At 61.6% G+C, this 57,671-nt stretch carries 49 protein-coding genes and 1 pseudogene; 20 read left to right on the forward strand and 30 right to left on the reverse strand.

What is annotated here, in order from left to right; all coding sequences use genetic code 11:
- Positions 1-85: 85 nt before the first annotated feature.
- The 6 genes from HYI44_RS16220 to HYI44_RS16245 all read right to left on the reverse strand — a co-directional run bounded on the left by HYI44_RS16220 (position 86) and on the right by HYI44_RS16245 (position 7,230).
- Complete coding sequence (locus HYI44_RS16220) at positions 86-1,624, reverse strand: APC family permease (RefSeq protein WP_225569893.1); 1,539 nt, start codon at positions 1,622-1,624, stop codon at positions 86-88.
- 212 nt (positions 1,625-1,836) lie between these two features.
- Positions 1,837-2,859 (reverse strand): heme-dependent oxidative N-demethylase family protein, encoded by a 1,023-nt coding sequence (locus HYI44_RS16225; RefSeq protein WP_122840679.1) that lies wholly within the window; start codon positions 2,857-2,859, stop codon positions 1,837-1,839.
- 18 nt (positions 2,860-2,877) lie between these two features.
- Positions 2,878-3,846 (reverse strand): PDR/VanB family oxidoreductase, encoded by a 969-nt coding sequence (locus HYI44_RS16230; protein WP_225569894.1) that lies wholly within the window; start codon positions 3,844-3,846, stop codon positions 2,878-2,880.
- A complete protein-coding gene (locus HYI44_RS16235) occupies positions 3,843-4,445 on the reverse strand; it encodes a dimethylamine monooxygenase subunit DmmA family protein (protein WP_225569895.1) in 603 nt (200 codons plus the stop codon). The genes HYI44_RS16230 and HYI44_RS16235 overlap by 4 nt, the downstream gene beginning before the upstream one ends.
- A 233-nt stretch (positions 4,446-4,678) precedes the next feature.
- Entirely contained in the window at positions 4,679-6,106 is a 1,428-nt protein-coding gene (locus HYI44_RS16240) for a sigma-54 interaction domain-containing protein (protein WP_122840676.1), read from the reverse strand.
- On the reverse strand, positions 6,103-7,230 hold the full coding sequence (locus tag HYI44_RS16245; protein ID WP_122840675.1) for a PAS domain-containing protein: 1,128 nt from the start codon (positions 7,228-7,230) through the stop codon (positions 6,103-6,105). The genes HYI44_RS16240 and HYI44_RS16245 overlap by 4 nt, the downstream gene beginning before the upstream one ends.
- Positions 7,231-7,528: 298 nt before the next feature.
- On the opposite strand from HYI44_RS16245, the gene HYI44_RS16250 reads away from it, so the two are divergent.
- From HYI44_RS16250 to HYI44_RS16310, 13 genes and pseudogenes are all read left to right on the forward strand, one after another.
- The gene (locus HYI44_RS16250; protein ID WP_225569896.1) at positions 7,529-8,416 is read left to right on the forward strand and encodes a Dyp-type peroxidase; all 888 of its coding nucleotides are present in this window, start codon (positions 7,529-7,531) and stop codon (positions 8,414-8,416) included.
- 134 nt (positions 8,417-8,550) lie between these two features.
- Positions 8,551-9,303: a GntR family transcriptional regulator gene (locus tag HYI44_RS16255; RefSeq protein ID WP_122840673.1), complete on the forward strand. Its 753-nt coding sequence runs from the start codon at positions 8,551-8,553 to the stop codon at positions 9,301-9,303.
- Positions 9,300-11,045 (forward strand): fumarate reductase/succinate dehydrogenase flavoprotein subunit, encoded by a 1,746-nt coding sequence (locus HYI44_RS16260; protein WP_225569897.1) that lies wholly within the window; start codon positions 9,300-9,302, stop codon positions 11,043-11,045. The genes HYI44_RS16255 and HYI44_RS16260 overlap by 4 nt, the downstream gene beginning before the upstream one ends.
- Positions 11,046-11,071: 26 nt before the next feature.
- Entirely contained in the window at positions 11,072-11,317 is a 246-nt protein-coding gene (locus HYI44_RS16265) for a ferredoxin family protein (protein WP_007946457.1), read from the forward strand.
- A gap of 147 nt (positions 11,318-11,464) precedes the next feature.
- Positions 11,465-12,870 (forward strand): annotated as a pseudogene (locus HYI44_RS16270) (ABC transporter substrate-binding protein).
- Between the two features lie 83 nt (positions 12,871-12,953).
- Positions 12,954-13,736 carry an ABC transporter permease gene (locus HYI44_RS16275; protein WP_225569898.1) on the forward strand — a complete coding sequence of 261 codons (783 nt, stop codon included), beginning with the start codon at positions 12,954-12,956 and terminating at the stop codon, positions 13,734-13,736.
- Positions 13,736-14,584, forward strand: coding sequence for an ABC transporter ATP-binding protein (locus HYI44_RS16280; protein ID WP_225569899.1), 849 nt, complete (start codon positions 13,736-13,738; stop codon positions 14,582-14,584). Before HYI44_RS16275 ends, HYI44_RS16280 begins: the two co-directional genes overlap by 1 nt.
- Complete coding sequence (locus HYI44_RS16285) at positions 14,581-15,543, forward strand: HEAT repeat domain-containing protein (protein WP_122840668.1); 963 nt, start codon at positions 14,581-14,583, stop codon at positions 15,541-15,543. Before HYI44_RS16280 ends, HYI44_RS16285 begins: the two co-directional genes overlap by 4 nt.
- Positions 15,540-15,827: a DUF971 domain-containing protein gene (locus tag HYI44_RS16290; protein ID WP_225569900.1), complete on the forward strand. Its 288-nt coding sequence runs from the start codon at positions 15,540-15,542 to the stop codon at positions 15,825-15,827. The genes HYI44_RS16285 and HYI44_RS16290 overlap by 4 nt, the downstream gene beginning before the upstream one ends.
- A gap of 67 nt (positions 15,828-15,894) precedes the next feature.
- On the forward strand, positions 15,895-16,512 hold the full coding sequence (gene lexA / locus HYI44_RS16295) for a transcriptional repressor LexA (RefSeq protein ID WP_122840666.1): 618 nt from the start codon (positions 15,895-15,897) through the stop codon (positions 16,510-16,512).
- Positions 16,512-17,129 (forward strand): translesion DNA synthesis-associated protein ImuA, encoded by a 618-nt coding sequence (gene imuA, locus HYI44_RS16300; RefSeq protein ID WP_045057611.1) that lies wholly within the window; start codon positions 16,512-16,514, stop codon positions 17,127-17,129. Before lexA ends, imuA begins: the two co-directional genes overlap by 1 nt.
- A 7-nt stretch (positions 17,130-17,136) precedes the next feature.
- Entirely contained in the window at positions 17,137-18,552 is a 1,416-nt protein-coding gene (locus tag HYI44_RS16305) for a Y-family DNA polymerase (protein WP_122840665.1), read from the forward strand.
- The gene (locus tag HYI44_RS16310) at positions 18,528-21,626 is read left to right on the forward strand and encodes an error-prone DNA polymerase (RefSeq protein WP_225569901.1); all 3,099 of its coding nucleotides are present in this window, start codon (positions 18,528-18,530) and stop codon (positions 21,624-21,626) included. Before HYI44_RS16305 ends, HYI44_RS16310 begins: the two co-directional genes overlap by 25 nt.
- 135 nt (positions 21,627-21,761) lie before the next feature.
- Here HYI44_RS16310 and HYI44_RS16315 read toward each other — a convergent pair whose 3' ends face one another.
- The 7 genes from HYI44_RS16315 to HYI44_RS16345 all read right to left on the reverse strand — a co-directional run bounded on the left by HYI44_RS16315 (position 21,762) and on the right by HYI44_RS16345 (position 29,119).
- Positions 21,762-22,421, reverse strand: a complete 660-nt coding sequence (locus tag HYI44_RS16315; RefSeq protein ID WP_225569902.1) for a flavin reductase family protein — start codon at positions 22,419-22,421, stop codon at positions 21,762-21,764.
- Positions 22,422-22,431: 10 nt separating this feature from the next.
- Positions 22,432-23,931 carry an amidohydrolase family protein gene (locus HYI44_RS16320; RefSeq protein WP_225569903.1) on the reverse strand — a complete coding sequence of 500 codons (1,500 nt, stop codon included), beginning with the start codon at positions 23,929-23,931 and terminating at the stop codon, positions 22,432-22,434.
- Entirely contained in the window at positions 23,928-25,118 is a 1,191-nt protein-coding gene (locus tag HYI44_RS16325; RefSeq protein WP_201146533.1) for an amidohydrolase family protein, read from the reverse strand. The genes HYI44_RS16320 and HYI44_RS16325 overlap by 4 nt, the downstream gene beginning before the upstream one ends.
- A 141-nt stretch (positions 25,119-25,259) precedes the next feature.
- Positions 25,260-26,312, reverse strand: a complete 1,053-nt coding sequence (locus HYI44_RS16330; protein WP_122840661.1) for an extracellular solute-binding protein — start codon at positions 26,310-26,312, stop codon at positions 25,260-25,262.
- A gap of 17 nt (positions 26,313-26,329) precedes the next feature.
- Positions 26,330-27,118, reverse strand: coding sequence for an ABC transporter permease (locus tag HYI44_RS16335; RefSeq protein WP_201119683.1), 789 nt, complete (start codon positions 27,116-27,118; stop codon positions 26,330-26,332).
- Positions 27,115-28,032: an ABC transporter permease gene (locus HYI44_RS16340; RefSeq protein WP_225569904.1), complete on the reverse strand. Its 918-nt coding sequence runs from the start codon at positions 28,030-28,032 to the stop codon at positions 27,115-27,117. Before HYI44_RS16340 ends, HYI44_RS16335 begins: the two co-directional genes overlap by 4 nt.
- Before the next feature lies 1 nt (position 28,033).
- The gene (locus tag HYI44_RS16345) at positions 28,034-29,119 is read right to left on the reverse strand and encodes an ABC transporter ATP-binding protein (RefSeq protein WP_225569905.1); all 1,086 of its coding nucleotides are present in this window, start codon (positions 29,117-29,119) and stop codon (positions 28,034-28,036) included.
- A 141-nt stretch (positions 29,120-29,260) separates the two neighbouring features.
- Here HYI44_RS16345 and HYI44_RS16350 point away from each other — a divergent pair, with 141 nt between their 5' ends.
- The 3 genes from HYI44_RS16350 (at position 29,261) to HYI44_RS16360 (ending at position 34,979) form a co-directional block, all read left to right on the forward strand.
- Positions 29,261-29,950 carry a GntR family transcriptional regulator gene (locus HYI44_RS16350; RefSeq protein ID WP_225569906.1) on the forward strand — a complete coding sequence of 230 codons (690 nt, stop codon included), beginning with the start codon at positions 29,261-29,263 and terminating at the stop codon, positions 29,948-29,950.
- Positions 29,951-30,161: 211 nt separating this feature from the next.
- Positions 30,162-32,273 carry a PAS domain-containing sensor histidine kinase gene (locus tag HYI44_RS16355; protein WP_225569907.1) on the forward strand — a complete coding sequence of 704 codons (2,112 nt, stop codon included), beginning with the start codon at positions 30,162-30,164 and terminating at the stop codon, positions 32,271-32,273.
- A gap of 84 nt (positions 32,274-32,357) precedes the next feature.
- Entirely contained in the window at positions 32,358-34,979 is a 2,622-nt protein-coding gene (locus HYI44_RS16360) for an excinuclease ABC subunit UvrA (RefSeq protein ID WP_225569908.1), read from the forward strand.
- A 55-nt stretch (positions 34,980-35,034) separates the two neighbouring features.
- On the opposite strand, the gene HYI44_RS16365 is transcribed toward HYI44_RS16360, so the two are convergent.
- From HYI44_RS16365 to HYI44_RS16390, 6 genes are read right to left on the reverse strand one after another with little or no spacing between them, the layout of a single operon-like run.
- Entirely contained in the window at positions 35,035-36,978 is a 1,944-nt protein-coding gene (locus tag HYI44_RS16365; RefSeq protein ID WP_225569909.1) for a response regulator, read from the reverse strand.
- A complete protein-coding gene (locus tag HYI44_RS16370; protein ID WP_225569910.1) occupies positions 36,968-37,840 on the reverse strand; it encodes a sensor histidine kinase in 873 nt (290 codons plus the stop codon). Before HYI44_RS16370 ends, HYI44_RS16365 begins: the two co-directional genes overlap by 11 nt.
- A complete protein-coding gene (locus HYI44_RS16375; protein WP_225570079.1) occupies positions 37,833-38,843 on the reverse strand; it encodes an ATP-binding protein in 1,011 nt (336 codons plus the stop codon). Before HYI44_RS16375 ends, HYI44_RS16370 begins: the two co-directional genes overlap by 8 nt.
- The gene (locus tag HYI44_RS16380; RefSeq protein WP_045057597.1) at positions 38,840-39,244 is read right to left on the reverse strand and encodes an anti-sigma regulatory factor; all 405 of its coding nucleotides are present in this window, start codon (positions 39,242-39,244) and stop codon (positions 38,840-38,842) included. Before HYI44_RS16380 ends, HYI44_RS16375 begins: the two co-directional genes overlap by 4 nt.
- Positions 39,241-39,603: an STAS domain-containing protein gene (locus tag HYI44_RS16385; protein ID WP_122840652.1), complete on the reverse strand. Its 363-nt coding sequence runs from the start codon at positions 39,601-39,603 to the stop codon at positions 39,241-39,243. Before HYI44_RS16385 ends, HYI44_RS16380 begins: the two co-directional genes overlap by 4 nt.
- 4 nt (positions 39,604-39,607) lie before the next feature.
- Positions 39,608-40,459, reverse strand: a complete 852-nt coding sequence (locus HYI44_RS16390; protein ID WP_225569911.1) for an STAS domain-containing protein — start codon at positions 40,457-40,459, stop codon at positions 39,608-39,610.
- A gap of 213 nt (positions 40,460-40,672) precedes the next feature.
- Here HYI44_RS16390 and HYI44_RS16395 point away from each other — a divergent pair, with 213 nt between their 5' ends.
- Positions 40,673-40,930: a hypothetical protein gene (locus tag HYI44_RS16395; protein ID WP_122840651.1), complete on the forward strand. Its 258-nt coding sequence runs from the start codon at positions 40,673-40,675 to the stop codon at positions 40,928-40,930.
- 61 nt (positions 40,931-40,991) lie between these two features.
- Here the strand turns inward: HYI44_RS16395 and HYI44_RS16400 are convergent, their stop codons facing one another.
- On the reverse strand, positions 40,992-41,513 hold the full coding sequence (locus tag HYI44_RS16400; RefSeq protein ID WP_122840650.1) for a DUF4142 domain-containing protein: 522 nt from the start codon (positions 41,511-41,513) through the stop codon (positions 40,992-40,994).
- Positions 41,514-41,719: 206 nt separating this feature from the next.
- Here HYI44_RS16400 and HYI44_RS16405 point away from each other — a divergent pair, with 206 nt between their 5' ends.
- Positions 41,720-41,959, forward strand: a complete 240-nt coding sequence (locus HYI44_RS16405) for a DUF465 domain-containing protein (RefSeq protein ID WP_045057592.1) — start codon at positions 41,720-41,722, stop codon at positions 41,957-41,959.
- A 50-nt stretch (positions 41,960-42,009) separates the two neighbouring features.
- On the opposite strand, the gene HYI44_RS16410 is transcribed toward HYI44_RS16405, so the two are convergent.
- The 6 genes from HYI44_RS16410 to HYI44_RS16435 all read right to left on the reverse strand — a co-directional run bounded on the left by HYI44_RS16410 (position 42,010) and on the right by HYI44_RS16435 (position 48,548).
- On the reverse strand, positions 42,010-43,098 hold the full coding sequence (locus tag HYI44_RS16410; protein ID WP_225569912.1) for an SMP-30/gluconolactonase/LRE family protein: 1,089 nt from the start codon (positions 43,096-43,098) through the stop codon (positions 42,010-42,012).
- Complete coding sequence (locus HYI44_RS16415) at positions 43,095-44,240, reverse strand: sterol desaturase/SRPBCC family protein (RefSeq protein ID WP_225569913.1); 1,146 nt, start codon at positions 44,238-44,240, stop codon at positions 43,095-43,097. The genes HYI44_RS16410 and HYI44_RS16415 overlap by 4 nt, the downstream gene beginning before the upstream one ends.
- Positions 44,241-44,345: 105 nt before the next feature.
- Positions 44,346-45,209 carry a LysR family transcriptional regulator gene (locus HYI44_RS16420; RefSeq protein ID WP_225569914.1) on the reverse strand — a complete coding sequence of 288 codons (864 nt, stop codon included), beginning with the start codon at positions 45,207-45,209 and terminating at the stop codon, positions 44,346-44,348.
- Between the two features lie 99 nt (positions 45,210-45,308).
- On the reverse strand, positions 45,309-47,156 hold the full coding sequence (locus tag HYI44_RS16425) for an amidohydrolase (protein WP_225570080.1): 1,848 nt from the start codon (positions 47,154-47,156) through the stop codon (positions 45,309-45,311).
- A gap of 302 nt (positions 47,157-47,458) precedes the next feature.
- Positions 47,459-47,773 carry an SCP2 sterol-binding domain-containing protein gene (locus HYI44_RS16430; RefSeq protein WP_008154977.1) on the reverse strand — a complete coding sequence of 105 codons (315 nt, stop codon included), beginning with the start codon at positions 47,771-47,773 and terminating at the stop codon, positions 47,459-47,461.
- Positions 47,774-47,837: 64 nt separating this feature from the next.
- On the reverse strand, positions 47,838-48,548 hold the full coding sequence (locus HYI44_RS16435) for a histidine phosphatase family protein (protein ID WP_225569915.1): 711 nt from the start codon (positions 48,546-48,548) through the stop codon (positions 47,838-47,840).
- Between the two features lie 207 nt (positions 48,549-48,755).
- Between HYI44_RS16435 and sohB the strand changes: the two genes are divergently transcribed.
- A complete protein-coding gene (gene sohB / locus HYI44_RS16440; RefSeq protein WP_122840646.1) occupies positions 48,756-49,778 on the forward strand; it encodes a protease SohB in 1,023 nt (340 codons plus the stop codon).
- A gap of 91 nt (positions 49,779-49,869) precedes the next feature.
- On the opposite strand, the gene HYI44_RS16445 is transcribed toward sohB, so the two are convergent.
- Positions 49,870-50,364: a DUF934 domain-containing protein gene (locus HYI44_RS16445; RefSeq protein WP_045057586.1), complete on the reverse strand. Its 495-nt coding sequence runs from the start codon at positions 50,362-50,364 to the stop codon at positions 49,870-49,872.
- Positions 50,348-52,006, reverse strand: coding sequence for a nitrite/sulfite reductase (locus HYI44_RS16450; RefSeq protein ID WP_122840645.1), 1,659 nt, complete (start codon positions 52,004-52,006; stop codon positions 50,348-50,350). Before HYI44_RS16450 ends, HYI44_RS16445 begins: the two co-directional genes overlap by 17 nt.
- A gap of 520 nt (positions 52,007-52,526) precedes the next feature.
- Between HYI44_RS16450 and HYI44_RS16455 the strand changes: the two genes are divergently transcribed.
- Complete coding sequence (locus tag HYI44_RS16455; RefSeq protein ID WP_225569916.1) at positions 52,527-53,600, forward strand: ABC transporter substrate-binding protein; 1,074 nt, start codon at positions 52,527-52,529, stop codon at positions 53,598-53,600.
- Between the two features lie 8 nt (positions 53,601-53,608).
- On the opposite strand, the gene HYI44_RS16460 is transcribed toward HYI44_RS16455, so the two are convergent.
- Entirely contained in the window at positions 53,609-53,827 is a 219-nt protein-coding gene (locus HYI44_RS16460) for a DUF2970 domain-containing protein (protein ID WP_045057583.1), read from the reverse strand.
- Between the two features lie 102 nt (positions 53,828-53,929).
- A complete protein-coding gene (gene metH, locus HYI44_RS16465) occupies positions 53,930-57,640 on the reverse strand; it encodes a methionine synthase (RefSeq protein WP_225569917.1) in 3,711 nt (1,236 codons plus the stop codon).
- Between the last annotated feature and the right edge of the window lie 31 nt (positions 57,641-57,671).

Below are 57,671 nucleotides of genomic sequence, written 5' to 3' on the forward strand. Positions count from 1 at the left end.
GACGTCAACGATGACGAGGGCTGCCTGAATGCACGCGGCGCTCTCAGGTCCATCGCGAGCAAGCTCGCTCCTACAGGGGTTGTTGTTAAATTGAAGGTCTGTTGATCGCCGCAGCGGACACATCAGCAGCCTTGGCCGGCGGCCTGGAGAACTTCCATGCATCGCCTGCAGGCGCTGTGCCCTTGTCGTACGGTTTGCCGAGCAACATGTAGACCAGGCCGGCACCCATCACGACCAGGGTGGTCAGGATCATCGAATAGTTGATGAACCACGGCGCATCCGGCGAGCGCGGCCAGACCATATTGATGATCGCGCAGACGCCATAGATCAGCGCGGCGAGGTTCACCCACAGGCCCCAGGCGCCGAGGGTGAACTGCCCGTTCGGACGCCAGCCCTTGGCGCGGGCGATCAAGGCCGCAATGACGATCAGCTGGAAGGCGACATAAATACCAATGGCCGCGAAACCGACGATGGTCGCCACCGCATCGGCCATGAACATGCCGAGGCAGACGATGCCAGCCGGCACCAGGCCGCTGATCAACAGGGCGAACGACGGCACGTGGTTGCCCGACAGCCGCTTGAGCAGCGAGCTGCCGATGATCATTTCGTCACGGGCATAGGCAAACAACAGGCGGCTGGCGGCCGCTTGCAGGCTCAGTACGCAAGAGATGAACGACACCATCACCACCGCCATCACCAGGCGCGAACCCACCGGGCCGAAGGCGTTGGCCAGAATGGTCGCTACCGGGTCGGTGTCTTCACCAGCGAGGACCTTGGCCATGTCAGGCACCGACAGGATCAACGCCAGGCAGGCGAACATCGCCGCCGCACCACCGATGTAGATGGTCATGCGCATGGCTTTGGGAATGCGCTTGCCAGGGTTTGGCGTTTCTTCGGCGACATCGCCGCAGGCCTCGAAGCCGTAGTACTGGAACAGGCCGGCAAGCGATGCCGCAAGGAACGCCGGCAGGTATGAACCGTTGACTTCGAGATTGAAGGTGTCGAACAGCACGCTGAACGGCTGGTGCCGTTCAAAGATCAGCAGGTAGCCACCCACCAGGATGGCGCCGACCAGCTCGCAGAGGAAGCCGAACATCGCCACCCGCGCCAGCAGCTTGGTGCCGACCAGGTTCAGCGCGGTCGACAGTGCAATGATCGTCAGGGCGATATAGATATTGGCCTCGGGCCCCGGATTGAAACCCAGCATGATGGCCAGGTAAGGTCCCGCACCGACTGCGACGCCGGCGATGGTTGCACACAGCGCCCAGGCGTAAACCCAGCCGACCATCCACGCCCAGCGCTTGCCCACCAGACGGCGCGCCCATGGATAGACCCCACCGGAGATGGGGAACTGCGAGACGATTTCACCGAAGATCAGGCACACCAGCAATTGCCCGGCGCCGATCAGCAGGTACGACCAGAACATCGGCGGGCCGCCGGCGGCCAGGCACAGGCCAAACAGGGTATAGACGCCGACCACCGGTGACAGGTAAGTGAAGCCCAGGGAAAAATTCTCCCACAGGCTCATGCTCCGATTGAAATCCGAGCTGTAGCCGAGGGCGCGTAGTTGTTCCGTGTCCTGATCGGCGCTGCTGCTTGCACGCGTGTTGGATGAGCCACTCATTTTATTTCCTCATTATCAATGGCAGTGGATTGCGGTGCTGGCGGGTTGGCCCGCCAATTATTGGATACCTCGAACCTGTGGGAGCCAGCCTGCTGGCGATGGCGACTTCAAGGCAGCCATCGCCAGCAGGCTGGCTCCCACAGGGGCTCCCACAGGGGCTCCCACAGGGGCTCCCACAGGGGCTTCCACAGGGGCTCCCACAGGGGCTCGCGTCAGGGTTTGGCTTCGGTGTCGTACTGCGAAAGCCATTCCACCGCTGCATCGCGATAACGGCTGAAGCCCTTGTAATCGACCAGTTGCTGGTTCAAGTCCCGCAGCACCCGGTGCATGCGCCGCGCCCATGCAGGGTTGGTAGCGATGTCCTCGAGGCTAAGCAGGTAAGTACGAATCGGAAACACGATCGCGTTGCTGCGAGGCAGGCGGTGCAGTGGCTGTAACTCGATGCGCAGGTACACCAGCTTGCCGGCGTTCTGTGCCGTCACGATGGTGCGGTCCGGTGCCCATTCCGGCAGGCTTTCGGCGGAGACTTCCAGGCGCGGGTTGACCGTCAGTGACCAGTTCAGGCGACGCACCGGATGCCCGGTGCGCAAGCGCAACAGGAACTTCAAGGCACGGTCCAGCATGCCGATCTCCTTGACCAGCGGCACCGGGCCGTGGAATTCCTCCCAGCTCATGCCCAGGTTGAAGCGCAGTGAGTAATCGGCACGTTGGGTGGCGATGCCGGCGCCCCAAAACAGCGTGCCGTCGCGTTCTTCCTGCAACACCCAATCGCCCTGGGCCTGGCGGGTCACGTATTCCATCGGCTCGTAGGGCAGGGTGGCCGGATCGCCGAAGGTGAAGTGGTCATCAATGTCCAGCAGACGGTTGGTCCAGTGCCACTGGCGGCCCTCGCGCTGCAGGCTGAAGTACTGCGGATAATCGCGGGCGTAGGACTCCATGATCAGTTCCAGCAAGTCCCACTGCGCCTCCATCATGTGAGGAGCCGAGACGTAGTGCATGCCTGGGTCTTTATCCAGGGTGATCGCCCGGTCCTTGCACTCGCTGATGTAATGTTCGTCGATGTCGAAAGCAGCGCGGAACGCGCCATCGCCTACCGAGACATGCGGCTCGAGATTCATCGAGTACATGTAGTCGTCATCAGGGAATGGGAAGGGCGCACGGGCGATGGTTTCCGGGCTGTTGGCGAAGGTGTAGTCGTCGCGGTAGGTTTCGTCGGGATTGAATTTAATATTCATTTTTATGTTTTCCGTCGATCAGAGGTCGATGACCAGGCGATTGCATTTGGCGCGGGATACGCAGGGCATGATTTTCTTGCGGCTGGTCTTGTCCTCATCCGACAGCCAGTCATCGCTGTGGAGCAGCTCGCCATCAAGTTCCAGTACGGTGGTTTCGCAATGGCCACAGGCGCCGCCACGACACAGGTAAGGCATGCTGTAGCCAGCGGCTTCTACTGCTTCGAGCATGGTCTGGTCGGGAGAGACCTCGATGGTCGTGCCGCTACGGCCGAGGGTGAAACTGAAAGCTTCGCCGCCGCTGCTCTGCTCCAGGAATCGCTCGAAGTGCACATGGCTGTCGGTCCAGCCCAGTTCCCGGGCGCACGCCAGCGTGGCGTCGATCATGCTGTCCGGGCCGCAGACGTACACGTGGCTACCCAGCGGGCGGTCGGCCAGGACCCTACCGATGTCCATGCGCGAGTCGACCCCCTTGCAATACAGATGCACCTGTTCGCCATAGGTGGCCTGCAATTCCTTGCCAAGTTGTGCATGCGCTTCGCCGCGCACCGCGTAATGCAGTTCAAAAGGCACCTTGCTCAGGCGCAGTTCCTCCAGCTGCGAGATGACCGGTGTAATGCCGACGCCGCCCGCGATAAAGATGTGCAGCCGCGCCTGCTTGATGAGCGGAAACAGGTTGACCGGTGGCGTCACCTCGATCACATCCCCTTCGCTGACATCGTCGTGCAGCGAGACCGAGCCGCCACGACCGTTGTCCACCCGGCGCACGGCAATCTGATAACTGCTGGTGTCGTACGGCGAGCTGAGCAGTGAATAGGGGTTGCGCAGGGTGTTCTGCGAGTGGGCGATCAGCACCACCACGTGGCTGCCACCGGAGAACGCGGGCAGGTGAGCGCCGGTCGGCGACACCAGGGTGAAGCGCTTGATTTCCGGGGTTACCGCTTCGATGCGGGCTACGCGCAAATTCAATGTGCCGTTGTTCTGGCTCATGTGTCGAGCTCCTCGGCTTCGGGCAATTCACCCGGGACTTCAGCATCGGCCTTGACCGCCTGAAAGGCGGCCAGGCGACGGGAATAATGATCTCGCACCACCAGCGTCACGCCGCATCCAGGGCAGTCGTAGACCCGTTGAGTGACGTTCTCGGTGTAGGTGTCGCAATGCACGCACCAGACCCGGCGTACCAGGGTGCCGGAATGCTCGCGTAGCACTTCGTCGCGATTGAGGTCGAAATGCGTGGCCACTTGCATGGCGCTGCCGAGAAAGCTTTCCGAGCCGGCGAGGTACAGGCGGGTGCCCATGCGTGCTTCGCCGAGCAGGGTCCTGAGTGCTTCGATCAGCGCCTGATTGGACGAGTGCACGTGCAGTGGAAGCTGCGGATGCTGCTGTAACTGGCCGAGGAAATCCTGCCCGGAGAAGGACTCCTGGGAATACAGCAGGGTGATGGGGCCCGCAGATGCGGCCATCTCGTCCAGTAATCGCAACATGGCGCGCCCACCACTGCCTTGGCCGGCGATGATGTGGTGCAGACCGCCTGGCAGCGGTTCCAGCCGGTCATAGACCGGTCGGCTTTTGATCCCGGTGATCAACATTTTTATTATTCCTCCTGGCTACCGGCGCGGCGGTAAAGCCGGCCTTGTGCAAAGCCCAACGATGGTGGGTTGCAGATAGCAGGAGCACAGGTCGTGCCAGTTATATAAGTCTATGAATCCAAAGGAATATGTTGTTTGGTGAAGAAAAGTGGAAGGCAAAAGTAACTTGATATGTATGCGTTTCCGCAGCGCTTGCAGGTGAAACAGCTCCTCTACGCTGCAAGGTTTTCAAATCACTCGCGCTGCAACTTGCGAATCAACGTGCCAATGTCGATACCCAGGTGCACCGCCGCTTTGCGCTTGCTGCCGCAAAGGTGCACCGCCCGGAGGATCACCTGGCGTTCGAAATGCTGGACCTGCAGCTTGAGGTTCTGCTGCGCATCCTCTTCGTCGGCCAGTCGGGCATTCACTGATTCCCGAGGGCGCTGCGGTTCGAGCATTTCGGCAGGCAGATGATGTTCCTGTGCTTCATCATCGGCGAGGACGGCCAGGCGCTCGAAAATGTTCACCAGCTCGCGGATATTGCCCGGGTAGTCGTAGCTCAGCAGCCGCTTGCGACAGCCCGCTGAGAGGCTCAGGGATGGTTCACGGTCTCCATTGATGCGGCTGAGCAGAATGTCGATCAGGAAGGGCAAATCATCACGATGCTGGCGCAACGGCGGGATTTCCACCGGCAGCACGGCCAGGCGGTAGTACAGGTCGGCACGGAACTCGCCCAGGCTGACCAGGTGTCGCAAATCCTTGTTGGTGGCGGCAATGACCTGCACCTGCACCGATTTGCTCAGGGGCGAGCCGACCGATTGAATGGTGCTGTCTTCGAGAAATTTCAACAGCTTGGCCTGGACGTGCAGCGGTATCTCGCCGATCTCGTCGAGGAACAGCGTCCCGCCGGCAGCCGCTTCGATATAGCCTTGCTTGCCGCCCGCCAGCGCGCCGGTAAAGGCTCCGCGTTCATAACCGAACATCTCCGATTCGAACAGGCTCTCGGGAATGCTCCCGCAATTGACATGAATGAACGGCCGATCGCCCCAGCCCGCAGCTCGGTGTATGTGTCGGGCGATCGCAGTCTTGCCCACTCCTGGTTCACCCAACAGCAACAGGCGCGCGCGTCGACGGAAGGCGCGCACGCCAGTGTCGGCGATGCCTGAGAGCTGTGGGGACAGATGCAGCGCGTTATCTTGCGGGTCGCGCAGGCCGTGGGATTCAACCGGCCTGGCGCCCAGGGACGCTCGGCGTTGCGGCTGGCTGCCGTCAAAATCTTTCTGGGTCAGCATGCGAAAAGGCTTTTCATAAGCCCCGGTGGGAATCGCATGGGTGCTGCTGAGCAGCACGCGGCCCTCTCGGGAGCGCGTCAAGGCGCTATTGCCGCCGCGATGGAGCGCCGCTTGCAGGTCGTCGTAGTTGAGTGCAGAGCGCTGGAAAAACTCACTGTCCGATAACCCGATGGCCTGCTGTTTGGACAGTCGATTGACCCGCTCGGCGGCCAGGTTGAGAAAGCGTACGCGGCCTTCGCCGTCAGTCACGATGAGCGCCTCGCTGAAGCTGTCGAGGAGGGCGTGCAGGGCCGGGGTCTGCAGTAACGCGCCGAGCACTTCGCTGCTGACATTGACCGAGGAACGCATGCCCATCTGCAGGCTGGGTGGCAGGTTCGAGTCTTTCATGGGTGCAACTCTTGGGTGCGCACGCCCTGGCGCTGACGGAACACTGCAACGCGCCAGGCCACGCCTTCGCGAATCAGGATGCGCGAACAGTGCACGTCGAAGTCCGGCGCACGCCCACTCAGATCCGGCAGCGGCAGACGGTGCCAGGTGCGTTCCGGCAGTGCGTTATCCAGCAACAGGCGAGCGATACCCGCGCCGTTGGTGATGCCGAATGTCTCTTCAAACACTGCGTTGCGCCATTGCGGCTGCAAGTGTTCGTCAATCACCAGCACGGCGTCCGGTACCGCATCGAACACTCGGCGCAGCGCATCTATGCGTTGTTCTGCATCGTGTTGCATGCGCAGTTCCTGGCTGACATCGCGAATGCTGCCCCACATGCGTAGCAGGTGCCCGTTGACGATGGTTGCGCGCACGTCGTTCTCGACGTAGGCGGGCGATCCGTCATGGCGGCGATCCACGGACAAGGCGCAGTCGACGCTGAATCCGGCTTCGATCAGGCGCCGCACAAATTCCTCGTTGGCCGGGCTGCGCGGCCAGTAGAGCCGGACTGGTTGCTGGTTGAAATCGACATCCGACGGCATTTCGTAGACGTCGGCCATCGCGCGGTTGCACAGGCGCCAGTGCGAGTCGTTCTCGAAGACCTGTCGCACGATTTCATCGGGCGAGTTGTTGATGTCTACCGCCTCAGCAAACTCGATGCACCAGTAGGCCACCTTGGCGCTCTGCAGCATCTGGCTCATCACTTCATTGGCGTTGTGCATTTCCCGCAGGCGATGACCCAGTGTGCCCAGCGGTATGTTCAATAAGTGCAGGCAGGCCGGCTGAACCTCACGCCACTGCAGCAACCCGCTGGCAATCACGTGCAGCAGGCTGCCGTTGTGGCGGATCAGGGTCAGCTCAAGGCTCTGGACCAGCTCGTCCGCAGGCGGGTTGGCGAACAGTGCGCGCAGGGTGCGAACCGATTCGACGCTGTAGAGGTGTTCGATCGGCTGGTTCAAAGCGTCTTCCGGCGAGTAACCCAACTGGTCGCTCAAACTGGCGGACAGGCTCACGAGCAGCCCGTCGGCACTCAGGGTGCTGGTGCAGGGCGGCGCCTTGTGGGCCAGCAAATTCAGGATATCCATGGCGAATCGGCTCGGGTTGGCTGAGGGTCTCAAAAGCAGGGCACATCGCATGCCAAGCAGATCTTTCGTAGCACCTGGAGCAGTTGTAGCAACTGCAGCAGATGGAGTAGCTGTACAGCGTGTGCTCCCACAATCTTTGGCAGCTGCACAAAAGTGCTGCGATATTGCAGCACGTTTAGCATTTTTACAGCGATCAGGCGACGAAGCGGGCATGCGCAGATCCCGCTCTACATGAAAAAACGCATGTGTATACGATCCAGGACCCCGGTAAACTGCGCTCCTTTTTCAAGGAGTCGATATGAGTCACTACCAGCCGGGCATCCTCGCCACCCCCGTTCCGCTGCAAGCCCGTCATCTGTTCTTCGCGCTGGTGTCCGTCGAAGCCCTGCCGGCTGCGCTCGACAACCTGATGCAACTGGTAGACGGCAAATCTGCCGTAGTGGGCTTTGGTGAGTCCCTGGCCATGGCACTTCACGCCCGTATCGATGGCCTGCGGGCATTTCCGGCGATGACCGGCGTAGGCGTCGACAACCCGTCGACCCAGCATGCGCTGTGGTGCTGGCTGCATGGCATCGACCGTGGCGAACTGCTCAATCGCAGCCAGGCCATCGAAGCGGCACTGGCTCCGGCGTTGCGTCTGGTGCAGATGAATGAAACTTTTCGCCACCTGACCGGCCACGACCTGACCGGTTACGAGGACGGTACGGAAAACCCCCATGACGAAGCGGCCGTGGCGGCGGCGTTGCTGGGCGAGGGCGCTGAGGGCCTGGTCGGTGGCAGTTTTGCCGCGATCCAGCAGTGGCAGCACGACTTGAAAGCTTTTCGCGCGTTGCCGTCCCATGAGACGGACAACATCATGGGCCGGCGCCTGAGCGACAACGAAGAACTGGACGATGCGCCAATCTCTGCTCACGTCAAACGCACCGCCCAGGAAAGTTTTGCCCCCGAGGCTTTTGTGGTGCGTCGTTCCATGCCCTGGATTGAAGGCGACCGTGCCGGCCTGATGTTCCTCGCTTTCGGCTTCTCCTTGGACGCCTTCGAAGCCCAGCTGCGCCGCATGAGCGGCCTGGAAGACGGCGTCACCGATGGCCTGTATCGCATCAGCCGACCGATCACCGGCGGCTACTACTGGTGCCCGCCGCTCAAGGACGGCCACCTCGACCTGCGCGCGCTGCGCATGGGCTGACACCGGTTGGCAGGGTGAAGGAGCAGGCGCCTTCACCTGAAACTGCCGACTAACCTTATACCCAAACGTTATTTCCCAGCCGCAAATCAGCTCGATATGATCTTGTCATAACTCGTTATAACAAGTGAATGTCCATGACTGATAACGTCCTCTCCCTTGGCAGCGTCCCGCTGCACACCCAACTGCGTGATGTGCTGCGTGCGCGAATCCTCGACGGTGAATATCCGCAAGACAGCCAGATGCCTTCTGAAAGCGAGTTGGGCAACCTGTTCAAGGTCAGCCGCATCACGGTGCGACAGGCTTTGGGCGATCTGCAAAAGGAAGGGTTGATCTTCAAGATTCATGGCAAGGGCACGTTCGTGGCCAAGCCCAAGACCTTTCAGAACGTCAGCACCTTGCAGGGCCTGGCCGAATCGATGACCGGGCGCGGCTATGAGGTGATCAACCGCTTGCGCAGTTTCAAATTCATCGGAGCCGACAAGCTGGTTGCCGAACGCCTTCAGGTAGCCGAAGGCGACATGGTGGCGCAGATCAAGCGGGTGCGGCTGATCAACCGTGAGCCGATCTCCCTGGAAATCACCTATCTGCCCCAGGCCATTGGCGAGCGCCTGGAGAAGGCCGACCTGGTGACCCGCGATATTTTCCTGATCCTGGAAAACGACTGCGGGCTGTCGCTGGGGCATGCCGACCTGGCTATCGACGCGGTGCTGGCTGACAGCGACCTGACCCAGGCCCTGGGCGTGGAAGCCGGCTCGCCGATCATGCGCATCGAGCGCCTGACCCACGATGCCGCTGGCCGCCCCGTGGATTTCGAACACCTCTACTACCGCGGCGATGCCTTCCAGTACCGCTTGCGAATCGACCGGCAAAAAGGGGATCAGGCATGACCCACAGTTGCGAGAACAGAAATACCCTTGAACAGGAATACGACATCGTCGTGATCGGCGGCGGCACTGCCGGCCCCATGGCGGCGATCAAGGCCAAGGAGCGTAACCGCGACCTGCGGGTGCTGCTGATCGACAAGGCCAACGTCAAGCGCAGTGGCGCCATCAGCATGGGAATGGACGGTCTCAACAACGCGGTCATTCCCGGGCATTCGACGCCGGAGCAGTACACCAAGGAAATCACCATTGCCAATGACGGCATCGTCAATCAGGCGGCGGTGTACGCCTATGCCACCCACAGCTTCGAGACCATCGAGCAACTGGACCGTTGGGGCGTGAAGTTCGAGAAGGACGAAACCGGTGACTACGCGGTGAAGAAGGTCCACCACATGGGCGCCTACGTACTGCCGATGCCGGAAGGACACGACATCAAGAAGGTCTTGTATCGCCAGTTGAAACGCGCGCGGGTGAGCATCACCAACCGGCTGGTGTGCACGCGCCTGCTGACTGACGCAGAGGGCGCGGTCAACGGGGTGATGGGGTTCGATTGCCGCACGGCCGACTTTCATGTGATCAAGGCCAAGGCGGTGATCCTCTGCTGCGGTGCCGCCGGTCGCCTGGGGCTGCCGTCCTCGGGCTACCTGATGGGCACCTACGAAAATCCGACCAATGCCGGCGACGGCTACGCCATGGCGTATCACGCAGGCGCCGAACTGGCGAACCTGGAATGCTTCCAGATCAATCCGCTGATCAAGGACTACAACGGTCCGGCCTGTGCCTATGTCACAGGTCCCCTGGGCGGCTACACCGCCAACAACAAGGGCGAGCGGTTCATCGAGTGCGACTACTGGAGCGGACAGATGATGTGGGAGTTCCACCAGGAACTCGAGAGCGGCAATGGCCCGGTATTCCTCAAGCTCGATCACCTGGCCGAGGAAACCATCCAGAACATCGAAGAGATCCTGCACAGCAACGAAAGGCCCAGCCGCGGCCAGTTCCACGCTAACCGTGGCACCGATTACCGCACGCAGATGGTTGAGATGCACATCTCGGAAATCGGCTTCTGCAGCGGTCACTCGGCGTCCGGGGTCTGGGTCAACGAGAAGGCCGAGACTTCGGTGAAGGGGTTGTACTCGGCGGGTGACATGGCGGCCGTGCCGCACAACTACATGTTGGGCGCATTTACCTACGGCTGGTTCGCCGGCAACAACGCCGCAGATTTTGTCGCCGGGCGTGATTTTTCAGTCGTCGATGCCGGGCAGGTCGAAACGGAAAAACAACGGGTCTATGCGCCTCTGGATCGCACACACGGCCTGCCACCGGCCCAGGTTGAATACAAGCTGCGCCGATTTGTGAATGACTACCTGCAACCGCCCAAAGTGACCAAAAAAATGCAGATCGGCCTGCAGCGCTTCAGCGATATCCAGCGCGACCTGGATCAGATCAAGGCACACAACGCCCACGAGCTGATGCGTGCGATGGAAGTCAGCATGATCCGCGACTGCGCCGAAATGGCCGCCCGGGCTTCGTTGTTCCGCGCTGAAAGCCGTTGGGGGCTGTACCACCATCGGGTCGATTACCCGCAGCGCAATGACCGCGACTGGTTCTGCCATTGCCACCTGAAGAAGGGTGAAGACGGCTTGATGACCAGTTTCAAGAAAGCCGTGGAGCCCTACATCATTCCACTCGACGCCGAAGAGTTGCAGGCCTACGACAAGTTGCGGGTCGGCGCTTACGCCGCCTGACAATCAATACCAGGAGAGTCCGAACCATGGCCTATCAACCCCAGGAAATTTTCTTCCGCTCCAACGCGCCGGTGACCGTCGACGAGGACCTGTGCATTGCCCACAAAGGCTGCACCGTATGTGTAGACGTCTGCCCGATGGACCTGCTGGCGATCAATCCGGCGACGCAAAAGGCCTACATGGCGTTTGATGAATGCTGGTACTGCATGCCTTGTGAGAAGGACTGCCCGACCGGGGCGGTGAAGGTCGAGATTCCCTATCTGTTGCGCTAAATCCCAATCATTGTGGGATCGAGTACAGACAACGTGTAAAGCCATCCGGCCACCCCCGGACGCTGGATTAAACCACCCCTCGTTTCCCACCGCGCCCTGATCGTGGCGGAGACGAATATTCTATAAATGATTCGAGGGGACACACCCATGTTATTGCGTGCAGCGGTTGCCGGTCTGGTACTGGCTTCATTGACCCTGTCGGCCTCGGCCGAAACCATCCGCATTGCCATCGGCACCCAGGACACCACGATCAATTGCGCCGCTGGCGGCCTGCTGATTCGTGAACTTGGGCTGCTGGACAAATACCTGCCTCGGGACGGCCAGTACAAGGACACCCAATACGAGGTGCAGTGGAAAAACTTCACCAGCGGTGCGCCCCTGACCAATGAGATGGTCGCCGGCAAACTCGACTTCGGCGCCATGGCGGATTTCCCCGGCACCTTCAACGGGGTGGCGTTTGAAGCCGCTGGCAAGCACAGCCTGTTCATCAGCGTGTTGTCGGGCAGTATCAAAGGCAGCGGTAACGGCATCGTGGTGCCCAGCGCGTCCAGCGTGCAATCCCTGGCCGAGCTCAAGGGCAAGACCATCTCCGTACCGTTCGCCTCGACGGCCCACGGCATGTTGTTGCGAGCGGTGGCGGCGCAGGGCTGGGATCCGCTCAAGGACGTGAATATCATCGCCCAGCCGCCGGAGGTTGCAGGTTCTGCACTGCAGGCCGGGAAAATCGATGCCCATGCCGACTTCGTGCCCTTCGCCGAACTGTTCCCGAGCCGGGGCTTTGCCCGCAAGATCTATGACGGTGCGCAAGCCAATGCACCGACCTTCCACGGCGCCCTGGTCGATCAGGCCTACGCGAAAAAGTACCCGGAAATCGTCGTGGCTTACCTGCGGGCGAGCATTGAGGCCAACCAGCTATGGCCGCAGAGCCGGAGAAGTACAGCGAGTTGATCGCCAAGGTCACCGGCGTCGATGCCGAGGTCAATTACCTGTTCCACGGCCCGCTCGGCGTGCAGACTCGCGACCTCAGCTGGAAGCCGGAATATCGTCAGGCGGTCGGCACGGCCATCGATACGCTCAAGCTGCTGAAGAAGGCGGATCGCGGCCTCGACCTCAATACGTTCATCGACGACCAATACATTCGCGCCGCGTTCAAGGCGTCGAACCTGGATTACTCCGCCCAGCTTGGCAATTACGCCCAGAGCCCGTTGAAGGCAGTGGATGCAGCGAACGGCCAGGTCATCACCGACTTCAGTCACGTGGCCGAGATCTGGGTGCGCGGTGAACCCAAGGTTCGCCAGTATGCCTCGGCGCAGACAGCGTTCAGCGCATTGGCGCAGTTGAAAGCCGAGGGCAGGAACATCCGCGCGGTCTATGCCCAGGCGAGTGACAGCGGGATCAAATTGCTGGCGGACCAGGCGTGGTTTGCCAGCAACGCCAAGGGCGAACTCAGCGCCTTCCTGCTCAAGGGCCAGGCCCAGCAATACGCCACGGCCCAGGGCGGCAAAGTCCTCGACTTCACGGATGCCACCACCCAGGCGGTTGCTGCCCGGTAATCAAACTGGAATGCGGTCAACGTAGGAGCTGCCGAAGGCTCCGGCAGCTCCTGCGGGAGGCGTGTCGCCATTGGGAATTGTTTATGTACCGATCATTTATCCGCTGGACCCCCAGGGCCGCTTCATTGCTGCTCTGCCTGCTGTTCTGGCAACTCGCTGCCAGTCATCACTGGAACCTGGGCCTGGTCACCTTCGCCAACGTGCCGACGCCGCTTGCGGTTGTCGAGGCCGCACTGGGGCTTGGGGAGTCGGGGAAACTCGGCCGCCACCTGGGCAGCAGCCTGAGCCGGGTATTCGCCGGTTACCTGGCGGCGCTGGTCATCGGTATCGCTCTGGGCCTGGCCATCGGTCGCTCGAAGCGGGCTGAAGACTGGCTGCTGCCGCCCCTGGAAGTGCTGCGCCCGATTCCCGCCGTGGCCTGGATTCCCCTGGCCATCCTGATGTTTCCCTCGTCGGAGCTGTCGATGGTTTTCATCACCTTCACGGGCGCACTGTTCCCGATCCTGTTGAATACCGTGCACGGTGTCGAGGGGGTCGATCCAAGGCTGATCGCCTCGGCAAAAAGCCTTGGGGCAGGGCGCGGGGCGATCCTTTTGGAAGTCATATTGCCCGGTGCTGCACCGAGCATTATCACTGGCCTGGCCATTGGCATGGGGACCTCGTGGTTCTGTCTGGTGACCGCCGAAATGATCTCCGGCCAATACGGTATCGGCTACTACACCTGGGAGTCCTACACCGTCCAGAACTACGCCGATATCGTGGTTGGCATGTTGCTGATCGGTGTACTGGGCATGGGCAGCAGCCTGCTGATCAAACGTCTCGGCGGCCTGTTCACGCCGTGGCACCGACCACGAGGAAAAGCCTGATGAGCATTGATCAAGCCATGCAAGGGCGCATCGACATGCGCCAGCTGTCGATCCGCCTGGGCGTGGGCAACACGGCTTTTGAAGCGGTGCAGGGCCTCGACTGCCAGATCGAAGCGGGGCAGTTCGTGTGCATCCTCGGCCCTTCCGGTTGTGGCAAGTCCACCTTGCTCGGGGCGCTGGCCGGGCACCTGCAGGCCTGCACCGGCAACCTCACCGTTGATGGGGCGAAAGTCTCGGGACCGTCGCCCCAGCGCGGCATGGTGTTCCAGCATCACACGTTGTTCCCCTGGCGCACGGTGCGTGACAACGTCGCCTTCGGCCTGAAGATGCGTGGCATCGGTAAAACCGAGCGACACCAGGCCGCTGACGAGATCCTGGCCCTGGTCGGGCTTGAAGGGTTCGCCGAGCGCTGGCCTGATCAGTTGTCCGGGGGCATGCAGCAACGCGTCGAAATCGCCCGGGTGCTGATCAATCGCCCGCGCCTGCTGCTGATGGATGAACCCTTCGGTGCGCTCGATGCCCTGACCCGGCTGAACATGCAGGAACTGCTGCTGGACATCTGGACGCGGATTCGCACCACCGTGGTGTTCGTCACCCATGACATCGATGAGGCGTTGTTCCTGGCCGACCGATTGCTGGTCATGAGTTCGCGCCCAGGACGGATCATCGAAGACCTGCGCCTGGACTTTGCGCGGCCCCGCGCCAGCGAACTGGTGACCAGCCACGAATTCTCCCGCTTGAAGCGTCACTGCCTTGAGTTGTTGCGTCACGAAGACGGTCGGCAGCTACCGCGCCTGAACCCTCTCGGACTTCCCCCAGAAAATAAACTGCCGCGATTTGCCCTATGACCTCTCTATTCGATGTAACCGATAACGCTGACATTCTTGCCCTGCAAACACGCCTGAGTGATGAGGATCCGGGCGTGCGCAGGATTGCCCTGATTGAACTGGCTGATCTCGAGGAGCCTGAAGGCCTGGTCTGGCTGGTCGACCGACTGGCCGAGGATCCGGCTGAAGAAGTTCGTGCCGAAGCCGCACGGCTGCTGGAAGCCTGGGAGGATGACCCGGTCGTCGAGGCATTGTGCCAGGCCCTGACCGACCCTGCGCAGACAGTGCAGGCCGCCGCCGCGCAGAGCCTCAGCCTGCTCAAGAGCGAGGCGGCAGGCAAGGTGATCCTGCCGTGGACCGTGCATGCCGAAGTGCAGGTGCGCGTTGCCGCGTTTCGGGCTCTGCGCGAGTTGCGCTTCCCCGGTGCCGCCGCTGCCGCCTCTGCCGCCTTGCTCGATGTGGACCCAGGTGTGCGCCGCGAGGCGGTCGGCGTGCTCGGCTGGCTCAAGCAGCTCGATGCCTTGCCGGCGCTGGCGACGCTGGCCAGCCAGGATCCCGACACAGAAGTTCGTCGTGCCGCCACCGGCGCCCTCGGTCTGGCTTGCGATGCCCAGGTCCTGCCGGCCCTGCGTCAGGCCCTGCGGGACAACGCCTGGCAGGTTCGTGAGGAAGCCGCTACGACCCTGGGCAAGGTCGGCCACGTTGACGCGGGCCCGGCGCTGGTCGATGCCCTGGGCGACGATTACTGGCAAGTGCGCCTGCGCGCCACCCGCAGCCTCGGGCGCTTGCGCTATGTCCCGGCGCTTGAGGCCCTGATCGACACCCTCGGCCATCGCATCAGCAACCTGCGCAAGGAGGCGGCGCTGGCCCTCGGCGAGTTGCAGGACCCGGGCGCCATCGCGCCATTGCAGGCAGCGCAGGATGATGGCGATCCGGAAGTCCGTAAAGCCGTGCGCATTGCGTTGAGTCAATTGCAATGAATCCGCTGGCGGTTGGCAATTCCCAGGCTCGACAGCAATTGCGCCTCAACTGGCCGGATGGCCGTGAACAATTGCTGGACCATGCTGAACTGCGCCGCCAGTGCCCGTGCTCGCAATGCCGGGCGTTTCGGCTGCGAGGGCAGGCGCCGCTGGTGGACTCGCGGGTGCGGGTGATCGAGGTCAATGACCAGGGGTATGGGGTGCAGCTGGTATTCAGTGATGGACATGAGCGGGGAATTTTTCCGTGGGGCTTTCTCGCCGGACTGGCTAATAACTCCAATTGAACACGCCCCCCCACGGGGCATGTCATGGACGGATGGTGCTTGTCACCAAAACCGCAGAAGAGTACAAATGTACTCCATGACGACTTTAACTCCCCGCCGTAATGCCATCCTGACCTTCATTCGCGATCGAATCGCCGAGCGTGGTCAGCCTCCAAGCCTCGCCGAGATCAGCGAGGCGTTCGGTTTCGCCTCCCGAAGTGTGGCGCGCAAGCACGTGCTGGCGCTTACCGAAGCCGGGTTCATCGAGGTCAACCCCCATCAGGCCCGGGGCATTCGTTTGCTCGGCCAGGCGGCGCGCCCGGAACTGCTGGACATCCCGGTGCTTGGCCGGGTGGCGGCGGGGGCACCGATCGGTGCCGATGCCGAGGTTGACCGGCGCTTGATGCTCGACCCGGCGATCTTTTCCCGAGTGCCGGACTACATGCTGCGGGTCCAGGGCGACTCGATGATCGAGGACGGCATTCTCGATGGCGACCTGGTAGGGGTGCATCGCAGCGCTGAAGCCCTGAATGGGCAGATCGTCGTGGCGCGGCTCGATGGTGAAGTGACCATCAAGCGATTCGAACGCGTGGGCGAGACCGTCCGGCTGTTGCCACGCAACCCCGCCTATCAACCGATCATCGTTGAAGCCGATCAGGACCTGGCCATCGAAGGGGTGTTCTGCGGTCTGGTGAGGCAAGGGTAATGGGTGCCGTCGTTGCGCTGGATACGCTGTTCAATGGCGGCCAGGTCTGGAGAGGCCGGCCCGCGCCCCCGGCCGCCAGCCCGCAACCCACCGGGCACGCGGTGCTGGATGCCGCGCTGCCCACCGGTGGCTGGCCGGAAGCGGCACTGACTGAAATCCTCCTGGCCGGGCAGGGCGTGGGTGAATTGCAACTGGTGTGGCCGGCCCTGGCGCGGTTGTCCGCAGCGGGGGAGCGGATTGTCCTGGTGGCGCCGCCCTTTGTTCCCTACCCCCAAGCCTGGGAAAACGCCGGGGTCGATCTGCGTCAACTGTCCATCATCCAGGCCAGCGAGCGCGATGCTTTGTGGGCAGCGGAGCAGTGCCTGCGCTCGGGCAGTTGCGGCGCGGTGCTGTGCTGGCCGCATAAAGCCGATGACCGTGCATTGCGTCGCTTGCAAGTGGCAGCAGAAACCGGCTCGACCCTGGCGTTTGCCTATCGCTCGATCCAGGAGGCCATCAACCCTTCGCCTGCAGCCTTGCGCATCGCCATCGATGCGCGCCCCGCGCAACTGCGTGTGCTCAAGTGCCGGGGCGGGCTGGCCCGTTCGGCGCCAATCGCCTTTGCCGTGGGGCATTGAGGTTGCCATGCGTTGGGTATGTATTCTCTTCCCGCAATTGGCGCTGGACGCGGTCTTGCGTCAGCGCAGCGACCCGGATCAACCGCTGGCGCTGTTGACCGGCCCGGCCCAGCGCCGTGTGTTGCAGGCAGTCAACGCTTCTGCAAGGGCACTGGGCTTGCGTCCAGGCCAGTCAATGACTGCCGCCCAGGCATTGAGCAAGGCCTTTGTCACGGCGGAGTACGACGCCGCAGAAATCGAACACTGGCAGCAATTCCTCGCGGCCTGGGCCTATCGGTTCAGTTCCCAGGTCAGCGTGCATTACCCCCGTGCACTGGTGTTCGAGATCGAATCCAGCCTGGGCCTGTTCGGCCCCTGGTCGCAATTCGAGGCCCGCTTGCGCAGCGAGCTGGGGGAGCTGGGTTTTCGCCATCGCATAGTCGCAGCCCCCAACCCGGTGGCTGCACGGGTATTGGCCAACCTGCATGACGGTCTGGTGGTCGCGGATGACGCCGCCTTGCAATGGCACCTCGCGCAATTGCCCATCGACCGCATTGCCCTGGAACCGACGGTAGCCACGGCTTTGTCGCGCATGGGGCTGCGCACCCTGGACCAGCTGCAGGCTTTGCCGCGTAACAGCCTGGCACGGCGGTTCGAAGCCCGTGTACTGCTGCACCTGGACACCTTGTGCGGGATCCGGCCATTGGCCCTGGCGTTCTACCTGCCACCTGACCGTTTTGATGTGCGCATCGAGCTCAATTTTGATGTGCAGTCCCACCAGGCGTTGCTGTTTCCATTACGCCGCCTGACCGGCGATCTCGCGGCGTTCCTGTGCGGGCGCGACAGTGGCGTGCAGCGTTTTGACCTGCACCTGGAACACTCAGGCTTGCCTGACAGCGTGATCAAGGTCGGCCTGCTCAGCGCTGAGCGCGATCCGGCGATGCTCTTTGAACTGGCCCGTGGGCGGCTGGAGCAAGTGCAGGTGCAGGCCCCGGTGCGCGGCTTTCGCTTGCGAGCCGAAGACTTGCCCGCCTTTGTGCCCCAGCATCAGGAGCTGTTCGACGACCGTCCGCAACAGTCCTTGCCCTGGGAGCAATTGCGCGAGCGCTTGCGGGCCCGGCTTGGGGATGATGCGGTTCACGGCTTGCGCTTTCAGGCCGACCACCGACCTGAATGTGCCTGGCAGGCCGGGGCCGATAACCAGCGCGGCAACGGGCTGTGCGGTGTGCAACGTCCAGGGTGGCTGCTGACTGAACCGCTGGCGGTGCAGGAAGGGTCGGCGCGCATTGTCATGGGGCCGGAGCGAATCGAGTCCGGTTGGTGGGATGGCGGCGATGTGCGACGCGACTATTACCTGATTGAAACCCGCTCCGGCCAGCAGGCCTGGGCCTATCGAGCGGTAGGCGAGGGTGGTCCATTGTGGCTGCAGGGCTGGTTCGCATGACCAGCGCCTACGCGGAACTGCATTGCCTGTCGAACTTCAGCTTCCAGCGCGGCGCATCCAGTGCGCTTGAGCTGTTCCAGCGGGCAAAAAAGCAGGGCTACCAGGCGCTGGCCATTACTGATGAATGCACGCTGGCAGGCATCGTCCGAGCCTGGCAGGCGGCCAGGTCGGTGGACTTGCCGCTGATCATCGGCAGTGAAATCCGCATCGAGAACGGCCCGAAACTGGTGCTCCTGGTGGAAAATCTCGAGGGTTATCAGCACCTGTGCCGGCTGATCACCCGGGCCCGACGTCGTACGCAGAAAGGCCAGTATCAGGTGCTGCGCGAAGATTTCAGCGAGCCGTTTCCGGGTTTACTGGCGCTGTGGGTGCCTGACGCTCTGGATGATACGGGCAGTGGTCAGTGGCTGCGGCAAGTGTTTGCTGAACGTCTGTGGCTGGCGGTGCAGTTGCACTGTGGGCAGAATGACCGGCGCCGACTGGCCGACCTGATGAGCCTGGCGGGCGAGCTGCAAATCCCGATGGTAGCCAGCGGCGACGTGCACATGCATGTGCGCGGGCGACGCGCGCTGCAGGACACCATGACCGCCATCCGCCATCACGTGCCGGTGGCAGCCGCCGGTTTACGCCTGCACCCCAATGGCGAGCGGCACCTGCGCAGTCTCGATGCACTGGACGCGCTCTATCCCCAGGCCTTGCTCGACGAAACAGTCAGGATCGCCCGGCGTTGCACCTTCGACCTGAGCCAGTTGCGCTACCAATACCCACGTGAGCTTGTGCCCGAGGGGCACAGCGGGGTCTCGTGGCTGAGGGTACTGACCGAGCGCGGGATTCGCCAGCGTTGGCCCGAAGGTGCGAGTGACAAGGTTCGGCAACTGATCGACAAGGAACTGGGCCTGATCGCCGAGCTGGGTTATGAAAGTTATTTCCTCACCGTGCAAGACATCGTCGCGTTCGCCCGACGCGAGCGCATTCTCTGCCAGGGACGCGGCTCGGCGGCCAACTCTGCGGTGTGCTTTGCCCTGGGCATCACCGAGATCGACCCGGCACGCATGAACATGCTGTTCGAGCGTTTCCTTTCCAAGGAGCGTAACGAACCGCCAGACATCGACGTCGATTTCGAACACGAACGTCGCGAAGAAGTCCTGCAATACGTGTTTCAGCGCTACGGTCGCACCCGTGCAGCCCTGACCGCAGTGGTCAGCTCTTATCACGCTGCCGGAGCGGTGCGTGACGTGGCCAAGGCGCTGGGGTTGCCGCCGGACCAGATCAACGCCCTGGCCGATTGTTGCGGCCACTGGAGCGATCAGACGCCGCCATTGGAGCGCTTGCGCGAAAGCGGTTTCGACCCCGAGAGTCCGGTGTTGCGTCGGGTGCTCAGCCTCACCGGACAACTGATCGGCTTTCCCCGGCACCTGTCCCAGCATCCGGGTGGCTTTGTCATTTCCGAGCAGCCACTCGACACCCTGGTGCCGGTGGAGAACGCGGCCATGGCCGAGCGCACCATCATTCAATGGGATAAGGACGACCTGGATGCGGTCGGTCTGCTCAAGGTCGATATCCTGGCGCTGGGCATGCTCAGTGCCATTCGCCGCTGTTTTGACTTGTTGCGTCGCCACCGCAACCTCGACCTGAGCCTGGCCACGGTGCCGGCTGAAGACCCCCAGACCTACGAAATGATTGGCCGTGCGGATACGGTCGGGGTGTTCCAGATCGAGTCCCGGGCGCAGATGTCGATGTTGCCCAGGCTCAAGCCCAAAGAGTTCTATGACCTTGTCATTGAGGTAGCGATCGTGCGGCCCGGGCCTATTCAGGGGGGCATGGTGCATCCGTATCTGCGGCGACGAAACGGTGAAGAGCTTGAAACCTATCCGTCCGAGCAATTGCGCGAGGTGTTGAAGCGCACGCTTGGGGTGCCGTTGTTCCAGGAGCAGGTGATGCAGATCGCCATTGTTGCCGCCGACTACAGTCCCGGGGAGGCCGACCAGTTGCGTCGCTCCATGGCGGCCTGGAAACGCCACGGCGGGCTTGAACCGCACAAGTTGCGCCTGGCTGCCGGGATGAAGAAAAACGGCTATACGGCGCAATTCGCCGAGCTGATCTTCGAACAGATCAAGGGGTTTGGCAGCTATGGTTTTCCCGAGTCCCACGCCGCAAGCTTTGCCTTGCTGACCTACGCCAGTTGCTGGCTGAAGTGCCACGAACCTGCCGCATTTGCCTGCGCGCTGATTAACAGCTGGCCCATGGGTTTCTACAGTCCCGACCAGATCCTGCAGGATGCACGCCGCCACCATTTACAGATTCGCCCGGTGGATGTGCGCGCCAGTGACTGGGATTGCAGCCTTGAACCCGTTGCCGGGGCGCAGCCGGCGATCCGTATGGGCTTGCGCATGATCAAGGGCTTTCGCGAGGACGATGCCCGACGCATCGAGGTGGCCCGGGCTCGAGGGGCATTTGTCGACATCGCCGACCTCGGCGAACGGGCACGGCTCGAAGCCCGCGCCCAGGAGCAGTTGGCCGATGCTGGAGCCCTGCGCGGGCTGGCGGGAGATCGCCATCGCGCGCGCTGGGAAGTGGCAGGGGTGCACAAGCAACTGGGACTGTTTGCCGGGCTGGCGATGCAGGAGGAGGAACCGGTGGCCTTACCCAAGCCCACGGTTGGCGAGGATCTGCTGGCTGACTACACCAGTGTCGGTACCACCCTCGGCCCACATCCGCTGGCCTTGTTACGCGGCGAGCTGAAAGCGCGGCGCTGTCGCAGTTCCAGGGAATTGCTGGAGGTCGAGCATGGCCGTCCGGTCAGTGTCGCCGGCCTGGTCACCGGTCGCCAGCGACCGGGTACCGCCAGTGGTGTGACCTTCGTCACCCTGGAAGATGAGTTCGGCAACGTCAACGTGATCGTCTGGCGCGACCTGGCCGAGCGTCAGCGAAAAGTGTTGGTGGGCTCGCAGTTGCTCAAGGTCGATGGGCGCTGGGAGAGCCAGGGCGAGGTTCGTCACCTGATTGCCGGAAGAATGAGTGACCTGAGTGAGTTGCTGGACGGGATGAGCATTCGCAGTCGGGATTTCCATTGATGAATCCTTCCTCTATCCCCTCTCCGTAGGAGCTGCCGAGTGCAACGAGGCTGCGATCTTTTGATCTTAAAAAACAAAATCAAAAGATCGCAGCCTCGTTGCACTCGACAGCTCCTACCAGCTCCTACACAGCTCTTACGCTTCAGGCCAGACCCGCTCGCCGCCGCCCGGCGCTGCCGTCCAGGCCTGCAGCGATCGTGTCGGCAAGTCGAAGTATTCCCGGGTGCGCGCATACCCGTGGCCGCCCATACGGCCGATGGCATCCAGGCCGAGTTGATCGATGTACAGGGTTTTCGGGTCGATCAGTTCATCGCGGACATGGGCCATCAATACTTCGCCAAAGATGATTTCCCGCGACTGCCCGATCGACAGCGCCATCATCCGCCGGCATTCCAGAGCCACAGGCGCTTCGCCGATGCGAGGGCATTTGACCAGGGTGCCGGGGATAGCCGTAAGGCCGGCAGCGGTCAATTCATCGAAGCCAGGGGCGAAGGGGACGGCGCAGACGTTCATGGCTTCCACCAGGGCATCGCTGACGATATTGACGGTGAATTCCTGATTCAACTGGATGTTGCGCGTGGTGTCCTTCGGGCTCTGGTCGCCATAATTTTCCACACCCAGGGCAAGGATCGGCGGGTCGGCGGACAATGCGTTGAAAAAGCTGAAGGGCGCGGCGTTGATGCGGCCCTCGCCATCGATCGTGGTGACCAGGGCAATCGGGCGGGGCACCACACTGCCGATCAGTATCTTGTATTTGTCCCGAGGGCTCATCGTGCTGAAGTCGAAGCTGTGCATGGGCAGTACTCTAAAGTAAGGGGTCGATAGCGCTTAAAGGCGCGCTTGCGCTGTAGTCGTCGGCGAACGCAATGGCCGGTTTGAACAGGGTCTTCCAGTCCGGTTGGCCTGTGGCCCGGTCGGCATGGCTGCGCATCAGTTTTTCGAATTGTCGCTGGGCCTGGCGTTGCAGGGCGGGGTAGTCGATGCCTTGCACCTGGCCGTCCCGCATCACGCAGCGACCATCGATATAGCTGGCGATGCAATCGTCTCCACGTCCGGCCAGCACCAGGTTTTTCAATGGGTCGAACAGCGGGCCCAGGTGCAGGCCGCGCAGGTTGAATACGCTGATGTCGGCCTTGGCCCCTGGAGCCAGGCGGCCCAGGTCGTCTCGCCCCAGTGCCTTGGCGCCACCGAGGGTGGCGGCGTTGTAAAGGTCCAGGGTGCTGGTCAGCGAATTGCCGCCCTCCATCAATCGGGCGATGTTCAAGCCCTGGCGCATGTTCTCCAGCAGGTCCGCTGGCCAGGTATCGGTGCCCAAGGCGAAGTTAATGCCCAGGGCGCGGTAGCGTCCGAACGAGTCAAGCGCCTCGCCATCACGGGCAAACACCACCGGACAATGGACCAGGCTGGCCCCGCCATTCACCACGCGCTGCAGGTCCTCATCGCCTGAGGTGTAGATGCCGTGTGGCAGGAGGCTGCGCGGGGTGAGCAGGTTCAGTTTTTCCAGCCAGCCCAGCGGTGAACAACCGTGCAGTTGCTCGACCATCGCGACCTCGCCAAGCCCCTGGCAGCAGTGCAGGCGCACTGGCGCTGCAAGTTCGCGGCTTAAAGCAGCGGTGCGTTGCAGTAACCCTGGCGTACAGGTCTGGATGCGGTCCGGCAGCAACGCGCCGCGAATCAGCCCGCCGTGGGCACCGTCGAAATCCTGGAAAAATCGTTCAGCCGCTGCCAGCCCGGCCAACCCCCTGGCCTCATCAAAGTGATGCCCCAGGGTTGCGTCTGCACGCCAGTAGCTCATGCCGCTCATGTAGCAAGGGCCGAGGTAGGTCCGCAGGCCCAGCTCGCCGGCAACCTGGGCGACGGCGGCAAACTCGTCGTAGGTCTCGGCCCACTCGCGGTAGTACATCGAGGTGATCGGCATTGCCGTAGTGATGCCATTGCGGATCAGTTGGGTGAAGGCGTAGCGATATTTGAATACCTCCTCCTCTGGACTGAAACTCTCCCGTGGGCCTCGCGTCAGGTATTGCTCGGACCACATGCGGCCCATCTCGCGTTCGTCGCCGTTGTCCAGGGTCAACACCGTGGAATCCAGGTCGCCGAGGGCATCCAGGTCGATGAGCCCCGGGCTGATCAGCGCGTTACCGTAGTCGATCCATTGTTCCACCGGGCCCACGTAGCCACGCCCGACAAACAGGATGCGCGAGCCTTCGAACACCACCTCGCCGTCGCGCCATAACACGTGTTGCCTGCCGTCGAAGCCGACCACACAAGCCGCTTTGAGGCCGATGATGGTTGCCCGGCGACTCACAGGCGACTGTCCAGCAATCGTCCATCGCAGGCAATCAACTGGCCCTGGCGATAAACCTGGCGCAATGGCCGCGCGACCACTGCTTCGCCCAGGGTCTGTACCGGCATCAACAGGAAGTCCGCCGGGCGGCCGAGCTCCAAGCCGTAGTGTTCGATGCCTAACGCGCGGGCGCCATTGACGGTCGCGGCATCGAACGCGGCGGTCAGTTCATCGTCCTTGTTCAGGTCGAAACGAAAGGCGAGAAGCATCGCCCGTTCCAGCATGTCGCCGTTGCCCATGGGCGACCAGGCGTCGCGGATACCGTCGGAACCCAGACACATGTTGACCCCGACCTGGCGTAACGCGAGGAACGGTGGCACTGCGCAGTCCGCTGGCGCCGAACTCATCAGCGAAATACCGAGGGCAGCCAGACGCTCGGCCACGGGTTTGACCTGGTTCCAGGGCAACATGCCAAGGCAGTAGGCATGACTGATCATTACCTGTCCCTGGCGTGCGAAACGCTCGGTGTAGTCGGCAATCAGGGCGATCTGCCACAGGCCCAGTTCGCCTTTGTCATGCAGGTGGATGTCCACCCCACGGTCGAATTCGCTGGCGAGCTTGAACACGAAGTCGAGCTGGGCGACGGGATCATTGTCGATGCCACAGGGGTCCAGGCCGCCGACGTTTTCCACGCCCAGGGTCATGGCTTCGCGCATCAGGTCGGCAGTGCCGGGGCGGCTGATCAGGCCGGTTTGCGGGAACACCACCAGTTGCAGGTCGATGAGGTCGCGGTAGCGCTCGCGCAGTTGCTGCATGGCTTCGACATGGCGCAGGCCGAACTCAGGGTCGATGTCGACGTGACAGCGCATGGTCAGCGAGCCGCGTGCGATGCAGTTTTCCAGAAGTGCGCCAGCCCGGTGGGCGATGGGCGAGTCGACTTCACGCAGGACGCTTCGCTCGTTGGCAATGTAGTCCTTCAGAGTCGGCCCGGCGCTGTTCGGGCGCCAGGGCTGGCCCCAGAGGGTTTTATCGAGATGCACATGGCTTTCCACCAGGGCCGGGGTGAGCAGTTGATGGCCGCCGTCGATGTCGGTGGCGCTGAGCGCTGCGTTTGTTGCCGGGCGGCGTTGCTTGAGCAGGCCGTCTTCGATCAGCAGGTCTTCAGCGGGGGCGCCGTAGGGGCGCACGTTGCGTAGCCATTGGATCATTACGTATCTCCGGATCTTGTGAGGTCAGAGTTGGCTCCATAGCGAGCAAGGTCACTCCCACAAGAGACCCGTGGGGGGCCAGGCCCCCTGTGGGAGCGAGCCTGCTCGCGATGGCCGCGACTCGGTTTAAAGCCAGGCAATTCAACCCTTGAGCTTCGCCCAAATCCGGTCCTGCAGCTCCCGCGCCTTGTTGCTGCACTCTTTCTCCGGGCGCAGGCGCGAGGCGAACTCGTCTGGCATGTTGATAGCGTCCATGACCTTCCATTTGGCCTCCAGCAGCTTGTCGCTCTGGATTCCGTTGGCGTAGGCAATGGCATTCGATACCGCCGCTGCGTTTTCCGGCTTCATCATCCAGTCGATGAAGATCTTTGCGTTACCGGGATGTGGCGCGCTTTTCGGCACGGCGAAATTGTCTTGGAACATCGCCAGGCCTTCGCGCGGGTAGACGTACTTGATGGTGTTTTTCTGCAGCGTGGCGCGGGCGGTCGAGCCGTTCCAGTTCTGCATCATGATCACTTCACCCGAGGCCATGCGGTCGACGGTGTTGTCGGAGCTGTACATCTTCAGGAACGGCTTTTGCTTTTGCAGCAGTTCCAGGATGCGCTTGGCGTCCTGGGGGTTTTCGCTGCACTCGTCGACATTCAGGTAATGGCTGGCGGCGTTGATCACGCTGCTGGAAGTGTCGAGGGCGGCCAGTTGCCCTTGCAGTTCCTTGCGCGGCTCGAAAAATTCTTTCCACGAATCGTCCAGCTTGCCCCCGGGCACCCGGGCGCTGTCATAAGAGAAACCGGTGGTCCCCCACAGGTAAGGCGCAGAGAACTTGCGGCCAGGGTCGAACGTCGGGTCGCGAAAGGCCGGTTTCACGTACTGGAAATTGGGCAGGGCAGCGGCGTCGATCTGCAGCAGCAAATCCTGCTTGATCAGGGTTTGCATGATCGACTGCGAAGGTACGATCACATCGTAGGCAGCGCCCCCGGCCTGCAATTTGGCGAGCAGGGTCTCGTTGCTGTCGTAGCCGTCCATGGTGACCTTGATGCCGGTTTCTTTCTCGAATTTGGCCAGCAGGTCGACCGGGTAGTAATCGGTCCAGTTGTAGAAGAACAGCTCCTTGGGCTCGGCGGCTTGCGCAGTAAAAACCGTCAGGCAACTGAGTGCCAGACCGGCGACGCCATACCGCAGGGTTTTCATTTTCATGACAGAACACTCCAGGCTCATTGGTTTTTGCCGCGCTGTCCCAGCCAGAAGGCCAGGACCACCAGCACGATGGAAATCACCAGCATCAGGGTCGAAATCGCATTGATCTCCGGCGTCACGCCGGCCTTGATTGCCGAGAAGATGTAGACCGGCAGGGTCGTGGAACCCGGGCCGGCCACAAAGAAGGTCATGATGAAGTCGTCCAGGCTGACGACAAAGGCCAGCACCGAACCCGACAGCACCGCAGGCCACAGCAGCGGCAGGGTGACCCGGCGAAACACCTGCCATGGGTTGGCGTACAGGTCGTTGGCCGCTTCCAGCAGACTTTTGTCCAGGTCATTGAGGCGGGCGCGGATCGGCAGGTAAGCGAAGGGGATGCAGAAACCGATGTGCGCGACGATCACGGTGAGCAACCCCAGCTTGATGCCCAGGGCCATGAACAGCAGCAGCGTGGCGACCGCAGTAACGATCTCCGGCAGGATCAACGGCAGGTTGATCCCGCCCTCGACCATCTTCTGTCCATAGAAGGGTCGGTAGGTCGCCAGCGCGGCAAGCAGGGCGATGGCCGTGGCGCAGACCGTGGCGATGCTGGCGACGATGATCGAGTTCAACGCGGCCGTCTGGATCGACGGGTTCGCCAGGATCCGCCCGTACCAGGCGAAGGAAAACTCGGTCCAGACCGTCGCCGAGCGGTTGGCATTGAAGCTGTAGGCGATCAACACCAGGATCGGCAGGTACAGATAGGCCAGGATTAGCAGGCTGACCTCGCGGGTCAGCGGCAGTTTTTTCAGGTGCAGGGCGATCATAGGGTGGCTCCCCGGCGCAGGGTCTTGGCCGCATTGCGGCTGTAGAGGGCGTACAGCACCAGGGACAGCAGCAGAATCCCCAGTAACAGGAACGATAAAGAGCTGCCCAGCGGCCAGTTGCGCGCGGTGCCGAACTGTTGCTGGATCAGGTTGCCGATCATCAGCGTCTTGCCCCCGCCGAGAATCGCGGGGGTGATGAAGGCGCCCAGGCTCGGCACGAACACCAGCAGCGCGCCGGCGATCACCCCCGGCATCGAGAGCGGCAGGATGATTCGCTTCAGCGCGTGCCAGCGATTGGCGCCGAGGTCGTAGGCGGCTTCTACCAGGCGCCAGTCAAGTTTCTCCAGGGTCGAGTAGATCGGCAGGATCATGAAGGGCAGGAAGCTGTAGACCAGCCCTACGCTGACCGCGAAGTCGTTGTACAGCAGGGTGATGCCACCGGCCTGGGGGAACAGCGCATTGAGACTTTGCGCGACCCAGCCGTGTTCGCGCAGGATGATCAGCCAGGCATAGTTGCGGATCAGCAGGTTGGTCCAGAACGGGATGGTGATCAGCAGCACCATGAGGTTGCGCCGGCCCGGGGTCAGGCTGGACATCCACAGCGCCACCGGGAAGCCGAACAGGAAACACAGCAGCGTGGTGCCTGCGGCCTGGAACACCGAGCGCAACAGTGCCTGGGCGTACACCCAGTTGAGCTCCAGTTCACCGTCGAAACCTTCCTGGAAAAACAGCTGCACATAGCTTTGCAATTGCCAGTCGGCCTGCCAGTCGACTCCGCCGTAGACGTTGCGCGGCAGGAGGCTGATGTAGCCCATGATGCCCAGGGGAATGGCGATCAGGGCGAGCAAGGTAAGGACCACCGGGCTGAGCAACAGCGCACGGCTCAAGGCGGGGGAAGAACTGCTGACGCTCATCTCAGGCCTCCATCAACAGGCAGGCGTGGGGCGGCAGGTTGACGGCGACCCGGTCACCTACGGCCCGGCCACGCTTCAGGCCTTCGTTGTTCTCACGCAACATGACGTTGACTTCATTGCTCAGCCGGCACTGATAAAGCGTGGCGGTGCCCACGTACAGGACGGCCTCGATCACGCCCCGCAGGTGGTGCGGTTGCGTGGGGTCGACTAGTTGTGAACGTTCCGGACGAAATGCCAGCTGTACGTTGGCACTGTCCAGGCCGTGATCCTGGCACGGGATTTCCACCGGCATGCCGTTCGGAACGAAGAGGTTTTCGTTGTGCTGGCCGCGCTTGAGGTGGCCGGGAAGGAAATTGATGTCGCCGATGAACTGGGCGACGAACTGGTGTTGCGGGCGTTCGTAGATGTCGTTTGGGCTGCCGATCTGCAGGATCTTGCCCGCCGACATCACGGCGATGCGATCGGACAGGGTCAGGGCTTCTTCCTGGTCGTGGGTGACGAAAATAAAGGTAATGCCGGCTTCTTTCTGCACTCGCTTGAGTTCAACCTGCATTTCCTTGCGCAACTTGAGGTCCAGGGCCGACAGCGGCTCGTCGAGCAACAGCACCTTGGGCTTGGGGGCCAGCGCCCGGGCCAGCGCCACGCGCTGCTGTTGCCCGCCGGACAATTCGGCGGGTTTGCGCAAGGACAGGTGCTGCATCTGCACCAGCGCAAGCATTTCCTCCACCCGCCGGGCCGTCTGTTTGCGATCAAGACCCTGCATCTCGAGGCCGAAGGCGATATTCTGCGCGACAGTCATGTGTGGAAACAGCGCGTAGCTCTGAAACACCGTGTTGACCCGGCGCTTGAAGGGCGGCAGGTCATTGACCGGTTCACCCCCAAGGCGGATCTGGCCATCGCTGACATGCTCAAAACCGGCGATGGTGCGCAGCAGGGTGGTTTTGCCGCAGCCGGAAGGGCCGAGCAAGGTAAAGAATTCGTTGTCGGCGATGTCGACCGACACGTTGTCCAGGGCTGGGGCCAACCCGGGATCGTCGGAATACCGCTTGGAAACGTTACGCACTTCGATAGCGTTTGGCTGACCCATAATGGTGCGATCCTCTAATTATTGTATGCAATATCTGGATGCAATCTACAAATAACCGGATTAATCTGCGGGTGCAACCCCCTTTTTTTCATTGGCCATTCATTGCCAGGGAGCGGTTGTCCGGCACAAAGGAGTATTCAGATGGGCGAAAAGAAACCCGAGACAACCGTGGACCGCGTCTACCAAGGGGTTTACGAAGCGATCAGCAAGCGTTCGTTACGTCCGGGGATGAAGCTCGGCGAGGCGTCACTGGCCGAGCTTTTTAATGTCAGCCGCACGTCGGTGCGCGCGGCGCTCAAGCAGTTGGAAGCCGACGGACTGGTGACGACCGAGCCCAATAAAGGTGCATCGGTGTCTTTGCCCAGTGATGAAGAGATCCGTTCGCTGTTTGAAACCCGCCGCCTGATCGAGATCGGCATCGTCAGTGAACTGTGTCGCCGGCGCGATTCGGCAGTCGCCCAGGACCTGCGCGAGCATCTGCTGCTGGAGGACGAAGCGCACCGCAACGGCGACCACGAGCGGCTGATTCATCTGCTTGGGGAGTTCCACATCAAGCTGGCGCGCAGCCTGAACAACCCCGTGCTGCTCGACTGGTTCCAGAAGCTGATATCCCGGGCCTCGCTCTACGCGGCGGCGCTGGACGACGACAGCCACGAGGCCTGCCGCGATGACGAACACCTGCGGCTGATTGAGTACATCGAGGCGGGAAACCAGAGCGCGGCGATCGAATTGACCTGCATGCATCTGAACGGCATCGAAAAGGCCATCCTTGACGTCGCCGCCACGCTGAAAACTGGCTACCATCCGCTTAAGCACCTGATTGAAGTGTGATGATCTGGAAATTCAGGCAGGAGCTACCGCAGGCAGCGATCTTTTGATCTTGTTTTGCTAGCGCCAGGATCAAAGGATCGCAGCCTCGTTTCTCTCGACAGCGCCTGCGCGTGCTTCAAATCGCTACGATGTGCTTGTAGGCAATGAAACCATTGGCGCCGCGTGTGCTCGAAGCAGACAGGTGTCATTTCAGGGACTAAAGAGTCAGTCGATGCAGTTTCTAGACGCAAGCCACGGGTGTGCCGGCTGGAACGGTGAGATGGCCGGACGCATTCGTGCATTCGACTGGAGCCTGACCGAGCTTGGGCCTGTCCAGAATTGGCAGAAAAGCCTGTGCAGCACCGTGCAGTTGATGCTTGCGTCGCCCTTGCCAATGGTCATGCTCTGGGGCCGGGCCGGGTACATGATCTACAACGACGCCTACTCGGAATTCGCTGGCGGCCGCCATCCTTACCTGCTGGGCTCTCCGGTGGAACTGGGTTGGCCGGAAGTCGCCGAATTCAACCGGCATGTGGTGGACACGTGCCTGGGCGGGGGCACCTTGTCCTATCAGAACAAGGAACTGGTGCTGTTACGCAACGGGGTCCCCGAAGACGTCTGGCTCGATCTCTATTACAGCCCGGTGGCCAATGACGAGGGTCGGCCCGCAGGCGTCATGGCGATGGTGGTGGATACCACCGACCATGTCATTTCCGAGCGCCGGCGCCGGGCGGCTGAAGATGCCTATCGCGCCGATAACGAGCGGGTCCGCCTGGCACTGAATGCCGGGGCCTTGCTGGGCTCCTTCGTCTGGGACCTCAAGGCCGACATTCTTTCCGGCGACGACCGATTCGCCCGCACATTCTCCTTTCCGCCAGGCTACGACCTGTCCAACCTGCCCAGTGCCGTCGCTGAATCGCGGATTCACCCCGAGGACGTGGGCTGGGTCCGTGAGCAGGTTAAGCAGGCGCAGAAGACCGGTGAACCCTTTAACGCCGAATACCGCGTGCTGCGGCCCGACGGCAGCCATCTGTGGGTGCTGGCCAGCGGCGCTTGCGAGTTCGACGAAAGGGGCGAACCGTTGCGCTTCCCCGGAGTGCTGATCGACATTCATGTGCGCAAGACGGCTGAAGAATCACTGCTCAAGTTCACCCGCAATCTGGAACAACGTGTCGCTGAAGAGGTCGGCGCGCGGCTGCAGGCCGAGGAGCAACTGCGTCAGTCGCAGAAGCTCGAAGCCATCGGTGGCCTCACGGGTGGCGTAGCTCACGACTTCAATAACCTGCTGCAGGTGATCGCCGGCAACCTGCACCTGCTGGCGCGACATGAGCCGGACAACGCCAATGTGCAACGTCGGGTCAAGGCCTCGATTGCAGCGGTCGAGCGCGGGGCCAAGCTGTCCTCGCAACTGCTCGCGTTTGCCCGGCGCCAGCCTTTGTCCCCGGCGGTCTACGACCCACGGCAAATCTTCGAAGGCCTGGCCGAGTTGTTGCAGCGAGCGCTGGGCGAAACCTTGCAGATCGATGTGCGGGTCCCGCAAGAGTCCTGGCATCTCAACGTTGACCGTAATCAGTTGGAAAACGCCATCCTCAACCTGGCAATCAATGCCCGGGACGCCATGCGGGGCGAGGGCACGGTGATACTCAGCGCCGAAAATGTTGCACTGGACCGCCAGTTCTGTGCCGGCAAGGGCATTGTCGCCGGCGATTATGTGCGGGTTGCGGTAGTTGACTCGGGTGTTGGCATGCCCCCCCAGGTGCTGGCGAAGGCGTTTGAACCCTTTTTCACTACCAAGGCGGATGGCCAGGGCACCGGGTTGGGCCTGAGCATGGTGTTCGGCTTCGTCAAGCAAAGCGGCGGGCATATCGAGATGTCCAGCTTTGAAGGCCAGGGCACTCGGGTCGAGCTTTATTTTCCGCGGTGCCTGCGCGGGCTGTCTGTTGAATCAGCGGTGCATGACGCGCAGCATCCAGGCGGCCACGAAACTGTCCTGGTGGTGGAGGATAACGAGGCGGTGCGCGCCGCGGCCGTGGAGCTGCTGCACGAGGAGGGTTACAAGGTGCTGATCGCTGCCAACGGGGACATCGCCATGCAGATGTTGCTGGAAGGCGTAGCGGTGGATCTGATTTTCACTGACGTGGTCATGCCCGGGCTGATCAAGAGCTCGGACCTGGCCGCCTGGGCCAAGGTCCAGAAACCGCCGGTTGCGGTGCTGTTCACGTCGGGGCATACCCGCGACATCATTTCGCGCAATCACCAGCTCAGTCCCGATACCCATCTGTTGAGCAAGCCTTATGGGCCGGAAGCGCTGACGCGCATGGTCCGTAATGTCCTGAGCGGTTGAAGTGAATTATCGGGATTTGCAAGGAACCAACGTAGGAGCTGGTAAACCTGAGATTAAGCATCCTCAATTCAATCAAGGCAGCCTATGAATTCCGATCCAACCTCCGGCATGGTCAGGGTGCGCGGTGCCCGGGAACACAATCTCAAGAATGTGGATGTCGATATCCCCCGCAATGCCCTGGTGGTATTCACCGGAGTCTCCGGCTCGGGTAAGTCATCCCTGGCGTTTTCCACGCTCTATGCCGAAGCGCAACGGCGTTATTTCGAATCCGTGGCGCCCTATGCCAGGCGCCTGATCGATCAGGTGGGTGTGCCTGACGTCGACTCCATCGATGGCCTGCCGCCGGCCGTGGCGTTGCAGCAACAGCGCGGCACGCCGAGCACGCGCTCGTCGGTGGGCAGCGTGACCACCTTGTCGAGCCTGATCCGCATGCTCTATTCCCGGGCCGGCAGCTACCCGCCCGGGCAACCGATGCTGTATGCCGAGGATTTCTCGCCGAACACACCACAGGGCGCCTGCCCGGAATGTCATGGCCTGGGGCGGGTCTATGAAGTCACCGAAGCACTAATGGTTCCTGACCCGAGTCTGACTATCCGCCAACGCGCAGTCGCTTCGTGGCCGATGGCCTGGCAGGGACAAAACCTGCGCGACATCCTGGTCACGCTCGGGTATGACGTCGACACGCCCTGGCGCGAGCTGCCGAAAAAACAGCGTGACTGGATCCTCTTCACCGAGGAAACCCCGACTGTACCTGTGTACGCCGGGCTCACGCCCGAGGAAACCAGGGTCGCCCTCAAGCGCAAGATGGAGCCGAGTTACCAGGGCACGTTTACCGGCGCCCGACGCTACATCCTGCACACCTTCACCCATTCCCAAAGCGCGCTGATGAAAAAGCGGGTTGCGCAGTTCATGCTCGGCAATCCATGCCCGGTGTGCGACGGCAAACGCCTCAAGCGCGAAGCGTTGTCGGTGAAGTTCGCCGGTTATGACATCGGCGAGTTGTCGCAGATGCCCTTGCTGCAGTTTGCCGAGGTGTTGAAACCGGTGGCGGCGCAGACCTATCTGGACCAGGCCGAGGAAGCGGGTGACGTCTTCACCCCAAGTCAAACCCTGGAAGCCCGGGCCCAGCGCGTCGCCCACGGGGCCAGTGCGCATGCCAATGCGCCGGATGTGCGGCATACGCCCAACCTGTCGGTGGAAAAGCGTCTGGCGGCGCAGCGTATCGCTCAGGATCTGCTGGAACGGGTCAGCACCCTGACCGACCTGGGCCTGGGCTACCTGGCACTGGAGCGCAGCACGCCGACCCTGTCCTCCGGCGAGTTGCAACGCCTGCGCCTGGCGACCCAGTTGGGTTCGCAACTGTTCGGCGTGATCTACGTGCTCGACGAACCCTCGGCGGGCCTGCACCCGGCGGACGGCGAGGCGCTGTTCGATGCCTTGCAACGGCTGAAGGCCTGCGGCAATACCCTGTTTGTGGTCGAGCACGACCTGGAAACTATGCGCCGTGCCGATTGGCTGATCGACGTCGGCCCGGCGGCCGGCGAACATGGCGGGCGGATCTTGTACAGCGGGCCACCGGCCGGCCTGGAGCAGGTCAAGGAATCGCAAACCCGCGACTACCTGTTCGCCGAGGCAGCGAGCCAGGCGCGCACCTGCCGCAAGCCAGCCGACTGGCTGCGACTGGAGGGGATCACCCGCAACAACCTGGACAACCTCAGTGTGGAGTTTCCACTGGGCTGTTTCACTTCGGTTACCGGTGTTTCGGGGTCGGGGAAATCGAGCCTGGTCAGCCAGGCGTTGCTGGAACTGGTGGGCGCGCACTTGGGACGCCCGGTGGCTGAGAGTGATGCCGAGGAACCGAGCCTGGAGGACGATGCGCCCCAGGTCAGCGGCGGTCAGGTGACTGCGGGGCTGACGTCGATCAAGCGCCTGGTGCAGGTCGACCAGAAACCGATTGGCCGTACGCCGCGCTCGAACCTGGCGACCTATACGGGCCTGTTCGACAGCGTGCGCAAGCTGTATGCCGCCACTGATCAGGCGCGGGCGCAAGGCTACGATGCCGGGCAGTTCTCTTTTAATGTCGCCAAGGGCCGCTGCCCGACCTGTGAAGGCGAAGGTTTTGTCAGCGTCGAGTTGCTGTTCATGCCCAGCGTGTATGCGCCATGCCCAACCTGCCATGGTGCGCGCTACAACCCCCAGACTCTGGCTATCACCTGGCAAGGCTTGAACATCGCCCAGGTGCTGCAGCTGACCGTGGATGAAGCGGTGACGGTGTTTGCCGAGCAGGCTGGCATCCGCCGTTCACTGGAGGTGTTGCGTGACATTGGCCTGGGGTATTTGCGCCTCGGCCAGCCCGCCACCGAGCTGTCGGGCGGCGAAGCCCAGCGCATCAAACTGGCCACTGAACTGCAACGCAACCAGCGCGGCGCCACCCTGTACGTGCTCGACGAACCGACCACCGGGTTGCACCCCCGGGATGTCGATCGGCTGATGGAACAGCTCAACACCCTGGTGTCGGCGGGGCATACGGTCATAGTGGTCGAGCACGAGATGCGCGTGGTAGCGCAGAGTGACTGGGTGATTGATATCGGGCCTGGGGCAGGGGATCAGGGCGGTAAAATTGTGGTGGCGGGAACGCCGCTGAAAGTTGCCAAAAGCAGGAAGAGCAAGACTGCACCGTTTTTGGCCAGGACGCTCAACCTGTAGAAGCAGGACCGGAATGAGCATTGCTCCCACCGGTCCTACTCCCACAAACGGTAGATCAAACCCTATCAATCGTACGTCGCACCTTGTCCAGTAGCTCGTTGATCTGGAATGGCTTGACCAGCATTTCCATGCCGTCGCCGAGGAACACCTGGCGGTTGATCGCGTTTTCCGCATAGCCGGTCATGAACAGGATCGGCAACTGCGCGCGCCAGCCTCGGGCTACGTCCGCCAGCTCGCGGCCGGTCATGCGCGGCAGGCCGACGTCGGTCAGCAGCAGGTCGATCGACGGGTCGTTCTGCAACCGCTCGAGTGCGCTTTCAATGTCGCCGACCTGGGTGCAGCGGTAACCGGCGTCCATCAGCACCTCAGCGACGAACATGCGCACTGACGGCATGTCCTCGACGATCAGCACGTGCTCGCCATCGCCCTGAGCATCTGCCGTGAGTGGGGGGGGCTCGCTGGAGGTCGGGTCGGAAGTGGCGGGCAGCATGATCGTGACTTCGGTACCGCGTCGCGCCACGCTACGGATGTGCGCGTCGCCGCCGGACTGGCGGGCGAAGCCGTAGATGGTCGACAGCCCGAGGCCGGTGCCCTGGCCCAACGGTTTGGTGGTGAAAAACGGATCGAAGACCTTGTCGATGACGCTGTGATCGATGCCCGTACCGTCATCGCGCACGGCGAGGGCGACATAAGCACCGTCCGCCAGGTTGGGATCACCGTGGGAGAAGGCGGCATAGGTACTGACCCAGATATTACCGCCCTGGGGCAGCGCATCGCGCGCGTTGATCACCAGGTTGAGCACGGCACTTTCCAGCTGGACCGGGTCGACCAGGGCGATCGCCGCCTTGGACGTCAGCTCAAGTTTCAAGGCGATGCGCTCGCCGATAGTGCGCATCAGTAATTCTTCCAGCGAACGCACCTGGGCGTTGATGTCCACCGGCCGGGTGTCCAGTGGCTGCTGGCGAGCAAAGGCCAGCAGGCGATGAGTGAGTGAGGCGGCACTCATGGCAGAGCTCAAGGCGGCTTCGGTATACAACTGGACCTTGTCGGTGCGTGACGCGGCGATGCGCTTCTGGATCAGTTCGAGGCTGGTGATGATGCCGGTCAGCAGGTTGTTGAAGTCATGAGCGATACCGCCGGTGAGCTTGCCCAGCGCGTCCATCTTCTGCACCTGCAGCAGCTGCGCCTCGGTGCGCGCCCGTTGCGCGACTTCGTTGGCCAGCTGGGTAGTGGCGTCATCCAGGCGCGCCAGATGCGAGCGTTCACGATGACGGTGCTCGGTGACGTCCTCGACGAACACCAGGCTCAGTTCAGGTGTGCGGTAGGGTGAGAGCTGCCATTCGGTCTCGCGGACTTCGCCGTGCACGCGCATATTCAGCGTGCCTTTCCAGCGCTCGCCATAGGCCAGTCGCAGGCGCAGTTCATCAATGACCGCGCCCTGGTCCGGGGCAAAACACTCGCGCAGGGCATCCGGGTCGAGGTTGTCCTGCATCAGCTGCGTGAACGCGTGATTGCATTCGTGCACCTTGAGCTGCGCGTCCAGCACCGCGATGGGCGCAGACACATTGACAAATATTTCCCGAAAACGCGCCTCGCTCTCGCGCAGCGCATTTTCCGTTTCACGCACCCGCAGCAAGGTGCGCAGGGTCGCCAGCAGCACATCCGGGTCCACCGGGTGAATCAGGTAGGCATCCGCGCCAGCGTCCAGGCCGGTGATGATATCGCCAGTCTGGATCGACGCCGCCGACACGTGAATCACCGGCAGCAGGGCGGTGTCGGGGTCGCAGCGCAGCTTGCGCACGATGTCGAAACCGCTCATGTCCGGCAGGTTCACGTCGAGAATCAGCGCGTCGAGGGCAACGCTGGCGATCAGTTCGAGGCCCTCGCCACCGGTGCCGGCCTCCAACACCTCATAGCCGTGGCTTTCCAGGCGACGGCGCAAAGCGTAGCGCGTGGCGACGTTGTCATCGACGACCAGCAGGCGGATGTCACGTTTCATCGACGGGCTCCATGGCAATTGCCAGCGGGATGATCACGAAAAAAGTCGAGCCCAGGCCCGGCTTGCTCTCTAGGCCGACTTCACCACCGAGCAACTGGGCGAAGCGTTTGCACAGGGACAGTCCGAGCCCGGTGCCGCGAAGGCGCTTCTGCAGCGGCGAGTCGACTTGGGAAAAGTCTTCGAACAATGCGCCATGTAGCTCCGGGGCGATACCTATTCCGGTGTCGCTGACGGCAAAACGTACGTGAGTCGCGTCGTGCAGCCGTGCCGAGACCCGGACTTCGCCGCGGGTGGTGAATTTCAACGAGTTGGAAATGAAGTTGCGCAGGATCTGCGCGAGCTTCTTGTCGTCGGTGAACAGCTTTGGCAGGCCCACCGGCTCTTCGAAAATCAGGTCCACGGCGCTGGCATCGACAATCGGGCGAAACATGCCGCGCAACGCGGCGAACAGGTCGAACATGTCGAACCAGGCAGGGGAGATATTGATGCGTCCGGCTTCGATCTTCGCCAGGTCCAGCAGGTCGTCGACCATGTCGCTGAGTTCGCGCGCGGCGTTGCTGACAAACGCCACCTGCTTGTGCTGTTCGGCGCTCAAGGGGCCGTCGAGTTCATCGGTCAACAGGCCGGTAATGCTCAGGATCGAACCCAGTGGTGTGCGGAACTCGTGACTCATGTACGACAGGAAGCGGCTCTTGAGGTCCGATGCCTGGCGCAACTGGTCGGCCTGGGTATCCAGTTCGGCATACAGCGCCAGGACGCCCTGGTTGGTCTCGTCCAGCTCCTCACGCAGGGCGTTGGCCTCGGCCTGCAACTGTGCGACCAATGCCGCTTGCTCGTCGTGATTGATGGGTGCATCAGCCATGATGGGCCTCCAGGTCAATGACCACGACCGTGACGTCGTCGCTTCTGCGGCAAAAATCGCGGTGCAAAATGGCGGCTATCACGGCGGGATGGCGGTGCACCAGGCCGGGGTAATCTTGCAGGTTCCAACGGGACTGCAGGCCGTCGCTGTACATGATCAATAGTTGTCCGTTCACTTGAGCATAGTCAAAGGGTTGCGCCTTTCGATATTGCCCACCGACGATGCCGGGGTGGGACGCCAGGCCGCGTGATTTTCCCGGGGCGATCAGACAGGCACCGATGTTGCCGATGCCGACGAATTTCAGTGCATCGACATCGCCGTCGAACTGTGCAATCGCCAGGGCGCCGCCGCGGGTGCCGATCATGTCGCGATGGATGTCTTCGAGCAGCATCACCGGCGTGGTGAACGGCGCCAAGGCGAAGGTTTGTTCACCCGCACGTGCGGCGCGTTCGGCGTCGTCGCCATGGCCCAGGCCATCGATCACCAGGGCACTGATACGCGAGCCGTCAAAGGCCAGGTGCCAGACATCACCACAGGCGGGGTCGTTGCGCAGGGAATGCTGGCTGACGCCGAACCGCTGGTCCGCAGCCTTGTCGTTGCGTGGGTACAGCCGGGCCAGCAGCACAGCGCCCCGGGCGTCGGCATACACATCAAAGACCTGGGTCTGGCGCGACACCGCACCCAGGCCGATGCCCTGGGTACCACCGGTAGAAAAACCGTCGGCCAGGCAGGCCTCCAGGTCAAATCCGTTGGCCCGGTCGATAGCGAGCATTTCAATCCCGGCACCGGCTGCCCGAGGCAGCACACGCAGGTGCAACTCACCGCTGGCGGCATGTTTGAGGATATTGCTGGCAAGTTCGGTGGCGACCAGTGCCACGCGCCCGGCATCCGTGGCGTCGAAGCCGTGCTGCTCGGCGAGTTGCTGCGCGGTACGGCGGGCGTGACCGATCTGGCTGGTGTCTTCGATGGGGAGTACTTGCGTCATCGAACCGCTGATGTTCATACCCATCGTGTGATCGTTATGCGAGTACCCTTGCCAGGCGCTGTATCGAGTTCGAATTCTTCCACCAGGCGTTTGGCGCCGGTCAGACCAAGGCCCAGGCCACCCCCGGACGTCCAGCCGTCGGTCATCGCCAGCTTGATATCGGGTATGCCCGGCCCCTCGTCGCGGAACACCAGGCGCAGCCCGGTGCGGGCGTTTTCATCGAGGATTTGCCAATCCATGTCGCCACCACCGCCATACACCATAGTGTTGCGCGCCAGCTCACTGACGGCGGTCACCATCTTGGTCAGGTCGATCAACCGCATGCCGCATTCAGTGGCCAGCTTGCGCGCAGTCTGGCGCGCGAGGACCACGTCCTGTTCGATTTGAATGGGTTGGCTGCCACTGCTGCGCACGTTCATCGTTCACGTACTCGATCCTGCAGCAGTTTCATCCCGCGTTCGACGTTCAGGGCGGTACTGACGCCCGGCAGGGTCATGCCGAGCTCCACCAGGGTGATCGCCACAGCCGGCTGCATGCCGACCAGCACGGTCTGGGCGTCCATGATGCGCGACAGGCCGGAGATGGTGCCGATCATGCGCCCGATGAACGAGTCGACCATGTCCAGCGCCGAAATGTCGATCAACACCCCGCGAGCGGAGGTGCGGCTGATGCGCTCGGACAGGTCATCCTGGAGCGTCAGGGCCAACTGGTCATGCATGTCGACCTGGATGGTCACCAGCAGGAAGTCGCCCATTTGCAGAATTGGAATGCGTTCCATCGGCTCAACCTGCCTTGCTGACAGTCAACCCCAGCCGGGTCAACGCCAGTTTCAGCGCGTCGGCCAAATTGGCCTTGGTGACTACACCTTGCAGGTCCAGGCCCAGGTGCACGATGGTCTGTGCAATCTGCGGGCGTACGCCACTGATGATGCAATCGGCGCCCATCAGGCGAATGGCGGTGACGGTCTTGAGCAGGTGCTGGGCGACCAGGGTGTCGACCGTCGGCACGCCGGTGATGTCGATGATCGCGATTTCCGAGCCAGTGTCGACGATGCGCTGCAGCAACGACTCCATGACGACCTGGGTACGTTGGGAGTCCAGGGTGCCGATCATGGGCAGGGCAAGTACGCCATCCCAGAGTTTGACCACCGGCGTCGACAGTTCCAGCAGTTCTTCCTGCTGGCGCTTGATGACGGCTTCGCGGGATTTCTGGAAGGTGCGGATAGTGTGCATGCCCAGAGCGTCGAGCAGCTCGGAGACTTCCCACAGTTGTTCGGCCAGCAGTGCAGGGTTGTCCTGATAATGATTTTGCAGCATCGCAAACATCGGACCCTTGAGCGAGAAGATGAAATTGGCGGTCTGATGAGAGTCCTGGCCGAGGAGGGCACGGCTGTAGGACAGCTTCTCGAGGAACTGGCGAATCTCGTCCCAGCCTGGGGCCGTAACGTTCTGACCATTGCCTTGTTCCAGGCCGGCGACGATCAGTTGTAGAAATTGCGCAGTCTGTTGCTTGAGGTCCTGTTCCTTGACGTTGCGCGAGGCACCGTTGGCTTCCAGGCGCTGCGTCCAATCAGCCAGCAGTTGATTCTGGTTGATTTTCATCGCATCGAGTGTGCTGGTCTGCAGTGCTGCCATGTGCCTGAACTCCTTGAAATTATTGGCCGATTACGCGAATTTTGGATCGGCGCAAAGCAATGACATTTGCCGTTCGAAATAGTTGTCGTGCTGCGCAGTTATTTATCATCTCACACAGCGTAGGTGATCATGGATGGAACGTTGTTCGAGGCGCAGATTCGAAGCTATAAGGCGAGTGTCTCAGCCTGCCCTGTACTGATGAATGAGGTACCTATGAAAGACGACTCGATGACGCAGCAACAGAATCAAGCGGTGGACCGCAACGATCCGGCGATTGACCCGCAGACCCCCGGTGACAACTCTGCTTCGCAGCAGCAGACCAGCGAGCCGGACAGCGCCGACTCGGCGGTGGATCAGAAGAATCAGCACGACGACAACGACAATGAATTCAGCCCGGGCTTCAAGCCTGAACCGGATCGGGCTAAACCTGGTGATAACACCGATGGCGATATTGATACCGATGGCGGCTAGGTGCGTTGTGGCCACATAAAAAAGGCCGCATCGATTGATGCGGCCTTTTTATTGGAGCGCCTTACTTGTCTGGATGTGCAGCTTGCAGTTTTTTCGCCTCTGCCAAGTGTTTTTCCAGGGCTGGCAGCATCTTTTGCGCGAACGCCTTGAGCTCCGTGGCGCCTTTGACCTTGTCGTCGGTCACGGTATTGGCTTCTTTCTTGAACAACTCGATGGTTTCCTCGTGGGCCTTCACCTGATTGTTGGCGTAGGCGGTATCGAAGGACTCATCGCGTACTTCCAGGATCTTTTCCTTGGCCTGCTTCACCAGGGTCGTGGTGTCCGGCACTTCGATGTCGTTCTTGCGCGCCAGCGCTGCAAGTTCATCGTTGGCTTTGGAATGATCGGTGATCATCATGTTGGCAAACGCCTTGATATCGGCCGATGAGCTCTTTTCCAGGGCCAGTCGGCTGGTCTCGATTTCGGCGATCCCGCCGGCGGCGGCATTGTCGACGAAGTCATTGGAAGTGGCGGCAAACGCTGTGCCCATACCGCTGCTCAAGGCTACGGCCAGGGCGAGGTTACGCAAGGTGAATCCGTCCATTGATCATTCTCCACACAGTTTTTATAAGCGATCCGTTGATCGTTAATAAATGGAGCCGGATGAATGGCCAAAGGTTTGATCGTGTTTGCGCCAGCACGACGAACGGACACTCCCGGTATCGACAGGACCCGCCAACCGAGGCCATTCTGGTAGTTGGTGAGCGCAATTGATCGCGTTCACCGCCGATCAACAAACGGAGGTGTTCCATGCCGGTGACCCACGATCTGTATCAGGACCTGAAACTGTCAAAGGAAGAGATCCAGCAAAAACGCACCAAGGATCCATTACTGGATTCACTGATCAACAAGTATTCCCAAGCCGATGCGGAGGTGGTGAAGGCAGAGACCGCCCAGTCGGATGCGCCCAGCGATGATGCGTTGAAGAAGCTCAAGGAGAAGCGCTTGCAGGTCAAGGACAAGATCGTCCAGCAACTCCAGGCCAGGTAGCGACCCTGACATGCAGGAGCCTGCAACTGGCCGGCTCCTGCAAGGTCCGATTATTGGAGCGCCTTCGCCAAAGGCAACCGCACCATGTGGTCGGCCTTCAGCGAACCGAAATACAACCACTCGCCATACTCGCGCACGGTGGTGATCGGCGAGTAATTGTCGCGACTCCCGTCCTGCAGATTGGCGATCACCTGTCCTTGCACATCCAGACCCAGAGCAAACCCGCGCTTTTCTACTGGCTTTGGCAGCACGCTCATGGCCCGGGCAATCATTTTGCGCACGAAGGGGTGCGGCGCCGTGGCATCCAGCAGGGCGTTGCGGGGGGCGTAGAGCGCCACCCAGAAACGGTTTTCGCCGTTGAACGACAGGTTGTCGGGCATACCTGGCAGGTTGTCGATAAACACATCATGAGTGCCCGCTTTCGGACCGCTCAACCAGTAGCGGCTGATGCGATAGGCGCCCGTTTCGTTGACCAGCACAAAGCTCTCGTCCGGGCCCAGTGCTACGCCGTTGGCGAACTCCAGCTTGTCCAGCAGCACGGCGGTCTTGCCGGTCTGGAAGTCGTAGCGCAACAAGCGCCCGTCACCGCCATGCTCGATGATGGCATCGCCATCGCTGCCATAGCCGAACCGGCTGGAAGCGTCACTGAAATAGGCGTAGTGCCCGGACTTGTCGATGGCCACGTCGTCGGTAAAACCCAAGGGCACTCCCTTGGCCTCAGTGACCAATGGAATCAGGCGCCCCTGGGCATCCAGGGATAACAAGCCCTTGACCCCGTCGGCAATCACCAGCAAACCGTTGGGATGTCGCGCCAGGCCCAATGGCCGGCCTCCAGTGTCTGCCAGGACCTGGGTGAACTTGCCGTCGAGGCTGGTACGGATCAACCGACCGTCGTGCAGCCCGGTGATCAGCGCACTGTCTTCGAGCAGCAAGGCCTCCGGGCCTTCCAGGTTGCCGGCACCCACGGGCTCAACGTCTTTGAGGCGCTGATTGTCTGCGTAGACCCCACTGGTGAGCGAAGGCGCCGGTGGCGGGTTCCAGGCCACCGGTTGCACCTTGGTGGGCATCAACAAGAGGAACGCCGCAATAACCACCAGCACCAGCAATACGACATGACGAAACCTGATGGATCGACTCACGCAGTGGCTCCTGTGGGGGCCAGGTGCTGTTGCGCCATTGTGCGCAAGGCCAGCATGGATTGCGCAGACTCGCGGTCAATGCGGCGCTTGAGCAGAAGGTGATTGGCCAGGCGCATCGCCAGGCTCTCGAACTGATAGTCCAGGGTGCGGATAAACCGTGTGCCATTGCCCTGGGCCGCGCACTCATAGGTCAGCAGCAGCGACAGGCCGTTATCGCCCTGGGCGCGGGCAATCCAGCGCCGTCCCGGCAAGTATTCCTCGACCACCCAGCTCAGGTGACCTTCACGGCCTCCGGCGCGAATGTCTTCTTCGAAGCGTGACCCTGCATGCAGCGGGCCGGCCTGTCCGTCGACTGTCAGGGACGACGGGTGCCACTCCGGCCAGCGGGTTGCGGCGCTGGCGTAGGCGAGCACCTCAATCGGGTTTGCGGCGATGTCGACTTGATGCTGCATGCGGGTCATGGGCCTACTCGTCGGGGGCGTGGTGAGGTGTTCCGGTTCCCAGTAGAGGGTGCCGAACAGGTAATCCATCAAGGGAAAGACAATGTTGAAATTGCGTTCCTGCATCAGCTCGCGGCGGTGATGCAATTCGTGCAGGCGACGCATCTGGCGGATCCACGGCAGCCGGGTCAGACGGTTGCTCGGCGGCAAGTGTTCGCAGGCATGGAACACTTCATAGGTGAGGTAACCAAGCACCAGGCAGCCACCGAACAAACCGGCAACGTTGGTATTGATCAGCGACAGCAGCCACCACAGGGGCAAGGTAATCACCAGGGTGTGCAGCACAATCAGCCACGCCGGAAACAGGATCACCCGCCAGTCCCGGGCGCTGTCATAGGTCATGTGCCCGGGGGTGAAAAAACTGTGGTGATCGCCGGCGTGACGGGCGTAGAACATTCGCGCAAAGCTTTTTTTGTGGTGCCCGAGGTGACGGTGCACCAGGTAGACGCCGGCGTTGAACAGCAGCAGGGTCAGCGGCACGGCCAGCCATTCCCCTGACTGGACCTGTTGCACAGTGCTCCAGAATGCGCCACAGGCCAGCAGTCCGAATACCAGTACAAAAACGCCGTGCAGCCAGGGGTTGTAGCGCGGATGCACGGCAGCGCGGTAGCGGCTGCGGAATAGATCGGTGGTCTGCCTCACTGCATTCACCCCGGATGATGGTCCCCCCAGCAGATTAGCCGATTCCAGGCGTCTGGCCGGATTGATCTCGATGGCACAAATGCCATGCTCCGGTGCAGCGCGTGCTCAGATCAGCGGGTCCCAGCGCTGTGACCAGTCACCATCGCGCTTGATGACTTCGCGTAGCAGATCGAATGCCTGTTGCAGCGTCGCCGAATCGCGGTCGCGGGAGTAGACCAGATAGGTCGGGTAGTTGAACTCCGGGGCCTTGGGCACTATTTCCATGACGCCACTCTCCAGGTAGCTCTGGACCACTCGAGTGCGGAAATAGCCGCTGCCACCGTGTTCGAGAATGTATTGCAGGCCGAGCGGGCCGAGGTTGAAGCTCAGCGCCGCCCGGGCATTTTCTGGCAGCGCCGCGTCGTGCTGGCGGCGGAAGTCCGGACCCCAGTCGATATAGACGTAGGGCTCGGGTTTGGCCACCAAGCGCACCAGGATGAGTTTTTCTTCCAGTACCTGCTCAACTTGCAGGCGCGGCCAGTACTCGGGGTGAAACACCAGGGCCGCGTCCAGTAGCCCGAGCTCCAGCTGGCGCAACAAATGTTCGCCATCGCGAACTTCCATGCGCAGCGCATGGCCGGGAATCCTCTTGCGCAGTTCGCCGGCCCAGCCGAGCATCAGCGGGTTACACAGGCTGACTTCGCCACCAATATGCAGGACATTGTGATAACCCTCGGGCAGCGGCAAATCCCGGCGCGCCGCTTCCCAGGTCTGCACCAGCTGGTTGGCGTACACCACAAAGGCCTCGCCGTTGGGCGTCAGGCGGGCGCCGGCGCGATTGCGCACAAACAGCGTGCTGCCGAGCTGGCTTTCGAGTTTTTGTACCCGTGCAGTGATGGCGGTCTGGGTAACATGCAGCTTCTGCGCTGCGGCGGCGAGGCTGCCGTGACGAACAATTTCGAGGAAGGTGCGGGCGAGGTCGATGTCCATGGGGCGGCCGGTGCGGGAGGTGCAGGCATTGTAGCAACTGTGTTCTCAAGCCAGGCGCCCCCAGTGCACGCCGCACATGCACGGGGGCCTGGACGTCGCTTAGAATGCAAAACACGAACACCCGAACGCTCCCCAGAAGCCCTGGAAATCACTCACCGGAGCCGAGGACAGCCGCGCCCGCTCATGGCTGTGGGCGTGCACCGCGCAGGCGCCCACACATTGATGAACCTGTGCGGTTAGCGGCGCCAGGGGTTTCCAGTGGCCGGGCACTGTGACCACCGGGGACCATTCAGGCACCACGGGCACTGGCGGCAGGCCGAGCTTGCCGAACTCGGCAGTGCCGTAGACGATTTTGCCATCGACAATCGTCAATACCGACTCGATCCATTTGACCGCCTCGTCTTCGATGTGGAAATAGTCGGCTGAAAGGGCGATAAGGTCCGCCAGTTGCCCCGCCTTGATCTGGCCTTTCTTGCCTTGTTCGGAAGAAAACCAGGCGCTGCCATGGGTGAACAGTTCCAGCGCGGTGTCGCGGCTCAGGCCCTGGGGATACAGCTCCAGACCTCCGACGGTGCGACCGCTGACCAGCCAGTAGAGCGACGTCCAGGGGTTATAGCTCGACACCCGCGTGGCATCAGTTCCAGCCCCGACGGGCAGGCCTTCGGCGAGCATGCGCGCGATGGGCGGCGTGTGTTCGGCGGCCTTGGCGCCGTAGCGTTCGACAAAATACTCGCCCTGGAACGCCATGCGATCCTGAATCGCGATACCGCCGCCGAGCGCTTTGACCCGTTCGATATTCTGCGGGGTAATGGTTTCGGCATGATCGAAAAACCAGGGCAGCCCGTCGAAAGGGATATCGCGATTGACCTTCTCGAACACATCGAGCATGCGGCTGATGGATTCGTTGTAGGTGGCGTGCAGGCGGAACGGCCAGCGTTGTTCCACCAGGTGCCGAACCACTGGTTCAAGTTCCTGTTCCATGGTTTGCGGCAGGTCGGGACGAGGCTCGAGGAAGTCCTCGAAGTCGGCTGCGGAAAACACCAGCATCTCGCCGGCGCCGTTGTGCCGTAGAAAGTCATCGCCCTGGCCGTAGCGAGAGCTGCTCGTCCAGTTCTTGAAATCGGCAAGCTCTTCCTTCGGCTTCTGGGTGAACAGGTTGTAGGCAATGCGGACCGTGAGTTGCTTGTCCCTAGCCAGCTGCTGGATGACTTGGTAATCATCAGGATAATTCTGGTAGCCGCCACCGGCATCGATGGCGCTGGTAACGCCCAGGCGATTAAGTTCGCGCATGAACTGGCGGGTCGAGTTGACCTGGTATTCCAGCGGGAGCTTGGGCCCCTTCGCCAGGGTCGAGTAGAGGATCATCGCGTTGGGTCGAGCAATCAACATTCCGGTGGGATCGCCATTGGCGTCGCGCTGGATCTCGCCACCGGGAGGGTTGGGCGTGGTGCGGGTGTATCCGACGACCTTCAACGCTGCGCGGTTGAGAAGGGCGCGGTCGTAGAGGTGCAGGACAAACACCGGGGTATCCGGGGCGGCCTTGTTCAGTTCGTCAATGCTGGGCAGGCGTTTCTCGGCGAACTGGAACTCATTCCAGCCACCGACCACACGTACCCATTGTGGCGTTGGGGTGCGATCTGCCTGGTCCTTGAGCATGCGCAAGGCATCGACCAGTGACGGGACGCCTTCCCAGCGCAGTTCGAGGTTGTAGTTCAAACCGCCGCGAATCAGGTGCAGGTGCGAGTCATTGAGGCCGGGGATGACGGTGCGTCCGTGCAGGTCGACGATTTGCGTACCGGGACCTTGCAACGCCATGGCCTGAGCATCGCTGCCAACCACCACGAAACGCCCGTCCTTGATCGCCACGGCACTGGCCTGGGGCTTCTTGCGATCGACTGTGTGCAGGCGTCCATTGTACAAGATGAGGTCGGCGGGGGCGTCTGGCATGGTTTTACTCCCTGCAAACAGCGGGCTGATCCAGGCACCGACGGCGCCTGCCGAAAGGCCTTGCAGTACACGGCGGCGGTTAAATCCATCGTGGTCGTCAGGTGGGCTCATGGCAGTGCTCTCCACAGGACTGGGTTCATCGCAAGTTAGCGTTGGCAGCCAGGTTCTGACGCGGCGGCCAGAAGGAATATAGCCGGCAAATCCACGCACGGCCTTTCACCGGGGCGAAAAACGACAAATCCCGCCACGAAGGGCGGGATTTGTTTGCAGCCGGCGCGGCCCCGAAGTTCGGGACCCGTTGCTTAGGCCGGAAACAGCTCGGACAGTTTCATCGCCAGCATCATGTCGCCTTCAGCGCGCAATTTGCCGCCCATGAACGCTTGCATGCCGTCGGTTTCGCCGCTGACGATGCCTTCCAGGGTTTCGCCGTCCATCACCAGGGTCACCTGGGCGTCCGGGTTTTCACCTTCCTGCAGCTCGCAGGTGCTGTCCTTGACGATCAGCGAGAAGTTCTTGGTGTCGTCGATGCGGAAACCGAAGACCAGGTCCAGACCGGCAGCAGCGGCTGGGTTGAACTTGGCTTTCATTGCTTGTACGGCGTCAGCTACGGAGGTCATGGTTTGATCCTTTCTTGGGTAATTAGAGCTGGGTGATTACAGCCAGGGTCACAATAGTCCGGACTCAGCGAAATGTGATGAGTTCCGGGGCCTTCAGCAGTTGCAGGTGCGCATGGCTGTTGAAGGAAGCCAGTGCCACCTCGCGCCCACGAAACTTCAAGTGGTTGAGCGAGGTGTTGACGATTTGCCAGTTCAGTTCAAAAGCCTGCCGGGCAGGCATTTGGGTGATCAGGTGGAGCAGCGCAGTGATGGTCCCGCCGGAGGTGAACACGGCGATTTTCTGGGTGTTGTCGGCGTTTTCGAGGAGGCGGTGCAGGCCGGCCCGGACGCGCTCGACAAATCCCAGCCAGCTTTCCAGGCCCGGCGTGTCATAGGTGCCGGCGAGCCAGCGCTCGATGATCAGCGCGAAGATGCGCTGGAACTCGCCGCGGTTCTGCGCGGCGTTGCGCAGGATGTGCAGGGCTTGGGGTTCTTGCGGCAGCATTTCAGGCAGCAATGCGCGGATGACCGCATCGGCGTCGAATTCGTTGAACGCTGCATCGGTTTCCAGGATGGGCACGGGCAGCCCGAAGGCGGCGAACTGGTCGAGGGCGCCGGTGGCGGTATCCTGTTGCCGGCGCAGGTCGCCTGCCAGGCAGCGATCGAAGCTGATACCCAGTTCGGCCAGGTGCTGGCCGAGGATTTGCGCCTGGCGCACGCCGGTCGGCGACAGGACGTCGTAATCGTCTGCACCAAAAGAGGCTTGGCCATGTCGAATCAGATAGATGCTGCCCACGTCCGCTTCATCCCGGTACGTTGAAGGTCTGGCGAGGTTATGGGGGATGACGGTGTGCTGTCAATGAAAAAACATACGCTTGTTTGAAATGCTCGTTCCAGGCCTGTTACTACAGGTTTCGCGGCTGGCCGACAGGCCGGCGCATGGGTATGCTGGTAACCACCCCGCGTGCGTTTTCATGCCGCGCTTAGTAATGAAGGAGTTGCTGTGGAGTTTTTTGCAGAGTACGCCAGTTTCCTGGCCAAGACCGTGACACTGGTGGTCGCCATTCTGGTGGTGATGGCCAGCTTTGCGGCATTGCGCAGCAAGGGTCGCCGCAAATCCGCCGGCCAGTTGCAGGTCAGCAAGCTGAATGATTTCTACAAGGGCCTGCGCGAACGCCTGGAGCACACCTTGCTCGACAAGGACCAGCTCAAGGCACTGCGCAAGTCCCAGGCCAAGACCGAGAAAAAGCAAAAGAAGAAGCCCGAGGCCAAGCCACGGGTTTTCGTGCTGGATTTCGATGGCGACATCAAGGCCTCCGCCACTGAAAGCCTGCGCCATGAGATCACCGCATTGCTGACCCTGGCGACCCCCAAGGATGAAGTGGTGCTGCGCCTGGAAAGCGGCGGGGGCATGGTGCACAGCTACGGCCTGGCGTCGTCGCAACTGGCGCGCATCCGTGATGCGGGCGTGCCCTTGACCGTGTGCATCGACAAGGTGGCGGCGAGCGGCGGCTACATGATGGCGTGCATTGGCGAGAAGATCATCAGCGCACCCTTTGCCATCCTCGGTTCCATCGGGGTGGTTGCGCAACTGCCCAACGTCAACCGCCTGCTGAAGAAACATGACATCGATTTCGAGGTGCTGACTGCCGGGGAATACAAGCGCACCTTGACCGTGTTCGGCGAAAACACCGAGAAGGGCCGGGAAAAATTCCAGGAAGACCTGGACATCACCCATCAGCTGTTCAAGAACTTCGTCTCGCGTTACCGGCCGCAACTGGCCATCGATGAGGTCGCCACCGGCGAAATCTGGCTGGGCATGGCTGCGCTGGACCTGCAACTGGTCGACGAACTCAAGACCAGCGACGAGTACCTGGCAGAACGGGCGAAGAAATCCGAGCTGTACCACCTGCACTATGCCGAACGTAAAAGCTTGCAGGAACGCATCGGCATGGCGGCCAGCGGTTCAGTCGACCGGGTACTGCTGACCTGGTGGAGCCGGTTGACTCAACAACGCTTCTGGTAACCAGTCACCACCGAGCCCTTTCACCTCTTGAAGGTGAAAGGGCTCAGTGGGAAGGACGCATGACCCCGGACGGGGTCATGCCTTTGCAGCATCAGCGACGACGAAACAGCGGCAGCGGTTCGTCAGTGGCGGCCTGATAGGTCACCGAGAAGTCCTTGAGGCTTTCCAGCGCTTCGTACGGGTCTTTGTCAGCGCGCAATGCGAAGGCATCGAAGCCGCAGCGACGCAGATAGAACAGCTGGTCACGCAGCACATCGCCGATCGCCCGCAACTCGCCTTTAAAACCGTAGCGGTCACGCAGCAGGCGGGCGTTGGAGTAGTTGCGACCATCGGTGAAAGCGGGAAAGTTAAGGGCGATGACCTGGAACTGGTCCACGTCGTCACCGATTTCTTCCGCTTCTTCATCCGCATCCAGCCACACGCCAAGGCCACCATCGCGGGCCTTGAGCATGCGGCTGTGTTCACGCCACAGCTGCAGCGGGACGATCAGGTCGTCGCAGTTGCTGATCTCGTCGATGTTGAAATCCTTGGGCAGCAGGTGCCAGGTTTCGTCGACGACTTCGTTGTTCTTAATGATTCGCTGCATAGACGCGCTCCTTGAAGAGGTCGATGCCGATACGCTGGTAAGTGTCGATGAAGCGCTCGTCTTCGGTACGTTGTTCGACGTACACGTTGATCAGCTTCTCGATCACATCAGGCATGGCTTCCTGGGCGAAGGACGGGCCGAGGATCTTGCCCAGGCTCGCATCGCGACTGGCGCTGCCACCCAGGGAGACCTGGTAAAACTCTTCGCCTTTCTTGTCCACCCCGAGAATGCCGATATGGCCGACGTGGTGGTGACCGCAGGCGTTCATGCAACCGGAAATGTTCAAGTCCAGTTCGCCGATGTCGAACAGGTAGTCCAGGTTATCGAAACGACGCTGGATCGATTCGGCAATCGGGATCGACTTGGCGTTGGCCAGGGAGCAGAAGTCACCCCCCGGGCAGCAGATGATGTCGGTCAGCAGGCCGATGTTCGGCGTGGCGAACCCTTGCTCGCGCAGTTCACCCCAGAGGGTAAACAGTTGGCTCTGCTCGACGTCCGCCAGAATGATGTTCTGCTCATGGGATGTGCGCAGTTGACCGAACGAGTAACGTTCGGCCAGGTCAGCCACGGCATCCAGCTGTTTGTCGGTGATGTCCCCCGGCGCCACGCCGGTAGGTTTCAGCGATAATGTCACGGCAACGTAACCCGGCTTCTTGTGCGCCAGGGTGTTGCGCGTGCGCCAGCGGGCGAAGCCCGGGTGCTGCTGGTCAAGCTCGGCCAGGGCCGCGCTCTGGTTGTCCAGCGCCTGGTACTCGGGGTCCACGAAGTGCTTGGCCACCCGATGCACTTCGGCTTCGGTCAGCGTGGTCTGGCCACCGCGCAGGTGCTCCATTTCCGCGTCGACTTTCTGGGCGAAAACTTCAGGAGTCAGTGCCTTGACCAGGATCTTGATCCGCGCCTTGTATTTGTTGTCCCGACGGCCATAGCGGTTGTAGACACGCAGGATGGCGTCGAGATAGCTCAACAGGTCCTGCCACGGCAGGAATTCGTTGATGAAAGCGCCCACCACCGGGGTACGGCCCAGGCCGCCACCCACCAGCACGCGGAAACCCAACTCGCCGGCCGCGTTGTGCACCGGCTCAAGGCCGATGTCGTGCACTTCGATGGCGGCACGGTCGGAGGTCGAACCGTTGATCGCGATCTTGAACTTGCGCGGCAGGTAGGCGAACTCAGGGTGGAAGGTGGTCCACTGGCGAACAATCTCGCACCATGGGCGCGGATCAATCAGCTCATCGAACGCGACACCGGCGAACTGGTCGGTGGTGACATTGCGCAGGCAGTTGCCGCTGGTCTGGATCGCGTGCATCTGCACGGTGGCCAGCTCTGCCAGGATATCCGGGATGTCTTCCAGCGCCGGCCAGTTGAACTGTACGTTCTGCCGGGTGCTGATGTGGGCATAGCCCTTGTCATAGTCACGGGCGATCTTGGCCATCATTCGCGTTTGACGCGAAGTCAGTTGGCCGTAAGGCACCGCGACCCGCAACATCGGCGCGAAACGCTGGATGTAAAGGCCATTTTGCAGGCGCAGGGGGCGGAATTCTTCTTCGCTCAGCTCGCCTGCCAGATAGCGTCGGGTCTGATCACGGAACTGCTTGACGCGGTCCTCGATGATCCGCTGATCGTACTCGTCGTATACGTACATATAAGTCCTGTTCTCAGGCTTGGGCCGGTCGGTTCCAGCTGCATGTGGGGCTTGCTGAAGTCCGATACTGCCTCGGCAATTCTGCGCGCACGGCCGCGCACTCCCAACGGAGCCGGGGCAAGATACCAGTTTGTAGTTATGCGCAAAAGTGATGTTTGAGTATATGTAAAGAACCAAAACGACTAACGAGAATCGTTGTTAGCAAACCCGCGTTTGTGGTGTGGGCAATCATCGTCTTAACTGTGAGCGAGTCTTCGTGCAATCACCGATAAAACCGACAAGAGGCGATGCAATGAGCAACCCTACCAAAGCTTCAAAACCCGACAGTACGGTTGATGCCTGGGCGATTTTGTTCCTGATCATCCTGGTCGTGGGCACTGCCGTGTTCTGGGTCAGTCATCAATAAACCGCCTCGTCCGGGCCTGATTCCGACGATTGTCGGACAAAACATGCGGAAAGACCGATTTTCCTGGCTTCGCTGGCTATAATGCGCGGCGGATTTTCGGGGCCCGGACGACCAATGCTCAAGTACTGCTTCACTCTATTGCTGGCACTCAGCGCTGCCTGCGGCTCAGCCACGCGCGCCGAGTCGGTGCTGTTCCTCAGTCCCGGTGGCACCAACGAAACCTTCTGGGTGACCTACGCACAGTTCATGCGAGCGGCGGCGGATGACCTGGGCATCGACTTGCAGGTGCGCTACAGCGAACGCATGCCGGAATTGACCGTGGTGCAAGCCCGTGAGGCATTGCAGGGGCCCCAGCGTCCGGATTACCTGATCTTCGTCAACGAGCAATACGTTGCTCCGCAAATCATGCGCCTGGCCCAGGGTAGCGGCGTCAAGCTGTTCATGGTCAACGCGTCCCTGACCGACAATCAGAAGAGCCTGCTGGGCGAGCGTCCGGACTTGCTGGGTAGCCTGGTGCCCAACGACGAGGAGGGCGGCTATTTGATGCTCAAGGAGTTGATCCGCCAGCATCCGCCCGCCGCACCCGGCCAGGTGATCGAGTTGCTGGCCTTTTCCGGCTTGAAAATTACGCCCTCTGCCCATTTACGCGAGCAAGGCATGTATCGCGCCCTGGCCGAACATCCGCAGGTACGCTTGCGCCAGTTGGTGTACAGCGGGTGGACCCGGCAGCGGGCGTACGAGCAAGCCCGAATGTTGTTCCAGCGCTACCCCAAAGTGAGCCTGTTGTGGTCAGCCAATGACGAAATGGCATTCGGCGCGATGCAGGCGTATTCGGAGATTGGCGGGGTCCCCGGCAAGGACGCGCTGTTCAGCGCGGTCAATACCTCGCCTTCGGCGTTGCAAGCCAAGGTTGACGGACGCCTGAGCGTGTTGATGGGCGGGCACTTTACCCTTGGGGGTTGGGCGCTGGTGCAGTTGCATGACCATGAGCTCGGTGTAGACCTGAACCGGCAAGGAGGACGGGACCAGATGCTTGCCCTGTTGCAAGTGGTCGATCAGGCACAGGCCCGGCGTCTGCTGGCCATGAAGACGTCGACCGATTACCGGGTGAACTTCCGCCGCCTGTCGGCAAAAGGCCGCCCGGCGTCTTACCGGTACCCCTTCAGCATGCACACCCTGATGCACTGACAGCGATCTCAGATGCCGGCCAGGTGCAGCACCAGCTTGACGATGGCAAACAACGTCAAGGCAAACACCGCCGTGAACAGGATGCCCAGGATGACAAAATGACTGGGCTTGCCATGGGTGAAGTCGCGTGCCCGATTCTTCCCGCTTTGAACCCCGAACGCCGCAGCCATGACGCTGTGTAGCATCTGCCAGAAGCTCGGCGGTTTGTTGTCGACCGGATCGTCCATAAATCCCTCATCACTTGTGTGAGAAAGGTAAGCATAGACAAAGCAGGACAGATCGCAGCCCGATGACCTGTAGGAGCTGCCGCAGGCTGCGATCTGTAGATCTTAGTTGTCATAACCCAGGTTCGGTGCCAGCCAGCGCTCGGTCACGCTGAGCTCCTGGCCTTTGCGTGAGGTGTAACTCTGCACCTGGTCCTTGTCGATCTTGCCCACGGCAAAGTACTGCGCCTGCGGATGGGCGAAGTACCAGCCGCTGACTGCAGCAGCCGGGAACATTGCGTAGTGCTCGGTGAGAAACACGCCGCTGCGGCCGGCCTGCATTTCGCTGGCTTCAGGGTCGAGCAGGCTGAACAGCGTACTTTTCTCGGTGTGATCAGGGCACGCCGGGTAGCCCGGCGCAGGGCGGATGCCGGTGTACTGCTCCTTGATCAGTGCCTCGTTGTCGAGGGTCTCGTCCTTGGCATAACCCCAATAATCCTTGCGCACCTGCTGGTGCAGCCACTCGGCGCAGGCCTCGGCCAGGCGGTCGGCCAAGGCCTTGACCATGATCGAGTTGTAATCGTCGCCGGCGTCCTGGTAAGCCTTGGCCACTTCTTCGGCACCGATGCCGGCAGTGGTGATAAACCCGCCGACGTAGTCGGTGATCTCGCTGTCCTTGGGCGCCACGAAGTCGGCCAGGGAGAAGTTTGGTTTGCCGTCGGTCTTGATGATCTGCTGGCGCAAGTGATGCAGCTTGGCCAACGGCTTGCCGTCATCGCCGTAGACTTCGATGTCGTCGTCGCGCACCTGATTGGCCGGCCAGAAGCCGAACACCGCACGGGCACTGATCAGCTTTTCGTTGATCAGCTTGTCCAGCATCTCCCGGGCATCCGCGTAGAGCGCAGTGGCGGCTTCACCCACGACTTCGTCGGTGAGGATACGCGGAAACTTGCCGGCCAGGTCCCAGGAAATGAAGAACGGCGTCCAGTCGATGTATTCGGCCAGCACCTTCAAATCGATATTATCCAGCACCCGGGCACCGGTGAACGTCGGTGTGACCGGCGTGTAGGTGCTCCAGTCGAACTGCGGCTTCTTGGCGATCGCCGCCGGGTAGCTCAGGCGTTCAGTGCGGGCGCTGCGGTTGGCGGTGCGTTCGCGAACCTCGACGTAGTCCTGGCGAGTCTTCTCGACGAAAGCCGGTTTCAACTCCTTGGACAACAACTGGGTCGCCACGCCCACGGCGCGGGAGGCGTCGGTGACATAAATCACCGCGTCATTGCTGTACTTGGGCTCGATCTTCACCGCCGTGTGTGCCTTGGAGGTAGTGGCGCCACCGATCATCAGCGGCAGGTGGAAATCCTGGCGCTGCATTTCACGGGCTACGTGGACCATCTCGTCCAGCGACGGGGTGATCAGGCCGGACAGGCCGATGATGTCGCACTTCTGCTCCCTGGCCACCTGGAGGATTTTCTCCGCCGGCACCATGACGCCCAGGTCGACGATGTCATAGCCGTTGCAACCCAGGACCACGCCGACGATGTTCTTGCCGATGTCATGCACGTCGCCCTTGACCGTGGCCATCAGGATCTTGCCCTTGGCTTCGGGCTTGTCGCCTTTTTCCAGTTCGATAAACGGAATCAGGTGGGCTACGGCCTGCTTCATCACCCGGGCGGATTTCACCACTTGCGGCAGGAACATCTTGCCGGCGCCGAACAGGTCGCCAACGATGTTCATGCCGGACATCAGCGGCCCTTCGATCACTTCGATCGGGCGGGCGAACGACAGGCGCGACTCTTCGGTGTCCTCGACGATGTGGGTGGTGATGCCCTTGACCAGTGCGTGCTCCAGGCGCTTGTTGACGTCCCAGCCGCGCCACTCTTCGGTCTCGGCTTCCTTGACGCTGCCGTCGCCCTTGTACTTGTCGGCGATGGCGAGGAGGGCGTCGGTGCCTTCCGGGGTACGGTTGAGCACGACGTCCTCCACGGCGTCACGCAGTTCGGCCGGGATCTGGTCATAGATCTCCAGCTGGCCGGCGTTGACGATGCCCATGCTCAGGCCGTTGCGGATCGCATACAACAGAAACACCGAGTGGATGGCCTCGCGCACCGGGTTGTTGCCCCGGAACGAGAACGACACGTTGGACACGCCGCCCGACGTCAGCGCATACGGCAGCTCGTCTCGGATGTAGGCGCAGGCGTTGATGAAGTCCACGGCATAGTTGTTGTGTTCTTCGATACCGGTAGCCACGGCGAAGATGTTCGGGTCGAAGATAATGTCTTCCGGCGGGAAGCCGACTTCGTTGACCAGAATGTCGTAGGAGCGCTTGCAGATTTCCTTCTTGCGCGCTTCGGTGTCAGCCTGGCCGGCTTCGTCGAAGGCCATCACGACCACCGCCGCACCGTAGCGCTTGCACAGCTTGGCGTGATGCATGAACTGCTCGACGCCTTCTTTCATGCTGATCGAGTTGACGATGCCCTTGCCCTGGATGCATTTCAGGCCGGCCTCGATCACTTCCCATTTCGAGGAGTCGATCATGATCGGGACGCGGGAGATGTCCGGTTCACCGGCAATCAGATTGAGGAAGGTCACCATCGCCTTCTTCGAATCGAGCATCCCTTCGTCCATGTTGATGTCGATCACCTGGGCGCCGGCCTCGACCTGCTGCAGGGCGACTTCCAGGGCTTCGGTGTAGTTGTCTTCACGAATCAGGCGGGCGAACTTTGCCGAGCCGGTGATATTGGTGCGCTCGCCGACGTTGACGAACAGCGAGCTGCGATCGATGGTGAACGGCTCAAGCCCGGAAAGGCGGCACGCCTTGGGAATGTCCGGAATCTGCCGCGGCGCATATCCCGCCACGGCCTTGGCGATGGCTTCGATGTGGCCCGGGGTGGTGCCGCAGCAGCCGCCGACGATGTTGAGAAACCCGCTCTGGGCGAACTCTTCGATGACCTTGGCGGTTTGCGCTGGCAGCTCGTCGTACTCGCCGAACTCGTTGGGTAGCCCGGCGTTCGGGTGCGCGGAGACGTGGGTGCCTGCCTTGTTCGACAGCTCCTCCAGGTACGGGCGCAACTCGCTGGCGCCGAGGGCGCAGTTCAGGCCAACCGATATCGGCTTGGCGTGGGCCACGGAGTTCCAGAAGGCTTCGGTGGTCTGGCCCGACAAGGTGCGGCCAGAGGCGTCGGTAATGGTGCCGGAGATCATGATCGGCAACTCGATGCCCAGCTCCTCGAACACCCCCTGCACGGCAAAGATCGCGGCCTTGGCGTTCAAGGTATCGAAGATGGTTTCGATCAGGATCAAGTCGCTGCCACCCTCGATCAGGCCTTTGGCCGCCTCGGTGTAGTTTTCCACCAGTTCATCGAAGGTCACGTTGCGGTAGCCGGGGTTGTTCACGTCCGGCGACAGCGAGCAGGTGCGACTGGTCGGCCCGATCACGCCAGCGACGAAGCGCGGCTTGTCCGGGGTTTCCAGGGTCTTGGCATCAGCCACCTTGCGCGCCAGGCGTGCGCCTTCTACGTTTAACTCGTATGCCAGGCCCTGCATGCCGTAATCGGCCAGGGATACCTGGGTGGCATTGAAGGTGTTGGTTTCGAGGATGTCGGCGCCGGCATCCAGGTAGGCTTTTTCGATCGAGCCGATCACGTCCGGGCGAGTCAGCACCAGCAGGTCATTGTTACCCTTGACGTCGCTCGGCCAGTCTGCAAAGCGCTTACCCCGGTAATCCTGCTCCTCGAGCTTGTAGCTCTGGATCATGGTGCCCATGCCGCCATCGAGAATCAGGATGCGCTCTTTGAGGGCGTGCTTGAGAGCTTGAAGGCGAACACTGCGATCGGACATGTGGACTACTCGGAAAGACCATTACGAAGGG

This window comes from Pseudomonas sp. Y24-6, from assembly GCF_020295325.1.
GTDB classification, from domain to species: Bacteria; Pseudomonadota; Gammaproteobacteria; order Pseudomonadales; family Pseudomonadaceae; genus Aquipseudomonas; species Aquipseudomonas gregormendelii.

Excerpts from the sequence above, each read along its gene's own strand:
- HYI44_RS16450 (WP_122840645.1), bottom strand. The coding sequence starts at position 52,006 with ATGTACGTATACGACGAGTACGATCAGCGGATCATCGAGGACCGCGTC.
- HYI44_RS16335 (WP_201119683.1), bottom strand. The coding sequence starts at position 27,118 with ATGATCGCCCTGCACCTGAAAAAACTGCCGCTGACCCGCGAGGTCAGC.
- HYI44_RS16455 (WP_225569916.1), top strand. The coding sequence starts at position 52,527 with ATGCTCAAGTACTGCTTCACTCTATTGCTGGCACTCAGCGCTGCCTGC.
- HYI44_RS16445 (WP_045057586.1), bottom strand. The coding sequence starts at position 50,364 with ATGCAGCGAATCATTAAGAACAACGAAGTCGTCGACGAAACCTGGCAC.
- HYI44_RS16255 (WP_122840673.1), top strand. The coding sequence starts at position 8,551 with ATGACTGATAACGTCCTCTCCCTTGGCAGCGTCCCGCTGCACACCCAA.
- metH (WP_225569917.1), bottom strand. The coding sequence starts at position 57,640 with ATGTCCGATCGCAGTGTTCGCCTTCAAGCTCTCAAGCACGCCCTCAAA.
- HYI44_RS16325 (WP_201146533.1), bottom strand. The coding sequence starts at position 25,118 with ATGATCCAATGGCTACGCAACGTGCGCCCCTACGGCGCCCCCGCTGAA.
- HYI44_RS16240 (WP_122840676.1), bottom strand. The coding sequence starts at position 6,106 with ATGAAAGACTCGAACCTGCCACCCAGCCTGCAGATGGGCATGCGTTCC.
- HYI44_RS16375 (WP_225570079.1), bottom strand. The coding sequence starts at position 38,843 with ATGAACATCAGCGGTTCGATGACGCAAGTACTCCCCATCGAAGACACC.
- imuA (WP_045057611.1), top strand. The coding sequence starts at position 16,512 with ATGGGTGCCGTCGTTGCGCTGGATACGCTGTTCAATGGCGGCCAGGTC.
- HYI44_RS16395 (WP_122840651.1), top strand. The coding sequence starts at position 40,673 with ATGAAAGACGACTCGATGACGCAGCAACAGAATCAAGCGGTGGACCGC.
- HYI44_RS16425 (WP_225570080.1), bottom strand. The coding sequence starts at position 47,156 with ATGCCAGACGCCCCCGCCGACCTCATCTTGTACAATGGACGCCTGCAC.
- HYI44_RS16225 (WP_122840679.1), bottom strand. The coding sequence starts at position 2,859 with ATGAATATTAAATTCAATCCCGACGAAACCTACCGCGACGACTACACC.
- HYI44_RS16385 (WP_122840652.1), bottom strand. The coding sequence starts at position 39,603 with ATGGAACGCATTCCAATTCTGCAAATGGGCGACTTCCTGCTGGTGACC.
- HYI44_RS16430 (WP_008154977.1), bottom strand. The coding sequence starts at position 47,773 with ATGACCTCCGTAGCTGACGCCGTACAAGCAATGAAAGCCAAGTTCAAC.
- HYI44_RS16365 (WP_225569909.1), bottom strand. The coding sequence starts at position 36,978 with ATGAAACGTGACATCCGCCTGCTGGTCGTCGATGACAACGTCGCCACG.
- HYI44_RS16285 (WP_122840668.1), top strand. The coding sequence starts at position 14,581 with ATGACCTCTCTATTCGATGTAACCGATAACGCTGACATTCTTGCCCTG.
- HYI44_RS16360 (WP_225569908.1), top strand. The coding sequence starts at position 32,358 with ATGAATTCCGATCCAACCTCCGGCATGGTCAGGGTGCGCGGTGCCCGG.
- HYI44_RS16250 (WP_225569896.1), top strand. The coding sequence starts at position 7,529 with ATGAGTCACTACCAGCCGGGCATCCTCGCCACCCCCGTTCCGCTGCAA.
- HYI44_RS16345 (WP_225569905.1), bottom strand. The coding sequence starts at position 29,119 with ATGGGTCAGCCAAACGCTATCGAAGTGCGTAACGTTTCCAAGCGGTAT.
- HYI44_RS16390 (WP_225569911.1), bottom strand. The coding sequence starts at position 40,459 with ATGGCAGCACTGCAGACCAGCACACTCGATGCGATGAAAATCAACCAG.
- HYI44_RS16265 (WP_007946457.1), top strand. The coding sequence starts at position 11,072 with ATGGCCTATCAACCCCAGGAAATTTTCTTCCGCTCCAACGCGCCGGTG.
- HYI44_RS16370 (WP_225569910.1), bottom strand. The coding sequence starts at position 37,840 with ATGGCTGATGCACCCATCAATCACGACGAGCAAGCGGCATTGGTCGCA.
- HYI44_RS16460 (WP_045057583.1), bottom strand. The coding sequence starts at position 53,827 with ATGGACGATCCGGTCGACAACAAACCGCCGAGCTTCTGGCAGATGCTA.
- HYI44_RS16220 (WP_225569893.1), bottom strand. The coding sequence starts at position 1,624 with ATGAGTGGCTCATCCAACACGCGTGCAAGCAGCAGCGCCGATCAGGAC.
- HYI44_RS16235 (WP_225569895.1), bottom strand. The coding sequence starts at position 4,445 with ATGTTGATCACCGGGATCAAAAGCCGACCGGTCTATGACCGGCTGGAA.
- HYI44_RS16230 (WP_225569894.1), bottom strand. The coding sequence starts at position 3,846 with ATGAGCCAGAACAACGGCACATTGAATTTGCGCGTAGCCCGCATCGAA.
- HYI44_RS16290 (WP_225569900.1), top strand. The coding sequence starts at position 15,540 with ATGAATCCGCTGGCGGTTGGCAATTCCCAGGCTCGACAGCAATTGCGC.
- HYI44_RS16405 (WP_045057592.1), top strand. The coding sequence starts at position 41,720 with ATGCCGGTGACCCACGATCTGTATCAGGACCTGAAACTGTCAAAGGAA.
- HYI44_RS16380 (WP_045057597.1), bottom strand. The coding sequence starts at position 39,244 with ATGAACGTGCGCAGCAGTGGCAGCCAACCCATTCAAATCGAACAGGAC.
- HYI44_RS16350 (WP_225569906.1), top strand. The coding sequence starts at position 29,261 with ATGGGCGAAAAGAAACCCGAGACAACCGTGGACCGCGTCTACCAAGGG.
- HYI44_RS16245 (WP_122840675.1), bottom strand. The coding sequence starts at position 7,230 with ATGGATATCCTGAATTTGCTGGCCCACAAGGCGCCGCCCTGCACCAGC.
- lexA (WP_122840666.1), top strand. The coding sequence starts at position 15,895 with ATGTACTCCATGACGACTTTAACTCCCCGCCGTAATGCCATCCTGACC.
- HYI44_RS16330 (WP_122840661.1), bottom strand. The coding sequence starts at position 26,312 with ATGAAAATGAAAACCCTGCGGTATGGCGTCGCCGGTCTGGCACTCAGT.
- HYI44_RS16340 (WP_225569904.1), bottom strand. The coding sequence starts at position 28,032 with ATGAGCGTCAGCAGTTCTTCCCCCGCCTTGAGCCGTGCGCTGTTGCTC.
- HYI44_RS16315 (WP_225569902.1), bottom strand. The coding sequence starts at position 22,421 with ATGCACAGCTTCGACTTCAGCACGATGAGCCCTCGGGACAAATACAAG.
- HYI44_RS16275 (WP_225569898.1), top strand. The coding sequence starts at position 12,954 with ATGTACCGATCATTTATCCGCTGGACCCCCAGGGCCGCTTCATTGCTG.
- HYI44_RS16260 (WP_225569897.1), top strand. The coding sequence starts at position 9,300 with ATGACCCACAGTTGCGAGAACAGAAATACCCTTGAACAGGAATACGAC.
- HYI44_RS16305 (WP_122840665.1), top strand. The coding sequence starts at position 17,137 with ATGCGTTGGGTATGTATTCTCTTCCCGCAATTGGCGCTGGACGCGGTC.
- HYI44_RS16420 (WP_225569914.1), bottom strand. The coding sequence starts at position 45,209 with ATGGACATCGACCTCGCCCGCACCTTCCTCGAAATTGTTCGTCACGGC.
- HYI44_RS16355 (WP_225569907.1), top strand. The coding sequence starts at position 30,162 with ATGCAGTTTCTAGACGCAAGCCACGGGTGTGCCGGCTGGAACGGTGAG.
- HYI44_RS16280 (WP_225569899.1), top strand. The coding sequence starts at position 13,736 with ATGAGCATTGATCAAGCCATGCAAGGGCGCATCGACATGCGCCAGCTG.
- HYI44_RS16400 (WP_122840650.1), bottom strand. The coding sequence starts at position 41,513 with ATGGACGGATTCACCTTGCGTAACCTCGCCCTGGCCGTAGCCTTGAGC.